Below are 57,671 nucleotides of genomic sequence, written 5' to 3' on the forward strand. Positions count from 1 at the left end.
ACCCCATGGCTCCTATGGAGCCGAATTCGCGCCTGGCTCTTGGCCCTGTGCTCTTGGCTCTTGGCTCTTGGTTTTTCGCTCTAGCTTTTGACTTCCCTCCCCTATGGCGCGGCGGGCGGGTGGAGGAATAGCCCGAAGGGTGGCTCGCAGGGATGCGAGCCAGTTTGTCGTCAGGGCAGGACGCCCTGTCGACAAACCCCGGAACCCGCCCGCGAACCTGGAGGGCGTTAGCCCGGAAGGCGCGCCATCGGGTGGCCTCTCTTTTGGTTACTTTTCTCTGGCCACAGCAGAGAAAAGTGACCCGCTGCCCGGCAGGGCTGCGGAAGCCCGCCGCAGGCGAGCACGCTGGCGGTTGCACCACATCAAAAGCCGAGAGCAAAGTCACTGGATCCCAGCTTTCGCTGGGATGACGAGCTAGGAAAGGGTGCGCGAAAAGTGTAAGTCACAGCCCGCGCCGCCCCTTTCGGGGGCGCGATGAAATGCCGGCCAGCGCGACGCAACAGCGCCCACAAAACCCCATCCCTCCAACACCAAACTATTGCGCCGGCGCCACACCCTCCGCATCACTGCCATCCGGCGCCTCCACCTGATAACCCTGCGCCTTCAACCGCGCGATCAGGCCATGCGGCGAGAGCACCTCTTCCATCGGCAGCATGGCGAAAGTTTGCGTGTTGTTGGCGAGCGCCTGCTGCGCGGCCTCCATCCACGTCGCTTGCGCCTTCTGCTGCACGTCGTTAAAACCCAGCTGCTTGGCGAAGCCCGCCTCGGTGACCGCGGAAATGCAGGCCTCGCGCTGGTCGTTCATCGGCAGTCCGCGCAGTGTTTCGATGTCGCCGGTGGCCCAGGCGTTGGCGCGTTCGGTGATGCGCCCCATGTCGCGCTCGACCGTATCCAGCGTGCGGCCGAAGCATTCGCGATCATCCATCGACGAGGTCTTGAAAGTCTTTACCGCGGTGCGCGGTTCCTCCACCAGCATGGTGTAACGCGCCGTGGTGAACTTCACGTTGTGCTTCTTGGCCAGGTCGCGTACGGCGTCCTTCACACCGCCGGAGGACGTGAGGCCGTGGCGCTTGATCGCCTTGTCGTACAGCTCCACCGCGGCAAAGATCGGCCGCCAGTCTTCGATGCTGCGATCGTTGCCGAGGTACTGCTGCTTGAGCACCAGCCAGCGCGCGTAATCCGGGGCCGGCACCATCTGCTGCAGCGTCTGACCATCGGGATTCTTGCGGGCGCCGATCAGCGAGGGCAGCAGGAACAGCTTGCCGAAGAAATTGGTCTTGGGCTTCAGCGCGACCGACGGCGGACCCAGCACCTCCTGCGACTCGGCGATGGTCTGCTCTACCTCGTCGGTCTTCCACTGCATGTGATCGGGCAGCGGCGACAAGGTGCCGAGCACCCACATCACATGATCGCCCTTGCTCACCTTCCACAGGCCCGGACCAGGTTGCACGCCGGTGACGGTCACCCCTTCCAGGTTGGTGGCCGCGGTGGTGGAGGGCGGCGCCGGCGCGGTAGTCGATTGCGCCCATGCAGGCACGCTTGCGGAAAAGGCGAGCAGACAGACGAACAGCGTGGAACGCATGCATTGCTCCGTGGCTAGTGAACGTGTCGGACCGGGATTATCCGCCAGCCCTGGCCATATCGACCGCGGCAAGGTGTCCTGCGTTCATGCGCCCCTTAGGGCCTGTTAACGGTATACGCGTGGCTCGCCCCGCATGACAGCTGTCAATCACGATGGCTGATAGGTCGCGCTGCCCGCGGGCAGGCCCACGGGGCACGCTGTCGCCACCTTCACCTGCCAAGGATTGCGCCATGATCCGTTCGTCCCTGTTGCGACCGCTTCAACCGTTGCTTCCCGTCGCCCTGGTCGCCGCCGCGGCCATCACCGGCTGCCTCGTCGCGGGACTGGCCATGGCGCAGGCGCCGGATGGCGGCGCACGCCAGCCGGCCGCCGTGCAGGCCGACCAGCAATTCCTCGACACCTTCCACCGTGGCGACTATGCGCACCTGCAGGAGGCGCTGGAATCGGAGACCGTCGCCTACCTGCGCAATCCGAACGATGCCCAGACGGCGGCGCATGTGGGCTGGCTGCACATGTGGCGTGCCTCGGAGCGCAGCCGGCTCGAGCACACGCCGGCCACCATCACCGACGACCTGGTGCTGGCGCGCAAGTACTTCGCCAGGGCGGCGGCGCTGGATCCGGAAGATGCCCGCTTCCGTGGCTTCCTGGCCTCCGCCATGCTGGCCGAGGCACAGATCGATCGCGACGATGTCCTGCGCCAGCAGGGCGCAGCCGTGATGCAGCAGGCGGTCAAGGATTGGCCAGCCTTCAACCTGTTCACTGCCGGCTACGTCGCCAGCAACCAGCCGGCGGACAGTGAGGGATTCAGGCAGGCACTGGAACTGCAATGGAAGAATCTCGAGGTCTGTGCGCATACCACCCTCGACCGCCGTGGCGCCGACCTCGACCGTTTCGCCTCGGCCGTGCACGGCGCCACCACGGGCACGCGCGATGCGCGCGCATGCCTCAACTCCGCCACGGCGCCGCACAACGAGGAGGGCTTCATCCTCAACATGGGCGACATGCTGACCAAGGCCGGCGACTGGGAGACCGCGCGCAAGGTCTACGCCCTGGCGCGCCGCTCCCCCGACTACGCGCAGTGGCCTTACCGCGAGGTGCTGGAACAGCGCATCCGCGACGCCCAGGTGAACGTGGCAACTTTCAACAGGCCAGTCGTTCCCGGCCAGAAGCCCGCCACGACGATCATGCTTGGCAGCGCCTTTTCCTGCACCGCCTGCCACCAGCATTGAAGCTGGTGTCAGTTTCCGAGCCAGTGGCGCAAGCCACTGGCCAGCAGGCACCACAGTACCGCAACCCACGCCGGCTGCCGCCCGGCGACCAGCATGACGAAGCCGCTGGCGACCACCAGCACATCGGCCGCGTCGTGCACGGCGCCCGTCCAGACGGGCCGATAGAACGCGGCGGCGAGGATTCCCACCACGGCGGCATTGATCGCCGCCACCATCCGCACGGCGCCCGCGCGCGCAGACAAGCGCCGCCAGTACGGCAGCACACCGCCCAGCAACAGGAAGCCGGGCAGGAAGATCGCCAGCAGTGCAACGGATGCGCCGGCCACGCCGCCCCGGCCACCGTGCATCTGGCTGCCCAGGTAGGCAGCCAGCGAGAACATCGGACCGGGCACGGCCTGGGCCGCCCCGTAGCCCGCCAGGAAGTGGTCTTCGTCGATGAAGCCCGGCGCCACCAGTGCCTCGCGCAGCCATGGCAGCACCACGTGTCCACCGCCGAACACCAGGGCGCCCGCGCGATAGAAAGCCGCCGCTGTCTGCACCAGCCAGGCGCCACGCGTGCCGATGGCCAGCGCCGCCAGCAGCAGGATCGCGTAGGCAGCCAACAGCAGCGGCGCGACGCCGGTGTCACGACGGGGCGCTGCTTGCGCGTCCACGGCTGCATGGACCTGGCTGCACAGCCAGGGCCCCAGCAGGGCCGCGATCACGATCACCAGGCCCTGGGTCCAAGCCTGCGGCTGCCACAACAGCACGAGTGCAGCACCGATCGCCAACGCCCGGCGAGGCGTGTCCGGCGCCAGCGTGCGCCACATGCCGAGCACGCCCTGGGCGACGATCACCACCGCCACCAGCTTCAGCCCGTGCAGCAAGGCCTGTCCCCAGACGCCATGGAGATAGGGCGCCCACCAGGCGAAACCGAGCATCAACAGCGCCGACGGCAAGGTGAAGCCAGCGAACGCGGCCAGGCCACCCAGCCAACCCGCGCGGGACAGGCCGATGGCGAAACCGAGCTGGCTGCTCGCCGGCCCGGGCAGGAACTGGCATAGCGCAAGCAATTCTGTGAACCGCGCATCATCCAGCCAGCGTCGCTGCTCAACGAAGGCGCGACGGAAGTAGCCGAGGTGCGCGATGGGTCCGCCGAAGGAGCGCAGGCCCAACGAGAGGAACGCGAGGAATACCTCGCGTACGCGCGCATTGGCCGTGTTGATGCGATCAGGGATCGATGCGCTCATGCGCGGCAGCGTAGCGTAATGAGGTGACGAAAGCGGGCGATGCTTCTACGGAGAAACAATGGGCACAAAACAGGAAGGCCGCTTGCGCGGCCTTCCCGGGTCACACCGTGGGTCGAACGATCAACCCAGCGACGCCAGCGCGTCATTGAGGGTCTTGCTTGGACGCATCGCCTGGTCGATCAGGCCCAGGTTCGCGTGGTAGTAGCCCTGGATGTCGACCGTCTTGCCCTGCGCGCCGTTGAGTTCACCGACGATGGTCGACTCGTTCTCGGTGAGCGCCTTGGCCAGCGGAGCGAACTTCGCCTTGAGCTTGGCGTCGTCGTTCTGCTCGGCCAGCGCCTGCGCCCAGTACATGGCGAGGTAGAAGTGGCTGCCGCGGTTGTCGAGCTCGCCCACCTTGCGCGCCGGCGACTTGTTGTTGTCGAGGATCTTGCCGTTGGCCTGGTCCAGCGTCTTGGCGAGCACGCGCGCATCGGCGTTGTCGTAGCGGTTGGCCAGATGCTCCAGCGACGCGGCGATGGCGAGGAACTCACCCAGCGAATCCCAGCGCAGGTAGTCCTCTTCCAGGAACTGCTGCACATGCTTGGGCGCCGAACCGCCCGCGCCAGTCTCGAACAGGCCGCCACCGGCCATCAGCGGCACGATGGAGAGCATCTTGGCGCTGGTGCCCAGCTCCATGATCGGGAACAGGTCGGTGAGATAGTCGCGCAGCACGTTGCCGGTCACCGAGATGGTGTCCTGGCCCTTGCGGATGCGCTCCAGCGAGAAGCGGGTGGCTTCGACCGGCGACAGCGTGCGGATGTCCAGGCCGCTGAGGTCGTGGTCCTTGAGGTAGCGCTCGACCTTGGCGATCACCTGGCGGTCATGCGCGCGGTTGCCGTCGAGCCAGAACACGGCCGGCGTGTTGCTGAGGCGCGCACGCGTCACGGCGAGCTTCACCCAGTCCTGGATCGGCGCGTCCTTGGTCTGGCACATGCGCCAGATGTCACCGGCTTCCACCGGCTGTTCCAGCAGCACGTTGCCGGCCTCGTCGATCACCTTCACCACGCCGTCGGCGGCGATCTGGAAGGTCTTGTCGTGCGAGCCGTATTCCTCGGCGGCCTGCGCCATCAGGCCCACGTTGGGCACGCTGCCCATGGTGGCCGGATCGAATGCGCCGTGCGCCTTGCAGTCCTCGATCACCACCTGGTACACGCCGGCGTAGCTGCGGTCGGGGATCACCGCCTTGGTGTCCTGCAGCTTGCCTTCGGTGTTCCACATCTTGCCGGAGTCGCGGATCATCGCCGGCATCGAGGCGTCGACGATCACGTCGCTCGGCACGTGCAGGTTGGTGATGCCCTTGTCGGAATTCACCATCGCCACGGCCGGACGCTTCGCGTACTCGGCCTTGATGCCGGCCAGGATCTCGTCCTGCGTCGCCTGCGGCAGCGAGCCGAGGCGTGCGTACAGGTCGCCGATGCCGTTGTTCGGCTCGAAGCCCACGCTCTTCAGGGCCTCGGCGTGCTTGGCCAGCACGTCCTTGTAGAACTCGTTCACCACCACGCCGAACATGATGGGGTCGGACACCTTCATCATGGTGGCCTTCAGATGCACCGAGAACAGCACGCCCTGCTTCTTGGAGTCTTCGATCTGCGCGTCGATGAAGCTGGCCAGCGCCTTGCGGCTCATCACGGCGGCGTCGATGATCTCGCCGTCCTTCAGCGCGGTCTTCTCCTTGAGCACCTTGCTGCTGCCGTCCTTGCCGAACCACTCGATCTTGACGGTGGTGGCCTTGGCGACGGTGGTGGACTTCTCGCTGCCGTAGAAATCACCACCGTCCATGTGGGCGACGTGCGACTTCGAATCGCTGCTCCACGCGCCCATCTTGTGCGGGTGCTTGCGCGCGTAGTTCTTCACCGAAAGCGGCGCGCGGCGGTCGGAGTTGCCTTCGCGCAGCACCGGGTTCACCGCGCTGCCCTTGACCTTGTCGTAGCGCGCCTTGACGTTCCAGTCGGCGACGTCCTTGGGTTCTTCCGGATAGTCCGGCAGCGCGTAGCCCTGGCCCTGCAGTTCCTTGATCGCGGCCTTCAGCTGCGGCATCGAAGCGCTGATGTTGGGCAGCTTAATGATGTTGGCGTCGGGCGTCTTGGCCAGTTCACCCAGTTCGGCGAGATCGTCGGCGATCCGCTGGTGCTCCGGCAGCGTGTCCGGAAACTGCGCGATGATGCGGCCGGCCAGCGAGATGTCGCGGGTTTCCACGGCGATGCCGGCGGTGCCGGTGAAGGCTTTGATGATCGGCAGCAGCGACTGCGTAGCGAGGTACGGAGCTTCGTCCGTAAGCGTGTAGATGATCTTCGGCGTGTTCGACATTCTCAATGACCTCGCTGGCGACAACTTGACCAAGATGGCGCCGCGCGCCCATCCGGGCGGCGCGACACACGTGGACCGATGAATCGTCCGGAGTCACCTCAGTTGGGGGCGATCAGCGCGGACGAAAGTCCCTCATTGTGGCGTTTTCGTGCCGGGCGCGAAAGCGCTGCACCGCACAATGCGCCGCCGTATGGTGCAGGCGCAGCCCTGTGAGCGAAGCGCCTGCGACGCGACGACGCGGCTATCGATCTGGCGTGAAAATCCGCGACCACGACAGCCATCGGCGCCGCAGTCGCGCACAAGGCGCCCTGCTACACGGGCAAGGCGAGGCTCAGGCAGCCTCGCCAGCAGGTAGCGCCTTGGGCTGGCGATGGCGCGCGCGCCAGGCCGAGAAGCGATCGGACAAGCAGGAGAAGATCACGTACAGCGCCGGCGTGCTCAGCAGGGTGAGGCTCTGCGAAATCAGCAGGCCGCCGATCAGCGCGATGCCCAGCGGACGGCGCAGGTCCGAGCCTTCGCCCAGGCCCACCGCGATCGGCACGGCGGCGAGGATCGCCACCATGGTGGTCATCATGATCGGACGGAAGCGCACCATGCTGGCTTCGTAGGCCGCATCCTGCGGACTGAGCCCTTGCTCGCGGCGCGCCACCAGGGCGAAGTCGATCATCATGATCGCGTTCTTCTTGACGATGCCAATCAACAGCACCAGCGCGATCTGCGCGATCACCGACAGCTCGGTGTCGGTGATCCACAGCGCCAGCAGCGCGCCCACGCCTGCGGCTGGCAGCGTGGAGAGAATCGTGACCGGATGGATCAGGCTTTCGTACAACATGCCCAGCACAATGTAGACCACCACCACCGCCCCCAGCAGCAGCCACAGCATGCCGCTCTGCGACTGCTGGAAGCGGCGGAAGTCGCCGCCGATGTTGATGCGGATGTTGCCTGGCAGGCGCATCTGCGCGCCGGTCTGCTGGATGATCTGCAAAGCCTCGCCCATGCTCACGCCTGGCGCGAGGTTGAAGCTCATGCTCATCAGCGTGTACTGGTTTTCGTGGGTGATCTGGGTCGGCGCCAGGCCCGGCTGCTGCGTCGCGAACGCGGTCAGCGGCACCATCTGGCCCGTGGTGCTGGCCACGTAGATCGCATTGATCGCCGCCGGCGTGGCGGTCTGGTTCGGCAGCGCGTTGACCACCACCTTGTACTGGTTGAGGTCGGAGTAGATGGTGCTGATCTGGCGCTGGCCGAAGGCGTTGTACAGCGCGCCGTCGATGGTGCCGATGCCGACGTTGAGGCGCGCGGCCTTGTCGCGGTCGATCACGATGTTCTGCTGCAGGCCAGCGTCGTCGATGTCGCTGCCGACATCCTTGAGCTTGGGGTTGCTCTTGAGCGCCGCCACCAGCTTGGGCAGCCATTCCTGAAGTTCCTCCGGACTGTCGCCCTGCAGCGAGACCTGGTACTGCGCGCCCTGACCAGTGCCACCGCCACCGAAGCTGGGCAGGTCCTGGATCGGGCGCAGGCGCACGTTGAGGTCGGGATAGCGCGCCGCCTTGGCGCTCAGCCGGGCCAGCACGGCGAAGGTGTCGTCCTTGCGCCCTTCCGCATGCGTCTTCAACTCGATGTCGAAGGTGCCTGACGCGCCCTGGCGACTGGTGCCCAGGCGCGAACCGACGCGGGCCACGTCGTGGTCCTTGAGCAGCATATCGATCAGGCGCTGCTGGCGCGCCACCGAATCCTGGAACGAGACCGTCGCGCCGGAGGTGGCGCGGCCGCGGATCAGGCCCGTGTCCTGCGGCGGGAACATGCCGGTCTTGACCACGCCGAACAGGAAGATGGTCACGCCGATCAACACCAGCGGCGTAAGCGCGAAGGCCAGCGCGTGCTTGATGGAGAACTTCAGCGCGCGCGAATACACCGCCAGCATGCCGGCCTGGAACTTCTCCAGCGCGATGCCCACGCGCGTGGTCGGCTTATCCTCTTCGTGGCTGCTGAGGAACTGGCCGCACAACGAGGTGGTGAGGGTCAGCGAGACCAGCGCCGAGACAATGATCGCCGCCACCAGGGTGACGGTGAATTCCTTGAAGAACAGGCCGGTGATGCCGCTCATGAACAGCAGCGGCAGGAACACCGCCACCAGCGAGGCGGTGATGGAGACGATGGTGAAGCCAATCTCGCGCGCGCCGGCCAGCGCCGCCTGCATGCGCGTCATGCCCTGATCGATGTGGCGCACGATGTTCTCGATCACCACGATCGCATCGTCCACCACGAAGCCGATCGCGATCACCAGCGCGAGCAGGGTGAGGTTGTTGAGGGTGAAGCCGAACAGGTACATCACGATCGCCGCGCCGGCCAGCGACAGCGGCACGGCGGCGGTGGCGATCAGGGTGGGCGCCAGGCGGCGCAGGAAGATCGCCATGGTCAGCATCACCATCGCCAGGCTGATCAGCAGCGTGGCCTGCACTTCGTGCAGCGAGGCGCGGATGGTCGGCGTGCCATCGAAGTAAGGGCTGAGCGTAGTGCCCGGCTGCAGGTAGCTGCGCAGCACCGGCACGGCCGCCTTGACCCGGTCCACGGTGCCGATGATGTTCGCGTTGGACTGCCGGTAGACATACATCAGGATCGCCGGCTTGCCCTGGTACCAGGCCCGCTGGTAGGCGTCCTGGGTGCCGTCGTAGACCTTGGCCACGTCGGAAAGGCGCACCGGCACGCCCTTGTGCGAGGCGATCACCAGGTTGGCGAAGTCCTCGGCGTTGTGCAGCGAGTCGTTCGCGCTCACCGACATGGTGGTCTGCCCGTTGGACAGGAAGCCCACCGGCGAGGTGACGTTGGCGGCGGTCAGTGCATTGCGCAGCTGGTCCGGCGACAGCCCCAGCGAGTTGAGCAGGCGCAGATTCACGTCGACGCGGATGGCCGGGGTGGCGGCGCCGAGGATGTCCACCTCCGACACGCCTTCGAGCTGCCGCAGGTGCTGCGCGAGCAGCGAGTCGGCCACGTCGTAGAGATCGCGCGCCGACTGCGTATCCGAGGTCAGCGCAAAGGCGATGATCGGGTCGTCGTTCGGGTTGGCCTTCTGGTAGCTCGGCGGCGCGTTGAGGCCGCTGGGCAGGTCCGACTGGGCCGCGTTGATGGCCGCCTGCACGTCGCGTGCGGCCGAGTCGAGGTTGCGGCCCGCCTCGAACATCATGAATACCTGAGTGCTGCCCAGCGAGCTGTTGGAGCGCAGCGTGTCGATGCCCGGCACCTGGCCCAAGTGGCGCTCCAGCGGCGCGGCCACGGTCGATGCCATGGTGGCGGCGCTGGCGCCGGCCTGCTGGGCCTGCACGAAGATCACCGGGAACTGCATGTTCGGCAGCGCCGCCACGCCCAACAGGAGGTAGCAGATCAGGCCCACCGCGAACACGCCCATGGCCAGCAGGGAGGTGCCGATCGGGCGGCGGATGAAGGGGCCGGAGATATTCATGCGATCAGAAAGCCAGGAGCTGCACGCCGGGCACGGCGATGTTCACAGAAGCCGTGGGCCGAACCGGCGCACGCACGAAGAAACGTATATACCGCACATGGACTGCTCAACGCATGACAGCCGATTTGGTTGATGCCGCATCCCTCACTGTAGGAGCGCACCCTTTGCGCGGCCTTAGCTGGGGGAAATGCACCAGGCTCGCGAATACGACCCTCGCGCGCCGAACCGAAGCACCGTGGCCACGCAAAGGGCGCCCTCCTACAGAGAGTGCGGGGGGTTGGAAACGCCGAAAGGGGCGCGCCGTGACGGCCGCGCCCCTTTGAGAGTTTTTCCTGCGGCCCGGTACATGCCGGGCCACACTAGGTCGCCTCACATCGCGCCCCGCGTCTGCGCCCGGGCGAGCTCGCGCTGTTCGCGGCGCTCGCGCAGCCAGTCGGAGAAACGTTCCATGTAGAGGTAGATTACGGGCGTCGTGTACAGGGTCACCAGCTGCGACAGCAGCAGGCCGCCCACGATGGACACGCCCAGCGGACGGCGCAGCTCCGCGCCGATGCCGTTGCCCAGCGCCAGCGGCAACGCGCCCAGCATGGCCGCCGCGGTGGTCATCATGATCGGACGGAAGCGCAGCAGACAGGCTCGACGGATCGCCTCATGCGGCTTCATGCCCTCGCGCTGCGCCTCGATGGCGAAGTCGATCATCATGATCGCGTTCTTCTTGACGATACCGATCAAGAGCACGATGCCCACGATGCCATCGACCGACAGGCTCATGCCGCACAGGATCAGCGCAAGCAGCGCGCCCACGCCGGCCGGCGGCAGCGTCGAGATGATGGTCAGCGGGTGGATGTAGCTCTCGTACAGCACGCCCAGCACGATGTAGATCACCACGATGGAGGCGATCAGCAGCAGTACTTCGTTAGTCAGCGAGGTGGAGAACTCCGCCGCCTTGCCGATGAACTGGCCACGCACCTGCGGCGGGAAGTTGAGGTTCTGCTCCACGTCGTGGATCGCCTTGACCGCCTCGGACAGCGAATAGCCCGGCGCCAGGTTGAACGAGATGGTCACTGCCGGCAGCTGCTGCTGGTGGCTCACCACCAGCGGCGCGTTGGTCACCTCGGCCTTCGCCAACGAAGCCAGCGGAATCGTGCCGCCCGCGCCGATCACCACGCCGGTGTTGGCCACGCCCAGACCCGTCGACGTCGACGAGTTGCTCGACGCCACCTGGCCGAAGCTGGTGGCATTGCTGCCGGTCAGCGCGCCACTGCCGTTGCTCTTGACCGTCAGCTGATTGAGCAGCGCGGTGCTGGAGCGGAACTGCGGGGCCACCTCGAGCACCACGCGGTACTGGTTGAGCTGGGTGAAGATGGTGGAGATCTGGCGCTGGCCGAACGAGTCGTACAGCGTGTCATCGATGGTCTGCACCGGCACGCCCAGTCGGCTGGCCTTCTCGCGGTCGATGGTGAGCTTGAGCGAAGTGCCCTGGTCGGCGAGGTTGTTGTCCACGTCGGCCAGTTCCGGTCGCTCGCGCAGCGCCTGGGTCATCTGCGTGGCATAGCCGGACAGCTCGGCCGAGTTCACGTCGGACATCGAGTACTGGTACTCGGTCGCTGACACGCGGGTATCCAGCGTCACGTCCTGCACCGGCTTCAGGTACAGCGCCACGCCCGGAATATCGGCGGCTTCCTTCTGCAGGCGCGCCACAACTTGCTCCAGTCCATCGCGATCGCCGCGATCCTTCAGCACGATGCTGAGCTGGCCCTGGTTGAGCGTCGGGTTGATCGAGCCGGCGCCGATGAAAGCCGCCACGCCGGTCACTGCCTTGTCGCGACGCAGGGCATCGGCCACCGCCTTGGTGCGCTGCTCCATCTGCGGGAACGCCACGTTCTGGTCGGCGGCAACCACGCCGGTGATCAGGCCCGTGTCCTGCTCAGGCAGCAGGCCCTTGGGGATCACGATGTAGAGGAACACGGTGAACACCACGGTGATGCCCGCCACCATGATGGTCAGGCGCTGGTGCGCCAGCACCCAGTCCAGCGAACCCTCGTACAGGTTCACCAGGCGCGACCACCAGGTCTTCTTGCCGGCGGCGGCGTGGCGTTCGTGCGCATCGTCGCCTTCCGGCAGCGCGTCGGGCTTGAGCAGGTAGGCGCACATCATCGGCGTCAGCGTCAACGACACCAGCATCGAGATGGCCACCGCGATGGTCAGCACCCACGCGAACTCGTGGAACAGGCGACCGGTGACCCCGGGCATCAGCAGCAGCGGCAGGAACACCGCGATCAGCGACACGGTCAGCGACAGCACGGTGAAGCCGATTTCCTTCGCGCCGATCTCGGCCGCTTCCTTGCCTTCCTTGCCCTGCTCGATGTAGCGAACGATGTTCTCGATCATCACGATCGCATCGTCCACCACGAAGCCGGTGGCCACGGTCAGCGCCATCAGCGAGAGGTTGTCCAGCGACATGCCGGTGAAGGCCATCACGCCGAACGTGCCCATCAGCGACAGCGGCACCGCCACCGACGGAATGATCGTCGCCCACAGGCGGCGCAGGAACACGAAGATCACCGCCACCACAAGGAAGATGGTGAGGATCAGGGTGAACTGCACGTCCTCCACCGAGGCGCGGATGGTGATGGTGCGGTCGGCGAACACGTCCAGATGGACGTCGGCCGGCAGCACCGCGCGCAGCTGCGGCAGGATGTTGCGGATCTGTTCGACCGTCTGGACGATGTTCGCGCCGGGCTGGCGGCGGATGTCCAGCAGCACGGCGGCCTTGCCGTTGGCCCAGGCGGCCAGCTGGTCGTTCTCCACGCCATCGACCACGTTGGCCACGTCGGACAGACGCACCGGCGCGTTGTTCTTGTACGCGATGATCGTGTCTTTGTACTCGGCGGCAGTGGCCAGCTGGTCGTTCGTGCCGATGCTGTAGGACTGCGTGGCGCCGTTGAGCGTGCCCTTGGGCGCGTTCACGTTGGCCTCGGTGAGCGCGCTGCGCACGTCCTCCATGGTGAGGCCGAGGTTGGCCAGCTGCGACGGGTTCACCTGCACGCGCACCGCGGGGCGCACGTTGCCGGCGATCGACACCAGGCCCACGCCCTGCACCTGCGAGAGCTTCTGCGCGAGGATCGAGTCGGCGTAGTTGTTCACGTCGCGCAGCGGCAGGCTGTCGGAGGTGAGCTTGAGCGTGATGATCGGCGCGTCGGCCGGGTTCACACGGTTGTACACCGGCGGATAAGGCAGCGTGGCGGGCAGCGTGCCGCGCGCCTGGTTGATGGCCGCCTGCACGTCCTGCGCCGCAATGTCGATGTCACGGTCCATCGCGAACTGCAGCACGATGGTGGACAGGCCCGCCGACGAGTCGGAGGTCATCATGGTCAGGCCGGAGATCTGGCCGAAGTTGCGCTCCAGCGGCGTAGTGACCAGCGCCGCCATGGTCGAGGCGCTGGCGCCCGGATACTGCGTGGTGATCACCAGGCTGGGCGCGTCGATCTCGGGCAGCGCCGATACCGGCAGCTGGCGGTAGCCGAGGATGCCGAGCAGCAACACCGCCACCATCAGCAGCGAGGTCGCGATCGGTCGGCGGATGAAGAGTGTTGAGAATCCCATCGGGGTGGCCGTCAATTAGGGCTGAGTATTGGAGGCGCGCATCCGGCGCGCCACGCAGGTTCGCAGGGACGAACCACCCGGCGGGGCGGTGGGGCCGCCCTGGAACATCCGCCGGGTTGTCGCTTCGTCACTGCTCATGGGACCGAACCTTCGCCCCGTCATCGCTCCGGCGATCAGCCGCCGCGGCGACCGCCACCGTTCTGCTGGGCGCGCTTCTTGGCCTTCTCCACCTCGGAAGCGGTCGGCGCAGCCGGCACTTCGCCCGGCTTGAGCGCCTTGACCTTGCTGCCCGGCTTCAGGCGGAACTGGCCTTCGGTGACCACCTGCTCGTTGAGCGCAAGGCCCGAGCCGATCATCACGTGGCTGTCGCCCACTTCACCGGCCACCTTGACCGGCTGCATCTTGACCGTCTGGTCCTGCTGCACGAGGTAGACGTAGTCGCCATCCGGACCACGCTGCACCGCCTGCGCCGGAATCACCAGACCGCCGTTCACCGTGCGCACCTTCAGGCGCACGTTGACGAACTGGCCCGGCCACAGGTCACCCTTGCCGTTCTGGAACACCGAACGCAGCTTGAAGGTGCCGGTGGTGGTGTCAATCTGGTTGTCCACCACGTTGAGCTGGCCATCGGTGGCGATCGGATGCGCGTCGGCGCGGTCCAGCGCCAGCACTTCCAGCGGGTCGTCGCCGCCGGACGCCTGGCGCACCATCTCCAGGTTCTGCTCGGGCAGGTTGAACATCACGTAGATCGGATGGATCTGGGTCAGCGTCACCACGGCGGTGGTGGTGGTCACCACGTTGCCCGGGTCGACGTTGCGGATGCCCGCCACGCCGTCGATCGGCGAAATGATGCGGGTGTAGTCCAGGTTGACCTTGGCCGAACGGATGGCCGCCTTGTCCGCCGCGACGCTGGCGGCCAGGTTGGCCACGTTGTTGCGGTAGGTGTCCATGTCCAGCTGGGCCACGTAGCCCTTGGCGACCAGCGCGTCGTTGCGCTTGAGCGTGCTCTGCGCGGTGGCCAGCTGCGCCTCGTCCTGCTGCTGCTTGGCTTCGGCCTGGTCATAGGCGGCCTGGAACGGACGCGGGTCGATCTGCGCCAGCAGCTCGCCCTTCTTCACTTCCTGGCCTTCCTTGAAATTGATGCTCAGCATCTGCCCGCTGATCTGCGGGTTGATGGTGACGGTGTTGAGCGCCTGCACGGTGCCGAGCGCGGTGAGGTACACCGGCACGTCCTGCTTGACCACCGGCTCAACGGTGACCGGCACCGGCGTGTCCTTGTCCTGGCCACCCTTGCCACCGCGCTGCCCGCCCTGCTGTGCCTGCGCGCCATCCTCGGCGCCCGGCTTATGGAGCAAACGGAAGCCCACTGCCCCCACCACGATCACAGCCAAAACGATCAGCGCGATCTTCCAAAAACGCGACATGAAAAACTCCCAGAATGAAAGGCAGGCCCACCCGACCCCACCGGCGCAGTCCGCGCCTGACTCGTATGTCGGGTGAAAGCATAGGGTCTGTTCAACGGTATTGGACAATGCCAGTTGACATGGGTGCCCTATGACCGATGGCAGGGTTTTGCCAGACAATCGCTTCAAAATGACGAAACCGGCATGAAACGGCCGATTTCGTCAGCACTGAGGCGGGTTGTCCCAGCCGACTGAAAACTGCCCCGGGCTTCGTCTATACTTCGCTTCTTACTGTCTGAACCTATGCCCAACCCGGCCGCAAGGCCGTCCATTAGATATGGAGTGATTGCGTGAGCGGTTCCCTGACCAAGTCCGACCAGAGCTTCATGCGCAGCTTTTCGTTGCTGATCGCCGGCCTGGGTGTGCTGACCCTGTTGCTGATCGTTGGCGCCTGGTGGATTTACGACCACGAGCCGAAGGAAACCAATCCGCAAACTGCCCAGCAGGTCGCCGAGCGCATCGCTCCGGCGGGCGCGGTGTACGCGGGCGACACCGGACGCGCCGCCATGCAGGCCGCCCAGGAAGCCGCCGCCAAGGCCGCCGCCTCGCAGGTCGCCTACGGCGGCACCACCGACGGCAAGACCATCTACGACAACCTGTGCCACAGCTGCCATACCGCAGGCGTGGCGGGCGCGCCGAAGCTGGGCGACAAGGCCAACTGGGGCCCGCGCATCGCCCAGGGCATCGACACCCTGGTCAAGCACGCCACCGAAGGCTTCAAGGGCCCGGATGGCAACATGATGCCGGCTCGCGGCGGCAATCCTGCGCTGACCGACGCCCAGGTGAAGGCTGCGGTGCAGTGGATCGTGGATCAGGCCAAGTAAGTGGCCTGATCAATCAAGCTTTCGATAAAACGCCGCCCTCTGGGCGGCGTTTTTCGTTGGCCCCTTCTCCCCTCCGGGGAGAAGGTTGGGATGAGGGGCGGGTGCTCGCGATCCCCTTGCTACGAAGCTCTCACTGATTCAAACCTGCCGCAAGATTGGCCCCTCACCACCGTAAAGGTGGCAATGCCCCAACCCTCTCCCCAGAGGGGAGAGGGAGCAAGGTCGCGCCTTGGCCCGACCTCCGAAGCTACTGCGCCTCGATCCACTCCCGCGCAAACACCTGCAGCTGCGGGAAAAATGCCTCGAAATGCGCCCGTAACGGCGTATCCAGCCCGGTCAGCACCGGCAGCGCGGCGGCGACCGGATTGGCCCGGCGCAGGCGATAGGAAATGCCGTCAAACGCAGCGGCCATCTCCTCCGGGCGGGCGTAGCCGGCCGGCAGGGCGTGGGCGTCCATGTAGTGTCGGAAGCGAAGCAGGCCCGGCGGCAGCAGGGCCTCGTGACGATGCAGCAGGGCGCGAACCGAACGCGAATAGTCCTCCAGGCGGTGTTCGCTCCAGCGCGCAAAGTCCTGCGCCAGCAGGTGGTCGAACCACATGTCGAGCAGGATGCCGCCGTAGCGCCGGTACTCCCCAGGCAGGCGGGCGCGTGCCGCGGCCACCTCAGGGTGGCTGTCGGTAAAGACATCGATGGCGCGGTGCAGGCGGATGCCGGCAACCACATTCGCCGGAAGGGCCGAATCGGGCCGGCCGTGGACGAAATCGCCCATCAGGCCGCCCAGTTGCAGCAGCTCGTCGTCACCCGCCAGCAGCGTGTGGGCCAGGTGATTCATGGGCGCCACCTTGTCCGGCCTGAACGATGGACATACGTGGCGGTTATCATCATGGTTATGAATCCCGTCATGCTCCCCACCCAACCCGATCAATTCCCCGAGCTGGCTGCCAGCTTCGCGCTGCAGGGCCCCGCCGGCAAGCTCGAGGCGATCAGCGATGTGGCCGTACCCGAAGAGGCCCGTCGCGGAACCGCCGTGATCTGCCACCCCCACCCGCTGCAGGGCGGCACCATGCACAACAAGGTGGTGACCATGGTGGAGCGCTCGCTGCGCGAATCGGGGCTGGATACGGTGCGCTTCAATTTCCGCGGCACCGGCGATTCCGAAGGTGTCTACGACCACGGCAACGGCGAGGGCGACGACCTGGCCGCGGTGGTGGCCTGGGTGCGTCGCGTGCGGCCGCGCGACGCCGTGTGGCTGGCCGGCTTCTCATTCGGCAGCTATGTCTCCATCCGCAATGCCGTGCGCCTGCACGCCGACGCGCTGATCAGCATCGCGCCGCCGGCCGGGCGCTGGCCGTTCGAGGGCTTCGAACTGCCGACCTGCCCGTGGCTGGTGGTCCAGGGCGAGGAGGACGAGGTGGTCGACCCGCAGGCGGTGTTCGACTGGATCGACGGCATGGCGCGCAAGCCGGAACTGGTGCGCATGCCCGAGACGAGCCATTTCTTCCACCGCCGCCTGATGGACCTGCGCGGCGCGATCAAGCACGAAGTGCAGCCCTGGTTGCCGCCGTTGCGGCAGGACTGATGCCCCACCCGCCATTTTCGCCTGTCCCGGCGCCGACGCATGCGCGCGACGCCACGAGAAGCCTGCCGTACCCATGAGTGATACCCCCCTGCTCGCGCCCAGCGCGCGTTACCAAGAAGGCGTCGCCGCGCACCGCTGGGAGACCGACCCGGCGCAGCAGGCGCTGCTGCCTGAATTCGACCGCATGCACGGCGCGCTGATCGCCGCAGCGACCAGCGGCAACGGCGGGCTGTTCGGACGCCTGAAGTCGCTGCTCGGCAACGACGCTCGCGATGGCGTGCCAGGCCTGTACCTGTGGGGAAGCGTCGGCCGCGGCAAGACCTTCCTGATGGACCTGTTCGTGGCCAGCCTGCCCCACGGCATGGCGCTGCGCCGGCACTATCACCGCTTCATGGGCGAGGTTCACGAGCAGTTGCGTGCGCTGGGCGAGCGGCAGGACCCCCTGCTCGAAGTAGCCGCCAACCTCGCGTCGCGCTGCCGCGTGCTGTGCCTGGACGAGTTCCTGGTCAACGACATCGGCGATGCGATGATCCTGGGCACGCTGCTGCAGGCGTTGTTCGATCGTGGCGTGAGCCTGGTGACCACCTCCAACACGGCGCCGTCCAACCTCTACAAGGACGGCCTGCAGCGGGCACGCTTCCTGCCCGCCATCGCGCTGATCGAAAAGCACTGCCACGTGGTGCAGATGATTTCGTCGCACGACTGGCGCCTGCGCGCGCTGACCCAGGCGCCGGTGTACCACACGCCGCCCGGGCCCGAGGCCGAGCGCGCACTCGCGCGCATCTTCGCCAGCCAGGCCGAGGGTGAGGTGCAGGACGGCGGCGAGATCATCCTCAACGAGCGACCGGTCGCGGTGCGCAAGCGCGCGGACAACATTCTTTGGTTCGACTTCGCCGCCCTGTGCGAAGGCCCGCGGGCAGTGTCGGACTATATCGAGCTGGCCAAGGCGGGCCCCGAGGTGATCATCTCCAACGTGCCGCAGTTCACCATCTACACCGACGATGCGGCGCGCCGCTTCGTGCTGCTGGTGGACGAGTTCTACGACCGGCATGTGAAGCTGATCCTGTCCGCCGCCGCACCGATCACCGAGCTGTATGACGGCGAGCGCCTGCGCGCGGAGTTTGGTCGCACCGAGTCGCGACTGATCGAAATGCAGAGCGAGGAATACCTCGCCAGCGCGCACCTCCCGTAAGCGACTCCTCGATGCAGGAGGGCGCCCGGCGCGCGATCGCAAGCTTGTTGGTTGCGCCTGCAACCGACCACCAGGTCGCGCAGGGTGCGCTCCTGCAAGCGGATGCAATAAGGTGTCGGCTCCACGCACGCCCGGAGCCGCCATGCCCGTCATGCTCGCCCTCGCCCTGCAGTTGAGCCCCGCCCTCAGCGACGATTTCCAGGCACGAGTGTCCCAGGCCAAGCTGGCGGAGAGCGCCGCCACCGGCCCGGGCTACCAGAAGGCGTTGTGGGATCGCATCGGCAACCCGACCACCGACGCCTACAAGTCCTGCCTGGCGAGCAACACGCCCGCTGACCCGTCGCCGTTCACGATGGTGGCGAACGTGACCGCCGACGGCCGACTCGAGCACATCGATGTGCAGCCGCAGACCGCGGTAGCCAAATGCATGGCCGGACAGTTCAGCAGCTGGACGTTGCCGCCACCACCGGCGGCGCCACGGCCGTACCCGATCGAGATCGACTTCAGCATCAAGAAATAGCGCCGATGGCCGATGCTTTCGGCATAGCCGCACCCGCGCGACGCAACGGATTGGCCTTCCGTCTGTCGCATTGCGGCGCGCAACACCCCTACAGTAGCCTCGGCTGACCGGAGAGGGGTCGCCGGTTCTGACAGGGGTGAAGGTGCGATGCAAACGACCGCGGGGATAGACCCGGGCTGCACACGGCCGGACGAGAATCCGTCGCGCAGGGCGTTGCGCGGGTATCGACGCTCGATGCCTCGCCCGACAGCTTCGCTGTTCCCGGCTTCGATGCGGTGGTACGCCTGATTTCGCGCTCGCTCGATGTGCCGCTGGTCTCGCTGGTGCTCAGCGGCGGCTCGGCCTATTGGTTTGCCAACGGCGCCGAACTGCCGACCCACGACACGCGCGGCCTGCACCCGCTCTATCTCGAAGCCGCTCGCAGCCTGCACCCGCACATCGTGCCCGATACCCTGCTTGACGAACGCTTCCGTGGCGCGGCGCTCAACCTCGCGGCGGCGCCGGGACCCATCCGCTTCTTCGCGAGCGAGCCGGTATGCACGCTCACCGGCCAGCAGATCGGGGCGCTGTGCGTGATGGACGTGAAGCCGCGCGAAGCCCTGACCGAAGGCGAGCGGATGTCGCTGCGTGACGCCGCGTCACTGATCGGCGCCGGCGTGGTGCTGCGCAGCTACCTGGGACGCACCGATCCGGTCACCCAGCTGCCGCACCGCTTCGCCTTCTTCGACGACCTGCGCCGACAGTTGCACGATGGCGCGCCGCATGCCTGGGTGATCGCCATCGACGTGGCGCCGGTGCAGCGTTTCAACGCCTTCATACGCGCCATGGGCCACGCCTACGCGGACGAGTTGCTGCGCGCGGTGGCCAACCGCGCGCTCGCCTGGATCCCGCCCGGCACGCACCTGTATCAAGTCGGCGCCACTCGATTCGCCGCGGTGCTTCCGGCGCAGCATCTGATCGACGAGACGGACCGGCTCGACGACCTGGTCGCACAGTTGCGTCGACCGTTCGATTGCCTCGGCATCCCGCTGACCATCCAGCCTGGCGTGGGCCTGCTGCAGATCGACGAACGGCAGCTGCGCGGAGGCGATCCGCTGCGACTGGTGATGAACGCCTCGCACGCCGCACAGCGCAGCATTCGCGGCTGGGCGGTGTACGACCACCGCCAGGACGATCAGCAACGGCAGGATTTTTTCCTGGTCACCGAGCTGGCCGCCGCGCTGACCGAGCGCGCCGAGCTGGACCTTCACTACCAGCCCCGGGTGGATCTCAACAGCGGGCGCTGCGTCAGTGTGGAGGCATTGGCGCGCTGGCATCACCCGACGCTGGGGACGATCCCGCCCAGCCTGTTCGTCGGCCTTGCCGAACGCGCCGGCCTGATGCACTCGCTGACCCAGTGGGTGCTGGAACATGGCATCGCCCAGCTCGCCGACTGGCGCCGGCAGGGACACGACTTCCGGCTTTCGCTCAATGTCTCCAGCACCGACCTGGATGCTGACCTGGTCGGGCGTGTGTGTCAGGTCGCCGAACAGCACAAGATCGGGCTGGATGCGCTGGAGCTGGAGTTCACCGAAAGCACCCTGATGGAACACAGCGCGACCAACCGCCGCCATCTCACTACCTTGCGCCAGTTGGGCGCCGGCATCGCGATCGATGATTTCGGCACTGGCTACAGCAACCTCGCCGCGCTGCGGCAGATGCCCGCCACCAGCCTGAAGATCGACCAGTCGTTCGTGCGCGACATGGGCGCCAGCCGCCATGACGAGGCGATCGTCCGCTCGGTCGCCGAGCTGGGGCGAAGCCTGGGTTTTCGCGTGGTGGTGGAAGGCGTGGAAACCTCCCACCTGTACGACAGCGTGCTGGGCATGGCCTGTGACGAGGCGCAGGGCTTCCATATCGCCCGGCCGATGCCGGCAGAAGAACTGCCGGACTGGCTGGCCCGGCAATCCGGCCTGCCCTCGCGTCAGGCCAGCCGCGCGTAGAAGGGCCCCTCCTACCGTGGGTTGGCCAACGACTCCGCCATCGCATCACGCATCAGGTATTTCTGCACCTTGCCGGTGATGGTCATCGGAAACGAGTCGACGAATCGCACGTAGTGCGGCACCTTGAAGTAGGCCAGGTGGTGGCGGCAGTAATCCTGGATCTCCGCCTCAGTGGCCTGGCAGCCTTCGCGCAGGCGGACCCAGGCGCACACCTGCTCGCCGAACCTCGCATCCGGCACGCCGAACACCTGCACGTCCTGCACCTTGGGGTGCGTGTACAGGAATTCCTCGATCTCACGCGGATACACGTTCTCGCCGCCGCGGATGATCATGTCCTTCAGGCGCCCGACGATGGTGCAGTAACCATCGTCGTCGATCACCGCCAGATCGCCGGTATGCATCCAGCCGGCTTCGTCGACAGCCTCGCGCGTGCGCGCCTCGTCTTCCCAATAGCCAAGCATCACCGAGTAGCCGCGCGTGCACAGTTCACCGGGCGTCCCGCGCGGAATGAGTCGGCCGCCCTCGTCCACCAGCTTCACCTCAAGGTGCGGATGGATGCGTCCCACGCTGTCCACGCGCCGCTCCAGTGGATCATCGAGCGTGGTCTGGAAGCTCACCGGGCTGGTCTCCGTCATGCCATAGGCGATGGTGACCTCGCTCATGTGCATCTCGCCCACCACGCGTCGCATCACTTCGATCGGGCACGGCGAGCCGGCCATGATGCCGGTGCGCAGCGAGCTGAGATCGAATTCCTTGAAGCGCGGATGCTCCAGCTCGGCGATGAACATGGTGGGTACGCCGTGCAGGCCGGTGCAACGTTCCTCCTGCACCGCCTCCAGCGTCGACACCGCGTCGAAGCCCTCGCCCGGGATCACCATGCAGGCCCCGTGCGTGACGCAGGCCAGGTTGCCGAGCACCATGCCGAAGCAGTGGTAGAACGGCACGGGAATGCACAGCCGATCCTGCTCGGTAAGGCGCATCGCCTCGCCGATGAAGTAGCCGTTGTTGACGATGTTGTGATGCGTGAGCGTGGCGCCCTTGGGCGAGCCGGTCGTGCCGGAAGTGAACTGGATATTCACCGGGTCGTCGAAACCCAACGCTTGCTCCAGCGCGTGCAGTCGCGCGACCGCCTCGGCATTGCCGCATTCGGCCAGTTCACGCCACGCTCGCGTACCCGGCGCAGCGTCTTCATCGAGCAGGATCACTTCGCGCAATGCCGGAAGCCGGCTGCTGGCCAGGGCTCCCGGCGCGCAGACGTTCAGCTCCGGCGCCAGCTCCATCAGCAGGTCCAGGTAGTGCGATGCCTTGAAGCGACGGGGCAACACCAGCGCGCGACAGGAGACCTTGTTGAGCGCGTACTCCAGTTCGTGCAGGCGATAGGCGGGATTGATGTTGACCAGAATCAGCCCGGCTTTCGGCGCCGCGAACTGCAGCACCACCCACTCGGCGCGGTTGGGCGACCAGATGCCCACGCGGTCGCCTCGTTGCAGACCCAACGCCAGCAGACCGGCGGCCACCTGCTCGACCTGCGCATGGAACTCGCTGTAACTCAGGCGCACACCCTGCGAGCGAACCACCAGCGCCGGACGTTCCGGATGCGCGGCGGCGATGCGATCGAGCAGCGATCCGACAGTGTCGCCCAGCAGCGGTTGCAAACTCACCCCGTTGACATAGCTTGCCGCGCGCATGGAACCATTCTCGAGGGTCGGCGCTCGAGCATAGCATCGGCCCCGTGAGCCCCCGATTTCGACCTTTGTCGGGGAGCGACGTGTGAGCTTGGGTCCTTGGGGGACGGGAGTATGGCCCCGGTGCGGCGGCCACATTTCGCGCACAGGACGCCCTCCTGTAAATGGTGGCGGGTAGCGCGCTAGGATCAGGCTTCGTTCCGCGGAGAGACCTCATGCGCCTGCACACCCTCGCCTTTGCCATGACCACCGCCCTGGCCGGCGCCGCCCACGCCGCCGACACCACCCAGCTCGTGCAGGGCGAGCTTCCGCAGGTCACCGCGTGGCGCCGCGACATCCACCAGCATCCGGAACTCAGCAACCGCGAGACGCGCACCGCGGCGCTGGTCGCCGCGCAACTGAAAAAGCTGGGCCTGGAAGTGCATACCGGCATCGCGCACACCGGCGTCGTCGGCATTCTCAAGGGTGGCAAGCCCGGGCCGAAACTGGCCATCCGCGCCGACATGGACGCGCTGCCGGTCACCGAGCAAGTGGACCTCCCGTTTGCCTCCAAGGCGATGGGCGAGTACCGCGGCAAGCCCACCGGCGTGATGCACGCCTGCGGTCACGACGCGCATACCGCCATGCTGCTCGGCCTGGCCACCGTGCTGGCCGGCATGAAGAAGGATCTGCCGGGTGAAGTGATGTTCGTGTTCCAGCCCGCGGAAGAAGGCGCTCCCGCCGGCGAGCAGGGCGGCGCCTCGCTAATGCTCAAGGAGGGCGTGTTCCGTGACTTCAAGCCGGATGCGATGTTCGGCATGCACGTGGTCAGCTCGCTCAACACCGGCACGGTGGCGGTGCGCCCGGGTCCGACCATGGCCGGCTCGGACTGGTTCAAGCTGGTGGTGCATGGACGCCAGACCCACGGCGCGATGCCGTGGAACGGCGTCGATCCGATCGTCACCGCGGCCGAGATCATCAATGACGCGCAGACCATCGTCAGCCGCAAGCTCAACATCGGCGAGCTGCCGGCGGTGCTGAGCTTCGGCATCATCGAAGGCGGCAGCCGCTACAACATCGTGCCCGACCAGGTGGAACTGCAGGGCACGCTGCGCACCTTCGACACGGCGATGCGCCAGCAGGCGTTCGACAGCCTGAGAGGCATCGCCGAACACGTCGCCGCCGCCAACGGCGCCACCGTCGACGCGCAGATCCCGGTGGGCGACAGCAACCCCGTGCTGGTCAACGACCCGGCGCTTGCCGCGCGCGTACGCACCAGCATCGGCAAGGCCATTGGCAACGAGCACGTGATCGAAGCCAAGCCCTGGATGGCCTCCGAAGACTTCGCCTACTTCGCCCGTGAAGTACCCAGCGTGTACTTCTTCGTCGGCTCCACCCCGGTCGGCCAGGACGCCTCCAAGGCGCCCGCCAACCACTCGCCGAAATTCTTCATGGACGAAGGCGCCCTGAAGATCGGCATGGAGTCGATGCTGCAGGCGACGCTGGACTACCTCAACACGCCGGCTACCTGAGCGGCGCTGAGCCAGGCCGTTGGCCAGCACGTCATCACGCGAGCGATCCCGCTCCCAGAGAGATCGCTTCGTCGTTTGAGGATGCGTTTCGCGTACGACTGAGACTGGCTCGAATCCCGCAGCGAAAGCCTGTGTCCGCCACGGACCCTCTTCGGCGTGCCGACAGCAAGAGCCGATGTAGCGGAGCCACATCCCGTTCCGTCAGGCACATACCCCCACGTATTGCGCTGGCCTCCCAGAAACGCGATCTTTGCTCCTCTGACGGCACCGCCGTCCTGGCCGTTCCCAAGAGATGACTCGATGATTCGATGGCGCCGTGACCGCATCCGCTCCGCGACTGACGGAGAAGCTGTGGAAGGAGTGGTTGATGGCCTGGTCGATGGCAACCTGCGTGGCTGGGCCTGGTTTCCGGGCAGTCCGGATGCCGTGGCGCGTGTCGCCATCCAGGACGGCAACGAAGTATTGGCGGAAGTAGAGGCGAGCGAATTCCGAAGCGACCTGGCCGCAGCGGGCAAGCGTGGTGGCCACTGTGCGTTCTTGATCCCGTTGCCACCCATGCCAGACGGCGGCGCCTCTCTTACCGTTGTGGTCGGCACGCGTGGTGGCAAGCACGAGTTGCCTGGTAGCCCGGTGACCGTGGTGCCCCGTCAAGGTTCCATTCAAACCAACGACATGCCCGACGTGTTGCCCGTGCCGCTGGGCACGGATCGGCTGCGCGGATCGCTCGACGCCTGCGGTCCCTCCCGCATTCGCGGATGGGCGCATTGGCTTGACGCAACGACGCATCCGGTGACGTTGCGGCTGCTGGAGGGCGAGCGCGAATGGATGCGCTTCGAGGCCAGTCAGTGGCGGGTGGATCTTGCCGGATTGCGCGATGGCGATGGCAGCTGCGGATTCGACCTGCCGTTGCCGGAAGCGCTGGGTGACGGCCAACTGCATATGCTGGAGCTTCGCGTGCTCGACGACGACAGCTCGCCGCTGCCGGGGCCCATCCGCGTCAGGGTAGCGACAGCGAATATGCCAGCCAGCGCCAAGGCCCGTCGCAACCCCAATCCACTCAAGCGTGGCGCAGGCGGCGGGGCGATCACGCTTTCGGTGATCGTCAACTTCTACAACATGCCACGCGAGGCTGCACGCACGCTCACCTCGCTTAGCCGACGCTATCAGACCGATATCGACGACCTCGACTACGAGGTGCTGTGCATCGACAACGGCTCGCAGCCACCACTGGACCCGGAGTGGATTTCCAGCTTCGGTCCAGAATTTCGCCTGATACGCCCTTCCCGCCTGCATCCCTCACCGTGCGGCGCCATCAACGAGGCGGCGCTGCAGGCCAGGGGGCGCTATCTCGCCGTGATGATCGACGGAGCGCATTTGCTGACGCCGGGCGTCTTCCGCGAAGCGCGGCAGGCCTGGCGCGAGCATGTCGGCGCCGTGGTCGCCGTGCGTCATTGGTTCATCGGCGGCGATCAGCGTTGGCTGGCCATGTCCGGCTACAGCCGCGAGCAGGAAGACCGTCTGTTCGACCGCATCCGCTGGCCTAGCAACGGCTACGAACTGTTCCGCATCGGTGCGCCGATCGGCGAAAACCCGGAACCATGGTTCGACAACCTAGCCGAGAGCAACTGCCTGATGTTGCCCACGGCACTGTACGACAACCTTGGAGGCATTGACGAAGCGTTCGACGAGGGCGGCGGGGGCTTCGCCAACCTGGACTTGTGCCGCCGTGCCAGCGAGATGGCCGAGGGCCCGCTGGTGTCGCTGATCGGCGAAGCGAGCTTCCACCAGTACCACGGCGGCACCACCACCAATGTGGACGACGACGCAAAGGATGTGCGCGTGCGCAGCTACGCCCGCGCTTACCGAACGCTGCGCGGCGAGGAATTCAACTGCATCCATCGCTCGCAACTCCAGTTCCGGGGCCATGTACCTTCGGAGTGTGCCATTGGGGTGCGTCAGCGCGTGCTGCTGCCGATGCGGCTGGAGGTCACTGAAAAGGTTCGGCGCGCCCAGTTGGCGGTGCATTTCGACGATGGCGCCCAAGCCTACCTGCAATCGGTTTACGGCGAGGCAGGTCTGCACCACGAAGTCAGCTGGCTCGGGCAGCCCGTGGGCGTGGCTCCCGCGGATATGAGCAGCCTGCAAGAAATCATTCATGAAGTGCGCCCTGACGCCGTGATCGCGGTGGGGGCGAAGAGCGGATTGGTGCGGTTCGTTGCGAACGTGCTTCAGGCTGCTGGCGCCGAAGGCACACGCGTCCTGTGCATCCAGTCATCCCACCCCTCAACGCCGTCCGTGGGCGTCACCTCCTTGCAAGGCGCACCCAATGATCCAGGCGTGCTCGCGACGGTGCGCAACTGGACAGGGTTGGCCGAGTCGGTGCTCGTCCTGTTCGCGGCCGAGCCCGCCGGCCATTTCACCAGGGAGGCGTTGCAAGCCTATGGCGCACTCGTCTCTCACCGTTCCTACCTGGTCTGCCTTGGCACGTTGTTCGGTCAGCCCTGGCTGGGTTATTCGCGGCGCCAGCATCTGCGCACCGTGCAGGACTTCGTCGACGGCGAGCGTGCTTTCGTGATCGATTCCAGCCGCGAGCGCCAATGGCTCAGCACCTGTCCTTCCGGCTATCTGCGCAAGGTTGGCGCCGCGATCACTGCGTCCAGCTGCGACCCGGCGCTCGACGACATTAATCTCGGGGCATTCGCTTCTTGGGAGATCTCCGCATGAACCGCTTCTGGCACCGCTACCTCAAGCCCCTGATCGACACCGCGCAGCCGCACCAACTCATCGAGATCGGCGCCGACCGCGGCTGGAACACGCGCAACATCCTCACGTATTGCCGCCAGACCGGTGCGCGTGCCGACATCATTGATCCCGCACCCCAGGCCAGCCTGCACCAGGTGCTTGCCGACTTCGGACCCGCCGAATATCGCTATCACCCGCTCAAGAGCGTGGCGGCGATTCCCCAGCTGGATACTCCAGACCTGGCGCTCATCGATGGCGACCACAACTGGGCCACGGTTTACAGCGAACTCACCCTGCTGCAGGCGCGCGCCGAACAGCAGAATCTGCCCCCGCCGATTGTGCTCGGTCACGACGTGGCATGGCCGTACGCGCGACGCGACATGTACTACAACCCCGACGACCTGGATGCCTCCCAGAAGCACGCCCACGCGTATATGGGCATGCTGCCCGGTGTGAACGAACTGGTCGAGCAGGGTATGAACGGCGTGCTTGCCAACGCGCTCCACGAAGGCGGCCCACGCAACGGCGTACTCACCGCCTACGAGGACTACATCGAAAGCTCGGGCATCGACTACACGTTTCGCAAACTGCCGTTCTTCAACGGCTTGGGCATCCTGGTTCCGGCGGCGCGTATGACGCCGAGGCTGCAGGCGCTGATCGACAGCTTCTTCACGGCTGAAAGCCTGCAAGAAGCGTGCATGGCGATCGAGGCCGACAGCATGCACCTGCGCGCCATTCTCACCCAGACCGAATCTTGCCTCACCCGCCGCACGGCAGCGTTGGAGCGCGCGCGCGAAGCCATTGATCTACAGCGCCAGCGCATTCTGGAACTGGAGCGACTGCTGGCCGCACGCGCGAGCACACCAGCCTGATGCCTCACAGGCGCAGCGGCACCTGCTGCGCCGGATACGCTGACGGCGCGAAGAACCACGATTCGATGGCATAGCGGTCCTTGCTGATGCCAACGGGCACGCCAGTGCGATGCAGGAACAAATGGTCAAACAGCATGGCATCTCCGGGAGCAAAGCGTGGACTCACGGTGGCCAGGCCTTCGGCGGCCTCCTGCACCATGCCCGGGCCGACGGACCAACTGAAGTTCGCACCATGCGTGCCGGTCGGCAGCACGCGCGACAGGCGCCTGGGCAGCAGTTCCAAGCCCGAGGCGTCTTTGCCACAGTGCGAGAGGCTCAGCCATAGATTGACGCTCCGAATGTGCTCGCCCATAAAGGCGCCGTCCTGGTGCCAGTCAGCCTCGCACTGCGTGGAAGGCACGCAGCGCAAAGTCGACTTGCCCACCGACAACATGGGGCGTTCGCCAAAGTAACCGGCGATCACGTCAATTAGGCCGCGCTCCTCGAACAGGCGAGTAACCTCATGTAACAGGCGCGGCGAATCGGCGGTCCAGACGCCCCCGGCGCCCTCGATCCAGTCGCGAGCCATGGCAAGATCGCAGCCGTCGTGCAAGGGTAGACGCGCATACCACGGCGAGGGAAATTCGCCTTGACCCTGCATGCGCCATGCGGCGCAAGCGTCAATTGCATGGCGAATGCCTTCGGCCAATGCCTCAGCGTGCGAAACAGCGAGCAATCCACGCACCAGAAGCGCACCGTGGTGCTGGATCCCCGCGGCTAGCGTACGCGCATCTAATTCGTCGGCTGCGATTTCCGGAACTCCGACACAGTCGGCAAACGGATCGGGCCATGCATCAAACTTTGCTTCGGCTGCACTTGGTTGCGGCGGATGCTGGACATAGGCCAAGTAACGACACTCAGCCAGGAGTCGCTCCAGCTGCACGTCGCTACCCTGCTTCAGTTGAGCCACGAGCAAGTCGATGGCATCGTCATGACGATGCTGCTGCATAAGCCATCGAGCGTGGGCGAAAGCAGGTTTCACTACTTCATCAACTCCCATGGATTACTCCGATCCCGCTGCGTCAAGACGCTGTTCGTCGCACATCGTATCGACGACGGCCTGCCCTCGCCGCAGGAAATCGTCCTGGGCCCGCGCAGGCGACGTGACAGTCGCCACCTCAAGCATATGTTTGTGAAAGAGACACATGACCCGCTGCACGCCCTGCTCGTTGACCGACCGTCGGTCGGACGCAAAAAATGCGGCACCGCCGACCTGCACGATCTCGAACGCCGGAAAATAGTAGACGCCTTGCAACCGGGTCAGCTGCTGCGCCGCCACTCGCAAGATGGCCTTCGCATGTGTTGTGGCCGTGAGCACATGCTCCTCGCGCGCGGTCGCGGCCAGCGGTATCGGTGAAACAGTAAGCATAAGCTTGAGACGCGGATTGACGCGCCTGACTTCTTCGACAAACGTCATGACATCCGCCACGACATCGGCCACCTCGAGTTCCAGTAGCTGATGCCTCGCCGCATCGAATCGTCCAGCCGCCACGCCAGGGCACAGGGGATAGACGGCGCCGTCCTCGCGGGCTGCCCAGCACTCCGTCAGCCCCAGAGTAAAGACCAGCACGTCCGCTTCGCCGAAGGCCCGCCGCACCGCCGCGAAATGCTGGCGCCGATCTTCCTCGAATTCGCGCAGCGAACTGAACCCACCAGGTTGGATTGTCGGGCGAAACGGATCGTACCAACCATCCTCGCCTTGCCAGACGTCGTCGGCGGGCATGAACACTCCGCAGGCGCGTCGCCAAAGCTGCAACAACTGGCGCGAGGTATAGATGTTCCCGTACCGCGCCGAATACACGCCATAGTTGAAGGCCGTCGCTAGCGCGCCATCCAACAAGGGGTGCGCCGGCTCGGTCTCGAAGCAGCCAAAACCAAATTTCTGCAGGTAACGGCTGAGATGTTGCGCGAAGCAGCTGCCGGCGGTGACCACTCTGGTCTGCGGTCCGATGCGGAACGCGGGCGGCGAGACAGGATCGATCTCCATGACCGACCTTTCCGCCATGGCGCGGCTCCAGCGGCGCGCGTCTGGGATGTCGCGATATGGATGGTTCACGCAAGCTGTCTCATCTGTGCCAGCACTAGTGCGCCATACGCCACATTCGCATGAGCGCCGTCGCCGTAATACAGGTCGCGCAGGAAGCCACGGGGATTCGCGCTCTGAGTAGGACACGGCAGGAATGCAGCGCCGGCCTTCCTGCACCAATCCCGCAACACGTTTGAGTGCAGCCGCCACAGCTTGTACCGTAAAGGTGCCGGCGATATATCGTGAAGCATGCCTGGATACAGAGGCCAGGGGATGTCCGGGCGCATGCGTTCCGCGTCCTCGTACGGCGGAGGCGGTTCAACATGAACCAGCGACCCCGGACACACCTCGCGCACATGGCCCATCAACGACAGGAAATCCGCCATCAACGACTCCAATACACGGCGGACGGCCGTCGCCGGGAGCACTTCCGCCTCTGCATCGAGCGCCAAATGTGGTGCATCAGGGAGCACGAAATCGAACCTGCGCGGATGCACCAACATCCCAAGTACCCCGTGGGCGGCGCCGCCGATCATTGAAAACACGGGGCCTCGATGCTGGCCAAGTCGTCGCGCCAAGTCATCGGAAAGGCGTAATCCCGCACCCTGCCGGACCGTCGCCCCTGGCATCTCCCAAAAATTGAGCGCTACAAGCCCTATGCCTGCCTCAACGCTGGCGCGAGACACACTGGCCACATGGCTATGGCCGATGCAAAGCAGGCCGTTCAAGCTGTGGCCGGAAGCCATCGCGGCGTCTCCGATGTCTCGGCCTGCACCACTGGCAGCGGCCGTGGCGGAAAGGACAATGCAAAGGGTTCGGCTGTCAACGTGAGGTTGCGGTTGTATGCAGGATCGTAATCAAGCTGCCGCCCCCAGCGGCGCCTCAACAGCTCAACCTCGCGCGCGAAGCGCTCGCGCTTCTCCGGCGTGTCTTCAGGACCCCGCGTGGCAGACTCGTGATGAATGAGCTCTGAGAACGGCGTCCAAATGTTGTAGTAGCCGCGCTCGCGCACACGCAGGCAAAAGTCGACATCGTTGAACGCAACGGCAAACGACTCGTCTAACCCCCCCACCTCGAGGTAAACGTCGCGCCGCACGACAAGGCAGGCAGCAGTGACCGCGCTCATCTCCTGGGTCAGGCAGGCGCGGCCCATCTGGCCAATATAGCCCTTGGGCATACCGCAATAGGGATGCGCCGCCGCCCCCCCCACGCCGGTGATCACGCCAGCATGTTGAATGGTCCCATTGGGGTAATAGAGCATCGCCCCCACGGCGCCCACGTGAGGTCGCAGCGCGTGGCTCACCATCTCTTCCAGCCAGTCCGGGGTGATCACCTCGATATCGTTGTTCATCAGGCACACGAGATCGCCAGAGCAGCTGGCGACCGCTACATTGTTGATCCTCGAATAGTTGAACCGCTCGGCATGCTGAAGCACGCGAACCCGCGGATTCGTGGCGACTTCGTCCAAATAGTCGAGCGTCGCGGCCTCGCTGGACTGGTTGTCCACGATGACGATTTCATAGTTGGCGTAGCTCGTCAGCGCGAGGATGGAATCCACGCATTGGCGCAGCAGTTCCACGCGGTCGCGGGTAGGAATGACGATGCTGACCAGCGGCACCACATTCGGCAACGGATGTCGCACGCGGAACATGCCGAGCTTGCCGTCGATCTCGGTGACCGCTGTACCGGTTCGCGCCATACGCTCGAGATGCTCGCGCACGGCGCGCAACCCGGCGGAATGGGCGTAGCTCTTCTGGCCGACGCCTTGTGCCGTGGAACCCTGCACTGCACGCCAGTGATAGAGAACCTCGGGCACGTGTCCAATCTGCTCACGATGCAGGCGCTCTATGCAGCGCAGCGCCAGATCCCAATCCTGGCTGCCTTCCAAACCCTCGCGGAACCCACCCACTGCATTCACCAATGCACGTTCGTAGACGCTCAAGTGGTTGATGCAATTCTGCCCGCAGAAGAGATCCGGGTTCCAGTCCGGCTTGAAGTATGGATCGTACCGCTGCCCTTTGGCATCGATCTTGTCCTCGTCGGAATAGGCCATGCGCCAATGCTGATTGAGCTGAAAAGCCTCGGCCATGACGGCCAGCGCCTCTGGATGCAGCTCATCGTCATGGTCGAGCAAGGCGATGTACTCACCACGAGCCATCGCCAACGCGCTGTTCGATGCGGCGGAGATATGCCCATTCGATGCACGCCAGGTGATGCGTATGCGCGCATCGTGGTCGACATATTGCTGCAGTATCCGGCGCACGTGCGGCTCAGTGGAGGCATCATCGGCGATGCATAGCTCCCAGTGCGGATATGTCTGGGCCAGCACGCTGTCAAGGCATTGCCGCAGCCATACGTCCGGCGTGTTGTAGGTGGGCACCAGTATCGAAATCAGTCGTGGGTGCAACGTGTCCGTTTCAACCTTGGTTGCAGGACCATAGAGATCCAACCATCGCTCGTACGCAGGCGTTGGCGCTCCCAGTCGCATGTAACAGCCATGCAACCACGAAGCGAAAGCGCTTACCCCCCCCTGACGCAAGTGGGACCACGCCTCTCTCCACACGCCATTGGGATTATGGGATACCTCCATGCCGTATCGATGGAGCGCGAAGAGCATTCGCAGCGCTGCACTGGGCCGCGCCAGCGGGGCCAGTGAAAGCTTGCGCAGGCGGAAAGTGCAGATGCCTTCGTCTGGATCGAACCTCAATCCGCACACATCGTGTGAAAACACCACGACGCCGCTATGACGACGCCGTCCAGGACGTACAAAATGTAGAGGTATCGACCAGGCCTCGTGCATGCCCAGACCATGATCCACGTAGAGCCGCGGCATCGGTCGAGCAGGCCCAGTTACTTCCATCTCCACCGAGATTCGGTGCCAGCCCGCGCGCAGCGGCAATAAGGGGCTATGACATGCAAAGTAAGGATCATTTCCGGTAGACCGCCAAGTGTCGTTTGCGACCTGTTCCAAGTCGTGCAACGGATACAGATCGACACGCCCCCCCAGCACCCGCCTGACAAGTCCGCGTAGGTGGCCGAACCATCGGCTTGATCTCAGTAGCCCGCGTATGGCCATCAGCCAGCACCTCGTCGAAACCACGCCCAGATGTTGCGATTCGCCAGTCGCCTGACGCTTGCTTCAAGTCGCTGCACTTGATCACGCAGATCACCCAGCTGCTGCGCTTGCAAGACGCTTGTTTCAAGTCGCCGCACCTGATCACCCAGATCACCCAATTGCTGCGCTTGCAATCGGCTCATCTCACTCAACTCAATTTGAAGGTGCGCTTGCCCCTGCGTGATTTCACGCGCATCCGTGCGTTGACGCGACAGGGCAGCCATGTCCGACAAGGATGTCGCGCGACAATCAAGAAACGAGCGGATGGCCGGATCGCTCAAAACCACTTCGTAGTCAATCCTCACCGCCACCTCGACAGCACCCTCGCCGTCAAGACAGACGATGGCGCTCCCTGTTTCAAATTCGAGGTACGGGTCGCCGTCGAAGGCAACCATGCGTAATTCGTCTACTTGGGGACTGGGCAGAAGCTCTCCGTGCACAATCCCCACGCGACTCGCCAAGCCTTCCAAAGCGAGCGGGGCGCCCGTCTGACGCTTCACGCTTGCGCGGCGCAATCGGTAGACACCCGGAAAGTCCGAAAAATCGAGCCTCAGGTAATCTGGCCTCACGTCGGACGGAAGGTGGAAGTGAACGTCGATATCGCCATCCGCTCCGTCCAGTCTGACTGGAATCGAGCGGCTATCGTCGTAGGCTTCACCGTGGCTGCGATAATAGAGGCGACAGACGACCGGCTGGCGCTCCACATGCACGCCAACTACCGGTCTCTCCTCTCCATCCACGAGCGAGCCCGCCAAGGCTTCAAAGAAACTGCGGACGATTGAAGGCTCGGCGTGCGCGCGTCGCATAAAAGCCATGAACGCTTCGGGCGCCCTATCACCGACGACAACCACACCCAGTCCACTGCTGTGCAGGAAGTCGAAAGACCGAAACTGGGCCGACAGCTCGTCAAAGAACGGCCCTACGCCAAAAGCCCTGTCGCGGACCTGCGTGTCATGTAGCAAGACCACGGCACGGCGGCTCAGCTTGCTCCGCCATGTCTCGAAATCGTGGCGCACGGCTTCGTAAGTGTGCAGCCCATCGATATGCAGAAGGTCGATGCTCCCATCCTCAAACTCATCAACGGCATCGTCGAATTGCCTGCGCAATAGGCGTGAAAAATGGCCATACAGGGGATCATGCCTGGCGCGCAATGAGTCAAGCACTTCCTCGCCGTAATGCGAAGCGTGGTCGTCTCCCTTCCAGCTGTCCACTGCAGTGCACCGGGAGCTGAGCCCAAGCTCCTGCACCGCCTGGCAGAATGCCAGATAGGAATTACCCGAATGCGTGCCCAGCTCAACCACGCTCGAAGGCCTCAGTAGATCCACGGCCAGATAGGCGAACGGGATATGTCCCACCCAGCTGTAGGGCGCAGCCACGCGTGGCTTCATCAGGATGATCGGATGGGCGTCCAGATAAAATTCACTGGTCATGCAACGTGAGCTCCAGCCGTACATCAAGCATGGGAATGCCTACCAACCCGGAAGCAATTGCGCCACCTACCGCTGAGAATCGCAGCGCTTCATGCAGCCATTGTTGAATGACGTGTTGTTCCTGGCTGCCCTCGGCCACGCCGATCGCAATGAAATATTCTCCTGGACACAACCTGGGCATATCAAAGCGGAATCTCGCCCTGAACCTCTGGTCAGCGCGGACGGAAAAGCCCTCTTCCGTAGTCAGCGCAGTGTTGTCCCCGAACAGCAGCTGGCCAAACTTGTCCTTGACATAGAAGCCCACGATGACACTGTGCATGTAGGCCTGCGCACACATCTCGATCTCGAGGTCGACGCACTCGCCCGCGACAGCGATGGAAACCGGCTGGCCATCCGGCTTGCACAGCTGGACGTGTGTCACACGAGCCCGATATTCGCCGAATCCCTCTTCGGATGGGTTGAAGGGGAAAACGTGGATATCGTTGCGCAAGATCGACCTGTCAATGAGTTCCTGCCGTGCATCCACTCGTCGAGCGCTATTCGACGTTGGCGAGGGCGCCTTGGGCGCTCTTCCGCCGACAATACCTTGCCGTTCGATCAGCGCGGCCTGCAGATACGACTCCATGACCGTGCGAGCATCGCCGGCACGCTGCACTTTGCCGTGTTCAAGCCATACCGCCCGGTCGCACAGACTGGTCACCGCGCCACCGTCGTGGCTCACGAAAAGCATGGTGCCGCGCTTGCAGAACTCGCGCAGATAGCGCATGCATTTCTGCATGAAGAACGCATCGCCCACCGCCAGCGCTTCATCGATGATCAGCACGTCAGCGTCGACGTGGACGATCACCGCAAAGGCCAGGCGCATGACCATGCCGGTGGAATAGTTGCGCACGGGCTGGTCTACGAACTCGCCAATATCTGCATAGGCGAGGATGTCACCGATGCGCGCGTCGATCTCCGCACGACTCAGGCCGAGGATCGAGGCATTGAGATAGACGTTCTGGCGCCCGGTGAATTCCGGATTGAAGCCGCTGCCCAATTCGAGCAGCGCCGCGACCCGCCCTCTCACCGCCACTGTGCCCTCGGTGGGCTTGAGCGTGCCGGCAATCATCTGCAGCAGGGTGGACTTGCCCGCACCGTTTCGCCCGACGATCCCCACGGTCTCGCCGCGGCGCACCTGGAATCCCACCTCTCGCAACGCCCAGAACTCACGGTAGAAGCGATGCCGATGTCCGACCAGGCTTTGCAGCATGCGATGCACCGGCTTCTCGTAGAGCTGGTAGCTCTTGCCGAGACCATGCACCTCAATTGCCACCTCGTCGGCTGCCGGACTCACGGGCGCCATGGCTTCGGCCAGCTCAGAGGACATCGGCAAACCCGTCCCGCGTACGCTGGAACCAGCCGTAGCCGATCAGTACGACCACAATCGACGCCAGGCCATACAGGCCCAGCGCCTGCCAGTCAGGCGCCTGACCGAACAGCACGACGTCGCGCGTCTGTTCGATGATCAGGGTGAGTGGGTTCCAATGCAGCCAGCTGCGATATGGCTCATGCAGGCTCGAGGCGGGATAGAACACCGGGCTCAGAAACATCAGGATGGCCGAGATCACGCCGGCCACCTGGGCAATATCGCGGATGAACACGCCCAGAGAAGCCATCAGCCAGCAGACGCCACACAACAGCAGCACATAGGGGGCGAACACGATCGGCAAATAGAGCAGGCTCGCATGTAGCGCATGCTGGGTCATCAACACGAACACCAGCAGCACCATGAGGCTCAGCAAGGTATTGAACAGCGAGGAGGCCACCGTCACGCACGGCAGGATGGCCAGGGGAAACACCACACGCTTGACCAGATTGCTCTGGGAAACGATCACCATGGGACCGCGCACCAGGCATTCGGCCATCAGCGTATGAACGATCATTCCGGAAAAGATCATCAGCGAGAAATCCGCGCCGCTGGCCAGGTTGGGCCAGCGCATGCCGAGAAACTCCCGGAACGCCAGCGTGTACACAGCCAGCATCAGCAGAGGATTGAAGAACGACCACAATAGGCCGAGAAAGGATCCGCTGTAGCGACTGGCGATGTCGCGCTTGAGCAATTCCCAGAACACATCGCGCCGTGCCCAGGCCCGTCCCAGGGGGGACGTTCGAGCCATGTCCATGCTCAGGAGGCCTCCGGGGGCATGAAGGTGCGCGCGCCTTCGCCAGCAACCTGGGCTCGGGCAATCCGGGGCACGCCCGGAGAAGGGCATCGCACCCCCGCGCAGCATCCCGCCCTCTCGCGAAGGAGGCTCCGGGCGCTAGCACAAATCGATAGGGCCATCGGCAAGGTATTCGTGATGCTGAAAGTGGGGTTCAGTATCCAGAAACCATACGGGGAAGTACATACAAATTGGTCGGGATTACCTCACATCCGCGCCACGCGCCTGCCGCGAAGCACCTCGACCAGTTCACCAGCCAGGCTCACCCGCAAAACCATCAGGTCCGCCCCGAATCCCGCAAGGATCCAACGACCATGGGGTGGCTGGTAAACGAAGCGGATGTCGTGAAAACGAGGGGCCAGGTCTACCGACTGGAATAAATCGCGGGCCCGCTGCAACGCAACAGGCTGTCTGTCCACCAGTGCGGTTCATTCGGGATAGAACGCCTCGCGTCGCAGCAACCGGGCCGACGTGGCGCATTGCACCGGCACCTGCTCGCGCGTCAGCACAGTGGCTGGCCGCGACCTGACAAGCCGCGACCAACGCCCGCCGCGTCTCAACCTGCGGCAATTGCCAGCGAGTCGCCAGCCGCCGCACCAAACGACGGCGGTCGATCGGCCAGCGCCTCGCCAAACGCCTTGTTCGGCGTGGCGGACATGTGGAATTCCAGCACGCCGCCGGCGGCGAGTTCGGCGTGGCCGATCCAGCTCCGCGTCCGCGGCTTGCCGTTCCATGTCACTGACTGGATATACGGCTTGTCCGGGGCGTTGCCGATGGCGCGGATAATCAGCTTGCGGCCGCCGGCGAGTTCGAGTTCGGCCCCATCGAGCGCCGGGCTGCCGAACACGTAGTGCGCGCTCACCGGGTCGACCGCGTACAGGCCCAGCGCGCTGAGCACGTACCACGCGCTCATCTGACCGCAGTCCTCGTCGCCGGCCAGGCCGTCAGGCTCCGGCGCGTACATGGTGTCCATCAGCATGCGCACGCGCTGCTGGGTCTTGTAGTGCGCGCCGGTGTACGCGTACAGGTAAGCCATGTGGTGGCTGGGTTCGTTGCCGTGCGCGTACTGGCCCACCATGCCGGCGATATCCGGTGGCGCGTCCGCCGGCAGGTCGGAGCTCGTGGTGAACAGGCCGTCCAGCTTGGCCTCGAACGCCTGCTGGCCGCCGAACAGGCCCATGTAGGCGTACAGGTCGTGCTGGTTGAGGAAGGTGGCTTCCCAGGAGTTGGATTCGGTGAAGTCGCGCCAGCGCGAGGAATGGCCCATGCCGCGCGGGTCGAACGGTTCCAGCCAGTGCCCGTCCGCGGCGCGCGGGCGGACGAAGCTCATCGACTCGTCGAACAGGTGGCGGTAGTTGCGTGAGCGTTCGCGTAGTGCGCGCGCATCGTCATGGGCGCCGGCGGCATCGGCCAGATGCGCCACCGCCCAGTCGTCATACGCGTATTCCAGGGTTTGGCTGACGCCCTCGTGTTCCTTGTCGCTGGGCAGGTAACCGAGCTTGCGGTAGTAGGCCAGGCCACGATAGTCATCCTCGAAGGCGCGCTTGCGGAACACCGGCCAGGCACGTTGGTGATCGATGCCCGTGAAACCCTTGGCGAGGGCTTCGGCGATCACCACGGCCGAGTGGTGGCCGATCATGCATTCGGTTTCCACACCTTGCAGCGGCCAGATTGGCGGCCCCTTGGGACTCTCCACCGCCATGCGCACGAGGCAGTTGACCATGTCCGGCACGCGCTCGGGCTGGTACAGCGTGAACAGCGGATGCAGCGCGCGGTAGGTGTCCCACAGCGAATAAGTGCTGAAGTTGTGCTGCCCCTCGGGCAACTGGTGCACAGCCAGGTCCATGCCGCGATAGCGGCCGTCGACGTCGCTGAACAGCGTCGGCGCCAGCATGGTGTGATAGAGCGAGCTGTAGAAATTGCGCAGCGTCGACGGCGACTGGGAGCTGACCCGGATGCGGCCAAGCTCACGCTCCCACGCCGCCGCGGCGGCCTGCTGGATGTGCTCGAAATCCCAGCCGGGCATCTCCGCGTCGAGATTGCGCAAGGCGCCTTCGATGTCGACGGCCGAGATGCCGACCTTGACCAGCAGTGGCGCGCCGGAAACCTGGCTGAAGTGCAGCGTCGCCTTCAAGTGGGCGCCCTTGGCTTTGCGCGTGTCAGACGGCAGGGCCTGGTCTTCGGAATACAGCGTCGCCCGCATGATCGGCTGCGAGACCTTCATCGCGAAGTAGATGTGGCGGCCATTGGCCCACTGGTGCACGCGTCGCCCGCCCACCAACGTGTCGTTGCCGACCAGCCGCAGTTCTGCGTCGGTCACGACGGCGGGTACGTCGGCGTGATCGTGGAACCCATGCGTCATGTCGACCAGCAAATGCCCGTCGCCCGCCTGCCCGAAGGTGTAGCGATGCATGCCGGCGCGCTCCGTGGCGGTCAGCTCCGCGTGAATGGCGTGGTCGGTCAGCCGCACCTCGTAATAGCCGGGGCGCGCGTGCTCCGAGCTGCGGTCGTAGCGGGAACGATAGCCCTTCCCCGGTTTCGGCTTCTCGTCGGGTGGCAGCATGGCAGTGGGACTCACCATGCCGTCGTAGCGCGAGTGGTGGTTCCGGTCCGGCAGGCCGCGATCGCCAGGTTGCAGCAGCACGGGACCTTGCGCAGGCATCACCAGCACATCCATCAGGTCGCCGTCGCCGGTGCCGCTCAGGTGCGTATGCGAGAAACCCATGATCGAGCCGTCGAGCTGGTGATAGCCCGCGCAGGCATCCCAGCCGGCGTCGTTGGTGTCCGGACTGAGCTGCACCATGCCGAAAGGCATCGAGGCGCCCGGGAAGGTATGGCCGTGCCCCGCGGTGCCGACGAAAACGTCGACGTACTGCGACAGGCCGGTGGCACCCGCACGCATCGAGCCAGTGGCCCCGTTGCCGGCGGATGCCTGAGCCACTCCACGCGCCAGGGCAGTGAGCGGTGTGCCCAGCACCGTGAGCGCCCCGAGACCCTGCAGGAACTGCCGACGTGACACCATCTTGCACTCTCCCTCAAGCTGTCTATGTGCGCCACATGCAGCGAAGCTTGCGTGCATGCGGCGGATGGCGCCGCGATCTGATCGCAGCGCGCACGATCATTCGGAAATCGGAGCCGCCAGGCTGGACCAGCGCGACTCGGTCAGGCCGCGCAATACAGGCTGGTCCGGCGTCTGCAGATCGAAGGCGACCACGGTGTTCTCACCCGCGTGGATCCACGGCCCCGGCAGATACAGCGACTGCTGCGGACCGATGTCCCAGACGCGACCGAGGTTGCGGCCGTTGACCCACAGCACGCCTTTGCCCAGTGCGCTGACGTCGACGAAGGTGTCGGCCGGCTTGCTGACGCTGAAGTGGCCGCGATGGAAGGCCGGGCCGACCACCGGCTGTGTGGTCCAGCCGTGGATCGACTCGGGCGCGGACATCGGCAACGGATAGACCTGCCAGCCGTGCAGCTCCTTGCCGCTCAGCAGCACCGGGTCGACCAGGCCTGCTCGCCCATCGGCCAGACGCGGCCCGTAGTTGATGCGTCCGGTGTTCTCCACCAGCACATCAATCGTGTGCCTACCGGTATCGAGCGTGATCGGCAGGTCGACCTGCTTCAAGCGGCGGTCCACCGTGCCCACCAGCTTGCGGTCCACATAAACGGTCGCGTAGTCGCGCACTTCGCCGAGATAGAGCTTCCCGGCGGCGGGACCCGCGATCTCCGTGCGATAGAGGATGTAGCCATAGCTCTGGCCGAAGCTCTCCATCGACTGCGGCAGATCCACCGCAACCGGCGCCGGCAGGTTGTCCCACAGCGAGGCGTGCTCGGCGAGGGAGAACGGCGGCAGCGCCATGAACGCGGTCGGCGCGGGCAGCGACGGCGGCGTGGCCCCGGTGGCCTTGGCGATGGCGTCGCGGAACAGCGCGAACTTCGGCTTGGGCCGGCCCGCCTCGTCCAGCACGGCGTCGTAGTCGTAGCTGGTGGTTTCCGGCGTGTAGTGGTCGTTCCAGTCGTCGTGGTAGTTGGCGCCATTCATGAACCCGAAGGTGGTGCCGCCTTCGAACATGTAGATGTTCACCGAGTAGCCCTGTTCGAGCATCCACGCCAGCTCGCTGGCCTGCACATTGGCGTCGGTGTGCACGTGGGGCACGCCCCACTGGTCGAACCAGCCGTCCCAGTATTCGCCAGCCATCAGCGGCTGGCCCGCCCGGAACGCCTTCAGCTTGCCAAACGACGTCTTCGCATCGCCGGTACCAAAGTTCACCACCGCGAGCACGCCCGGCAACGCATCGTGTGGCAAGCCGTCGGCCCCGTCGGAAGTGAACATCAGGTTGCTGCCAAGTCCTGCATGGATCAACGCCTGGTGGATTTCCTCCATATAGGCGCGGTCGTCGCCGAACGAGCCGTATTCATTCTCCACCTGCACGGCGATGATCGGACCGCCATGCGCCGCCATCAGCGGCGAAAGCTCCTTGCCAAGCCGCTGGAAGTAACGGTCAACGACGCTCAGGAACTTCGGGTCACGCGTGCGCACGCGCAGATGCGGATCGGCATACAGCCAGCCCGGAAACCCACCCGCCTCCCATTCGGCGCAGACGTAGGGACCGGGACGCACGATGACGTCCAGGCCCTCCTTCTGCGCCAGGCGCACGAACGCCGCCACGTCGTTGTTGCCGCTGAAATCGAAGCTTCCCGGCTGCGCTTCCAGCGCGTTCCAGTACACGTAGGTGGTGATCGTGTTCAGGCCCATCGCGCGCGCCTTGCGTAGGCGGTCCTGCCAGTACGCGCGCGGGATGCGCTGGAAATCCATCGAGCCGGAAATGATCTGGTGCGGCTTGCCGGCCTGGACGAAGTGATCGCCCTCGATGGTGACGGTGGCCGAGGGCGCGGCGTGCGCTCCGGCCACCGACGCCGCCAAAGCTCCGGCCAGGCACAGGCCCGCCGCACCCTTCAGGCCCAAAGCCCACCGCTTGGCTGACGATGGCATGCATCCACGCGAAATCGACTTGCGAAAGACAGTCATCACGTCGGCATGACCTCGACTCGAATGGCGGACCCTGGACGATTCACCATGACCAGCCTCCTCAACCCGCGGTATGCGGCGCGTCGATGCGCACCAGCCACACGTCGTGGGACGCCAGGCCCACCACCTGATGGTCGTCGAGCGTCACCGCGTTGCCGGTCCACAGGTCCGTGCCCTGCTGCTTGCCGTGCAAGCCAAGCCGCTTGAGGTCGAGCCGGAACGGATGGGTGCCGGCGTAGCGCGTATCGCCCACGTTAAACACCGCGACGGCCAGACCACCATGGCTCAGCGGCTTGGTCCATACCTCGACCTCGCCGTCGGTATAAGCGCGCGTGCCCTGCTTGCCCAGCGGATCCTGGTCGATCGCGATCACCTCGCGACGGGTGAGCACGGCCTTCACCTCAGGCTTCATGTGGGCCAGGTCGTTGCCGGCCAGCAGCGGCGCGGCAAGCATTGCCCACCAGCTGAAGTGCGTGCGGTTCTCGGCCTCGGTGAGGTCGCCGTTGCCCACTTCGAGCATGTCCGGATCGTTCCAGTGGCCCGGGCCGGCGTAGTTGGCGAGGCCTGCCTGCATGGTGGCGATCGCGTAGACGAACTCGCCGTGCGGCGCGATATCACCCGTGGTGCGCCACAGGTTGGCGCCCACCTTCGGGTCGGCCGCCCACTCCCAAACCGCGTCCACGCCGTACTGGCACAACGAGTAGACGATCGGGCGCCCGGCCTCGTTGAGCGCGGTGCGCATGGTGGCGTAGGCCTCATGCATCATGCGCATTTGCTGCTCGGGATTGCTCGGCGCGGTGCTCTTCATCAGCTCGCCGAAGCTGCACAGGTCGTACTTGAGGTAGTCGACGCCCCATTCGGCATAGGTCTTGGCGTCCTGCTTCTCGTGCCCCAGCGAGCCGGCGTAGCCGGCGCAGGTCTTCGGGCCCGGCGAGCTGTAGATGCCCAGCTTGAGCCCGCGCGCGTGCACGTAGTCAGCCAGCGCCTTCATGTCGGGAAAACGCGCGTTGGAGTGGATCACGCCGTTCGCGTCGCGCTGTCCCTGCCAGCCGTCATCGATGTTCACGTAGACGTAGCCGGCGTCGCGCATGCCGCTGGCCACCATGGCGTCCGCAGCGGCGCGTACATCCGCATCGGTGACCTTTTCGGCGAAGTAGTTCCAGCTGTTCCAGCCCATCGGCGGCGTCGCCGCGACCGGCGTCGCCTGGGCGATGCCCTGGGCCAGACAAAGGACGGCGGCCAACCAGGCCGTACACGAACGACGCATAGCGATACCTCCCCGTTTGTCGACCGGCGATCAGGTTCGCCGGCCATGTCCATGCCGCAACTACCTGGCGTACCGCATCAGCTCCCGCCAACGCTGCCGCCTTGAAACTTCGGCGGTGGCCTCGATCGCATCGATGCCACCGTCATCAAGTTCACTTCGCGATGCGCACGCGCAGAATGGTGGAGTGGTCCTGGGGCAGCGAGACGTGACGCTCGTCGCCGTTGAGGCGGCGGCCACGCACCCACTGGTCACCCTGGAACGTCCCCTCCTCGATCGACAGGGTTTCCGCATCACGCAGCGGTCCCTGCATCTCGCGGAACACCACGTCGAACCCGGTACCGACAACCACGAAGTCATCCGGCGCCAGCTCGATGATCATGCCGGCCGCGCGGCCCTTGACCGGGTCGAACGGCGAGGTGAAGTCGACATTGGCCGACAGGCGCTCGGTGAGGCGCACCGACTGCTTCCAGTCCTCGCCATTGCCCAGCCCCTGCAGCACCGGATGCAGCTTGCCGGTGTACTGACTGCGCGCGATCAGCGGCAACAGCGGACGCAGCACGTTATAGGTGTCCTGGAAGCGCATGCCGATCGCCGCGCCGACATCGCCCTTGGTCACCACGTCGTCGATGCCAAACGGGTTGAAACCGATGCCATTGAAGGCGCCGAAGGTGGTATAGGCGAACGCGGCAAAGTACGGATTGAAGTTCGCCTCCGGCACGTAAAGCGGATTGTCCGGACGGTTGTACTGCGCCGCCGCGTCGTAGAACTTCGGGTAGTAGATGTCCGGCGAGACCATGTCGATGGCCGGCGCGTCGGCCTTCCAGATATCCAGCACGTTGACCGTGCCGCCGCCGCTGGGCCAGCGACCGGGACGTTCGACGCCCTCGATCAGCCACACGTTCACGTACATCGGCAGCGCGTACTCCTTCTTGCCGGCAGCAGCCACCGTGTTGACGTAGTTGGAGATCGCCCAGGCATTGAAAGCCTCCGGCGCCATTTCGCCAAACACCTGGCTCCAGGTCCCTGCCTTCGGCGCGTGGCTCAGCGCCTGCGCCATCGGTGCAGTCAGCTGCTGACGGTGGCTGTCCAGGTAGCCAAGCAGCGCGGTGGGCACGGCCTCGCCGAAATGCTTGTTGGCCGCGTCGGAGTAGTCGCGATCGGTGTTGATGTTGCCCGGCTCGTTCTCCACCTGCATCATCAGCACCGTGCGATCGTTCTGATCGACGCTCTTGATGTGCTGCATCAGCGCGGCAAAGGTCTTGGTGTCGGCATCCATCGTCGCCTGACTGAACGGCGAGATGATCGAGGTCACTTCACCACTCGGGCCCTTCACGCGGGCATAGGTCTTCGGATCCTGCTTCACCCATTCCGGCACGTACTGGCTGTCGCCGTTCTTCCAGGTGCCGAACCACAGGAACACCAGGCGCATGCCGTGCTTGCGCGCAGCCTGGATGGCCATGTCGACCGAGCTGAAATCGTACTGCCCCTTGCTTGGCTCAATCGCTTCCCAGTAGATCGGCACTTCCACCGTATTGGCCTGCCAGCTGGCCAGCACGTCCATGGCCTTGTTGAGATCGGCCGGATTGGACGTGTCGGAGTTGTGCACCTGACCGCCGAGGATCAGGTACGGCGCGCCGTCGACCATGAGGTGCGCCTGGCCGTCCTTCTTCTCGATGCTCGGGATGGGCGCAGCGGTGGACTTGGCCACGCAGGCGGTGGTCAGCACGAACAGCGCCAGCAGTGCGGACGCGACGGCGGTCACTTTCGGCAGTCGCGAGGGGGCGCTCGGCGAGCGCGGATCGTTGGTCATGGGAAGCCTGTCCTTAGCGAAGGCTGTATGTCGTTGTGAAGAAGGAAGCCGCCGAAGCGGCTCCCCGTCAGGCGAGGCGGGTTGCGTCAGAAGCCCGCGCGGAACTCGATGCCGAACGTGCGCGGCGGCGTGACCGTCGCATACGGGGTGCCAAACACCGTAGTCGTTTCGTTGCCGACGCCAAGCACGTAGCGCTTGTTGAAGATGTTGTTGCCGTAGAGGCCAACGCCGTACTTCTGGTCAGGCGTATGCCAATCCAGTCGCGCATCGGTGCGATTGGTGGAAGTACCGATGGTGAAGGCCTTCGTCGAGTAGCACGCGCCCTGGATGCCCGAGTCGGCATTGCAGCGGGTCGCGCCGCGATAGGCGTACTGCATGCTTGCCTCCAGGTCACCGCGCATGACGCCATGCCACGTGTAGTCGAAGCCCGCCGTCGCGGACCAGAGCGGCTCGCCGGTGGCCTGCCCGGCCAGGTTGACGCCCGTGGTCGAGGTGTCCCTCAGGTACGTGGCATCGATGTAGGCGGCGGTCAGGTTAAGTCGCAGCGCATCGACGGGGAACCACTGCGTTTCGAACTCCACGCCCTTCGCGTGCTGGTCGCTGGTGCTGACCTCGTAGAACGGCACGCCCGAACCCGAGTAGTTCGGATTGAGCACGTTGGACTGCAGGTTCGAGTACTTGTAGTAGTACGCCGAGGTGTTGAACAGCAGGTTGTATTCGGGGAACACGGTCTTCAGGCCGAACTCGTAGTTCCAGACCTTTTCAGGCGCGTACACCGAGCCGATTTCCAGACTGTTGTAGCCACCCGCCTTGTAGCCCTTGGTCACCGAGCCGTAGCCCATGATGTCCGGAGTGAACTTGTAGCTCAGCACCGCGCGCGGGCTGAAGTCATGCCAGCTGTTGGAGGCCTCCACCCTATCGCCGACGTCGTTCGGGAACACCACGTTGGTGCTGAACTGCGTCAGGGCCTGCTGGGCGATGGTCGGCAGGATGGCGTAGATGCCGCTGGCCATCAGCGCCGCCAGCGTCTGGTCATAGGCCGGCGCCTGGCGCGGCACGTTGTACCAGGTGAAATCCTTGTCGTCCTTGGTGTAGCGAAGGCCGGTGGTGAGATCCAGCTTGTCGTTGAGGTGCCAGATCACGTCGCCGAACGCGGCATAGGCCTTGAAATTGCCGTTGTTGTTGATCTGCTCACGCCAGGAATCGCCGAGGAAGTTGTACGGCAGGCCGAACGCCTGCAAACCCTGCGTGATCGTGGCGAGTGGCGGAAAGGGGGCGCCAGCGACGTTCAGCGCCAGCGTGTCGAGACTATCGGTGTTGGTATTGACCTGGTTGGCCTGGCGCGCCTGCTCCGAATAGAAGCTCACGCCGGACACCCAGTCCATCAGGTCGTTGTTGCCGGTGAGCTTGAATTCCTGGTACCAGCTGTTGTTGTGCTCGATGTTGGCCGTGTCGAGATGGGTCACGACGTGGTTGGTGCCGTCGTTGCTCATGTCGTTGTACGTATCGAACCCGCGCCAGGCCGTCGTTGCGGTCAGGCTGCCCCAGGAGAAGGAGTGGTCGATGACGAAGTTGGCGCCGTTGAACGTGCGCGTCTCGGCCAGATCGACGCCGACATTGTAGAGCGGCGCATGCAGCGGATTGAGAAAGGTGGTCGGATCGGCCGGAAACGGCGGGCGCTCGTAGACGTCGCTGGACATCGGGACGATGCCGATCTGCGGGCGCGGCGTCTGATCGAGTCGTTCATGGTCCCACGACACCAGCACGCGCGTATCCGGCGTGATGTTCCAGCGGTAGGCGATACGGGTGCCCCAGTCGTCGTTTCCGCCGAAGCGCTTGCCATCCGCCTGATTGGTGATCCAGCCGTCGCTCTGGTTGTCGACCACGCTGACGCGCAGCGCCATGTCCTTGTTGATCGGCAGGTTGAGCAGTCCGCTAACGTACTTCTCGCCCTCGTTGCCGAAGCGCACGGTGGCATGGCCCTCGAGCTTGTCGGACGGCTCGTTGGTAACGATCGAAATCGCGCCGCCCGCCGCGTTGCGGCCGAACAGCGTGCCCTGCGGTCCTTTCAGCACTTCGATGCGCTGGATGTCGTTGAACGCCAGCAGGGCGCCGCCGGATCGCGCGGCGTAGACGCCGTCGACGTACACGCCGACCGCAGGCTCCGTGCCGATGCCGAAATTGGACGTGCTGATGCCACGCAACTCATAGGAGGGCTGCGTCGGCTGGCTGCCGTCCACGCCCAGACCCGGCACGAAAATCGACATCTTGCTCAGGTCGGTCGCTGCGAGCTGCTGGATCTGCGCCGCGGTGACGATCTGCAGCGCGATCGGCACTTCCTGCATTTCCTGCGTACGGGTCTGCGCCGTGACGACGATCTTGCCAAGCTGCCTGGCGTTGTTCTGGTCGGCCGTCGCTGAGGTGTCCTGCGGCGCGGCGGAGGCGCTGCCCGTGCCCGCCTGCGCGGCATCCTGCGCCAGTGTGGCAAGCGGCGCGCAAAGCGCCATCGCCACGCCGCTGTAGAGGGCATGGCGCAGATAGCTGGGTAACAAACGTTGGCGCATGATCAAGAATCTCCCCGTAATCTTGTCAATTCGTTTTTTGTTGGGACGACGACTGCCTGTTGTCGCGGGATGACGTCTTCGACGCCTTGCGGCCGGTCCGGCGCCACCCCAAACGACGAACGATCCCCTAACCCCCGAAGCCGTACCCCCCCCATCAAGCAGGGTTACAGCCTGGCTTTGCCGTAGACGCCATCACCTCGCCCGCACGCCGCGCCACGTCCCCCGGTGGGGCGAGGACGGACACGCGCTTGTCGTGGTCAAACCCAGGTCATCTGCTGCAAATGCGTTTTCCCCGAACCCCCCGGGCAGACGTCCCGACCATCCCCATGGCCCGACTCAACCCCGCCCACGACGGCGCCCGTCCCTCGCCAACGCTGCGTCGAAGCCTCACGACGCATCCCTGACACGTACCCGTCTTTCATCCATGCAAGCACATTGTATGATTATCGTGCAAGCGGCTTTTGACGCAGCGGCAATGGCTTGTGCGTCGCACCACCATCCCGCGACAGACACACACGCGCATGTAATCGGCACGGCGCAGCCAAGTTTCAGTGGTCTCCGGTTGGCACGAACGACTTCGCCACCGACGCGACTTTTCGCAGCGCGACATTGATCATTCCGTCTTCGATCGCGCGCATGCCGAAGATCATTGACAAAAACATCGATCACGCCTTGGCAGGACGCCTGCAAAGTGCTTATAGTCAATTTGTATGACAAATGCCCCGAGGGCGGCGCGGCGCGCTGCGGGGGCACTCGTCGCGATGGGGGAGCACGAGCAGTTCATGAGGAAATCCAACGCCGTACGCAGTCTCTACGGGCACGTGATGCACGAACTCGGGCAGCGCATCGTCAGCGGCAAGGTCAAGCCGGGCGAGGTGCTGCCTCGCGAAGAGACGCTGGCGGAAAGCCTTGATGTCAGCCGCACGGCGCTGCGCGAGGCGCTCAAGGTGCTGTCGGCCAAGGGCCTGATCGAGTCGCGCACCGGCGTGGGCGCCCGCGTGCTGGACGAACGCCACTGGAACCAGCTGGACGCCGACGTGCTGGCCTGGCGCTGCGCCTCCATGCCGCCGGATGACTTTGTCGACAAGCTGGTGGAGATGCGCGAAATCATCGAGCCGGCCGCGGCTGCGGCAGCAGCGCGGCGGCGCACCGCCGCCCAGCTCGCCGAGATCGAAACGGCGTATCGCGCCATGGAAGCGGCGCAGACGCTGGAAGCATGGACCGAGGCCGACCTGCAGTTTCACGACGCGGTGCTGCACGCGACCTGCAATGAACTGCTGCAGTCGCTGTTCTCCGTGGTGGAATCTTCGCTTGGCACCTTCTTCACGCTGTCGGCGCGCAACGTGAGCGACTTCCGATACTCGCTGCCGCACCACCACAAGGTGCTGGAGTCCATCCGCCGCAAGCAGCCAGAGGCCGCGCGCAAGGCGATGCTGGCCATGATCGCGGACTCGCACGCCAGCCTGCAGCGAAACCGCAAGCGCAGCCGCAGGAAGGCCTGACCATGACCACCGCGCTGATCGCCATCGACTGGGGCAGCACGCATCTGCGCTCCTATCGGCTTGGCCAGCGCGGCGAGGTGCAGGAAGTGCGCGCCCTGCCCTGGGGCGTGCGCCAGCTGCCTGACCACGGCTTTGACGGCGCCTTCTCGGAGGCGGTCGAAGGGTGGCCCGATGCGCCGGTCATTGCCTGCGGCATGGTCGGCAGTCGCAACGGCTGGCTCGAAGTTCCCTACGTCGATACACCGGCAAGCGTCGCGCAATTGGCCAGCGCCCTGGCGGCGCTGGACACGCGCCACGGACGCCGCCTCTATCTTGTTCCTGGTGTACGCGACCCCTCGCGTCCGGACGTGATGCGTGGAGAGGAAACCCAGGTTGCCGGCCTGCTGGCCACGTACGCCGATGCGCCGGGGAGCACCGACATCCTTCTGCCCGGCACGCACAGCAAATGGGTGAGCGTGCGCCATGGCCGGATGACGCGCGTGGCCACCGTGATGACCGGCGAGCTGTACGGGATGCTGTGCCGCCACTCGGTGCTTGGCGCAGCACTACCGCCATCGGTGGCCGACGACGAGGCGTTTGACCAAGGCTTGCTCGCGGCGCGCGACAGTGGCGCTGCCGGCGCGCTGTCGCGTGTGTTCCTGGCGCGCAGCCTGATGCTCGACGGCAAGCTCGCGCCCGCCTCGGTACCCAGTTACCTCTCCGGCCTGCTGATTGGCGAAGAGTTGCGCGCCGCACTTGCCGCCGGCTGGATCGCGCCGCGCGCCTCTCTGCACATCGTCGGCGAGGATGCGCTGGTCGAACGCTATGTCCGCGCGGCGACCGTGTTCGGTCTGCAACTGCTCGCAGCGCCATCCGATACGACGGCTCGCGGGCTGTGGCGACTGGCCGCCCTCGCCTCCCTTGTTCCTCCCGGCGTCGAGGCATGACCCGATGAAGTCCTGGCTTGCTCCGTTCCCGCTGGTCGCGATCCTGCGCGGAATCCGCCCCGACGAGGCCGTCGGCATCGGCAGCGTGCTGGTCGAAGCAGGCTTTCGCGTGCTCGAGGTGCCGCTCAACTCGCCCGATCCGCTGGAAAGCATTCGCCGCCTGGTTGACGCCTTTGGCGATCGCGCTCTGATCGGCGCGGGCACCGTGCTCGCGCCGTCGCAGGTGCGCGAGGTCGCCGCGGCGGGCGGACGCCTCATTGTCATGCCTCATTGCGATGTCGAAGTCATCGCCGAGGCCAAACGCGCGGGCCTTCACTGCGTACCCGGCGTGGCGACGCCCACCGAAGCGTTTTCCGCGCTGGCCGCCGGCGCCGATGCGCTCAAGCTGTTTCCCGCCGAGCAGGTCGGCCCCGCCGGACTGAAGGCGTGGCGTGCCGTGCTGCCCATCAGCACCGACGTGCTGCCCGTCGGCGGCATCACGCCCGACGCCATGGCGACGTGGCTTGCGGCCGGCGCGACCGGTTTCGGCATCGGCGGCTCGCTCTATGCACCCGGCCGCACCACCGTCGACGTCGCCGAGCGCGCCCATGCCTTCGCCGCCGCCTGGCGCTCCCATCTCGTTTCCAAGGGCCTAGCCACATGAAGATCACCGGGCTGACCACTTTCGTGACGCCGCCGCGCTGGCTGTTCCTGCGCATCGACACCGACGCCGGCATCTGCGGCTGGGGCGAGCCCATTGTCGAGGGCCGCGCCCACACGGTTGCCGCGGCAGTGGACGAGTTGTCCGACTACCTGATCGGCAAGGATCCGCGTCATATCGAGGACCTGTGGCAAGTGATGTATCGGGCCGGTTTCTATCGCGGCGGCCCGGTGCTGATGAGCGCCATCGCCGGCATCGACCAGGCGCTGTGGGACATCAAGGGCAAGGATCTTGGCCAGCCCGTGCACGCCTTGCTCGGTGGCCCGGTGCGCGAGCGCATCCGCGTGTACTCCTGGATCGGCGGCGATCGCCCGGCCGACACGGCGCGCGCCGCGCGCGAGGCGGTGGCGCGCGGCTTCACCGCGGTGAAGATGAATGCGACGGAGGAACTGTCGTACGTCGACAGCCACGCCAAGGTCGAGCAGGTGCTGGAGAACGTGCAGGCCGTGCGCGACGCGGTGGGACCGAACGTCGGCATCGGGCTCGATTTCCACGGCCGCGTGCACAAGCCGATGGCCAAGGTGCTGATGCGCGAGCTGGCCCCGTTCAGGCTGATGTTCATCGAGGAGCCGGTGCTGTCCGAGCACCTTGAAGCGCTGCCCGAGCTGGCGGCGATTTCTCCTGCCCCCATCGCGCTGGGCGAACGGTTGTACAGCCGTTTCGACTTCAAGCGCGTGCTGGCCATCGGCGGCGTCGACATCCTGCAGCCCGATCCCTCGCACGCCGGCGGCATCACCGAAACACGCAAGATCGCGGCGATGGCGGAGGCCTATGACGTGGCCATCGCCTTCCATTGCCCGCTGGGCCCGATTGCGCTGGCCGCCAACCTGCAACTCGACGCTGTTTGCCATAACGCCTTCATCCAGGAACAGAGCCTGGGCATCCATTACAACGCCGGCAACGACCTGCTCGACTATGTGAACGACCGCAGCGTGTTCGCGTATGAGGACGGCTGCGTGACCATTCCCGGCGGCCCGGGGCTCGGCATCTCGGTCAACGAGGACTATGTGGCCGAGCGTGCCGCCATCGGCCATCGCTGGCGCAATCCGGTCTGGCGCCACGCCGACGGCAGCGTGGCGGAGTGGTGAGCATGAGCGACTTCGCCTCCTATCCCAGCCTGGTCGATCGCCACGTATTCATCACCGGCGGCGCCACCGGCATCGGCGCTTCGCTGGTGGAACATTTCGCCCATCAGGGCAGCCGGGTCAGCTTTGTCGACATCGATGACGCCAGCGGCAATGCACTCAGCGCAGCGCTCGCAGGCGCGCGCCACCGCCCGCAATTCCTGCCGTGCGACGTCACCGACCTCGATGCGCTGCGCGCCGCGATCGCCACCTGCGGCCCCATCGGGGTGCTGGTCAACAATGCCGCGAACGATGTGCGCCACCGCTTTTCGACCACCTCCGCCGAGGAGTTCGACCGCAACATCGCGGTCAACCTGCGGCACCAGTACTTCGCCACCCAAGCCGTACGCGAGGGCATGCGCGCCTGCGGCGGCGGCTCGGTGATCTGTCTCGGCTCCACCGGCTGGATGAAGAAGAACGCCGGCTATCCCATCTACGCCACCGCCAAGGCCGCCGTGCTCGGCCTGGTCAACGGGCTTGCGCGCGAACTGGGCAAGGAGCGCATCCGCATCAACGCGCTGGTGCCCGGCTGGGTGATCACCCCCAAGCAACGCGAGCTCTGGCTGGATGCGGAGGGCGAGGCGGAGATCGCCAGCAAGCAGTGCCTCCCCGGCCACCTGATGGCCGAGGACATCGCACGCGCCGCGCTGTTCCTCGCCGCCGACGACAGTCGGATGTGCACCGGCCAGCAGTTCATCGTGGATGGCGGCTGGGTATGACACACGCCGCCGAGGTCGCCGTGCTCCTCAACAACGAGCTGGGCGAAGGCGTCCTCTGGTGCGACCGCGAGCAGGCGCTGTACTGGACCGACATCTGCGCATCGACGCTGTGGCGGTATCGGGTGGAACACGGCGCGCTCGACCATTGGCGACTGCCTGAGCGACTGGCCAGCTTCGCGCTGTGCGAAGCCGATGGCTGGCTGCTGCTGGGACTAGCGTCGCACCTCGCCTTCTTCCAGCCCGCCAGCCAGACCCTGGTGACCATCACCGAGGTGGAGGCCGGCCTGCCGACGCGCGTCAACGATGGCGCCTGCGACCGTGACGGACGTTTCGTGTTCGGCACCCTCCACGAGCCGACCGATGACGCGCCTCGGGAGCCGATTGGCGGCTACTACCGCCTGAACCGCGACCTTTCGCTCGAGCGCCTGCCCCTGCCGGACGTAGCCATAAGCAACAGCATCGCCTTCAGTCCCGACGGCGAACGCATGTACTTCTGCGACTCCGTCTCGCCGGTGATCCAGTGCTGCGACTACGGCGAGCGCTGCGGGGCGCCGACCGTATTCGCCACGATCGATCTCTCCGGAGGAGAACCGGACGGCTCAGTGGTCGACCGCGACGGTGGTTTGTGGAACGCCCAGTGGGGACTGGGTCGCGTGGTCCGCTACCACCCTGATGGCCGGCTCGATCGCGTCATCGATGTACCGGCCTCGCAGCCTACGCGCGCGGTTTTTGGCGGGGCGCAGCTCGACACGCTTTACATTACGAGTGCGCGCCTCGGGCTGAGCGCCAATGCAATCACGGCCCAGCCGTTCGCGGGCGCGTTGTTCGCCGTGCGCGTCGACGTTTGCGGTCTGCCCGAACCACGTTTTGCCGGGCCGCCGGCCCATGTCATTGCTGCCGGATCGTCACACCAACACTGAATTCGCGACCGCCCGCCAGGGCCATCTTCAATGCAAATGGGGGGAGACCATTTCGTGAACGCCGAAGTCATCGAGTCATCTACGTTCCAAGCCAGGGCCACCGTCGTCTTTACCTGCCTGCTGGCCGCGCTGGCCGGCCTGATGTTCGGGCTGGATATCGGCGTGATATCGGGCGCCACCCAATTCATCCAGGCCGAGTTTCGCGTCGACGACCGCACCATCGAATGGATCGTCAGCGCCATGATGCTTGGCGCCGCGGCTGGCGCGCTCGGCGCTGGCTGGTTGTCGGCCACGCTCGGACGCAAGCGCTCGCTCATTCTGGGCGGCGTGCTGTTCGTGCTGGGCTCGGTGCTGTCCGGCTACGCGTGGTCGCCGGAGACGCTGATCGCGGCGCGTGTCGTGCTCGGCCTGGCCATCGGCGTGGCGACATTCGCCGCCCCGTTGTACCTGGCGGAAGTCGCGCCCGAACGCATTCGCGGCGCGATGATCTCCACCTACCAGCTGATGATCACCGTCGGCATCCTGGTGGCCTTCCTGTCGGACACGATGCTCAGCTACTCCGGCGCCTGGCGCTGGATGCTCGGCATCATCGCCATCCCGGGCACGCTGTTCCTGCTTGGCGTGCTGCTGTTGCCTGATAGCCCCCGCTGGCTGTTCATGCGCGGCCGTCGCGAGGAAGCCATGCGCATCCTCCATCGTCTGCGCGGCGACGTTAATGTTGCCGAACGTGAGGCGGCGGAGATCGAGGAGCAGCTCAAGACCCCTCAGCGCGGCTGGCATCTGTTCCTGGAAAACCGCAACTTCCGCCGCTCGGTGGGCCTGGGCGTGCTGCTACAGCTCATGCAGCAGTTCACCGGCATGAACGTGGTGATGTACTACGCCCCGCGCATCTTCCAGGAGATGGGCTACGACACCCACGGACAGATGTGGTTCACCGCGCTGGTCGGCCTGACCAACGTGCTGGCCACCTTCATCGCCATTGCACTGATCGACAAGTGGGGCCGCAAGCCGATCCTCTATACCGGCTTCGCCGTGATGGCGACGGGCCTTGGCGTGGTGGGAACCATGATGCACGGCAACCTGGCTGGCCATGGCGAACAGATCTTCACCGTGGTCATGTTGCTGGTCTTCATTGTGGGCTTCGCCATGTCCGCCGGCCCGCTGGTGTGGACGCTGTGCTCGGAGATCCAGCCGCTCAAGGGACGCGACTTCGGCATCGGCTGCTCCACCTTCACCAACTGGGTCGCCAACATGATCGTGGGCGCGACCTTCCTCAGCCTGCTCAATGGCATCGGCAACTCGGCCACGTTCTGGCTCTACGCCAGCCTCAATCTCATTTTCATCGCGCTGACTTTCTGGCTCGTGCCGGAAACCAAGGGCGTGAGCCTCGAGCACATCGAGCGCAACCTCATGCACGGCAAGCGCCTGCGCGATATCGGTGAGTGAGCCACCGCCGCTCCCCGCGCAACGCGGGGAGCGGGGCGCCCAACGGACGCCTGGCGTCGCCTGGCGCGCGTGACTGCCGTCGGGCGACGAGTCCGCCACGGCAAACGAGTCCCGAAAGCCATGCACGCCGGGCGTTCAGCCCTTGGCGATCTCTTCACCGTGCGATGACCGACGATGCGTAGCATCCGCCCGAGCTGTCAGGGGCAGGTGGCTACCCAACGATTCACGGACGCGGAAGCGCAGGCGCTTCCAGGGAGTTCGTCGTGGACGCTCGTCTTGCAGGCATCGGCATGCTGTTGTCGCTCGCCGCTTCCACCATGGCCGTATCGGCCGAGGCGCCGCCCGTCGCGCGCACCGTGGACGTGGTCGATCATCCGTTCGGCATGAACCTGCCCGATCCCTACCGCTGGATGGAGGGCAAGGACAACGCCGAATTCCAGGCCTGGCTGAAGGCGCAAGGCGAGTACACGCGCCGCCAGCTCGACGGACTCCCCGGGAGCGCATCATGGCGGGACCGCCTGCAGGTGATCAGCCAGAAGCTTGCGCTGCAGGTCAGTCCAGCCACCGCCGCAGGCCGACTGTTCTACCTGCAGATCGAGGGCGCCACCAGCGGCAAGCTGATGCTGCGCGAACCCGATGGAACGCAGCGGTTGCTGCTGGATCCAGCAACCACGCAAGGCGGCAAGGGCCCATCGGGCATCGCCAGCTACGCGCCCTCGCCGGATGGAAAGCGCGTCGCGGTCAACCTGGACCAGGGTGGCAGCGAGATCACGCGCATCCGCGTGCTGGATGTCGAACACGGTGGGTGGCTGCCGGACGAGGTGGGGCCCGTCTGGAGCGAGATGCGCGCCAGCTGGCTGCCTGACAGCAGTGGTTTCACCTATACACAGATGGCCCAGCCCTCGGACCAGGCGCAGGATGATCCGATGCAGGACATGCGCGTGCGACTGCACCGGCTGGGCGACAAACAGGATGTCGACGTCGTGCTGGTCTCCCGCGCGACGGGCGGCATTCCGCTGGATGCCCGCGAAATGCCGTTGGCCGATGTGCAGCAGGACGGACCATGGGCCTTGATGGAAATCGGTGGCGCCCGGGCCGAGTCACGCTGGTGCTACGCGCGTCGGGATGACTTGCTGCGCGGCAGCGCGGCGTGGCGGTGCCCAGTCGACTACGCGGACAACGTGCATGAGGTGGCCCTCCACGGCGACACGCTGTACCTCATGTCGATGAAGGACCACCCGAACGGGCGGATGCTGGCGCTCGATCTGAGGTCGGGTCCGTCCAAGCTAGCGCAGGCTCGCGAAGTGCTGGCCGAGTCAGGCGACGCGGTGCTGAGCCATATGCGCGCGTCGCGTGACGCCTTGTACGCCAAGCGCATGACGGGAGGCATCGATGGCTTCCAACGCATCGATTACACAACCGGGCACGCGACGCCCATCGCACTGCCCTTCGCTGGCAGTGCCGACAGCTTCGCCACGGATGCGCGCGACGACGGATTCGTCACGACCCTGGACGGGTGGATCAAGCCATGGACCCTGCTGCGCTACCGACCAAACGCCTCCAGCATGCAGGATGTAACGCCGCATGCCAGCGGCGCGATCGACTTCAGCGATCTGACTGTCACAGAAGTCGAGGCGACAAGCCGGGACGGCGCCCGCGTGCCGCTGACCATCATTCATCGCAAGGACGCCGTGCCCGACCACCAGAACCGCAGCATCGTCGAGGCCTATGGCGGTTACGGCATCAGCATGCAACCGTTCTACAGCCCGCGCCGACTGCAGTGGGTGAAAGGTGGCGGCGTCTATGCCATCGCCCATGTACGCGGCGGTGGCGACAAGGGTGACGCGTGGCATCGCGCCGGCCAGGGCGCCAACAAGGGGAACAGCGTCAACGACCTCATTGCCAGCGCCGAGGCGCTGAACCAGTTGGGCTACAGCTCGCCCGAGCGCACGGCCATTTTCGGGCAGAGCTTTGGCGGCCTGCTGATGGGCAATGCCATTGCGCAATCACCGCAATCGTTCGGCGCAGCCGTCATCGGCGTGGGCATGCTCAACCCGGTCCGCCTGCTGGAACAACGCAACGGCGCCAATCAGATCGCCGAGACCGGCGATCCGCGCACCGCCGACGGCCTGCGCACCTTGCTGGCCATGGATGCCTACCAGCGCATTCGCCCTGGCGTGGCGTATCCCGCGGTGTTGCTCATGGTTGGCCTCAACGATAGCCGCGTGGAACCCTGGGAGACCGGCAAGTTCGCCGCCCGTCTGCGCGCCGCGTCGAGCGAGACCCGACCGGTATGGATCCGCACCGACGCCAACGCGGGCCACATGACCAGCACCGTCGCTTCCAGCGTGGCGGAAAGCGTCGACATGTATGCGTTCCTCGATGCGCAATTGCCTGGGCGAGCGGAGGTGGCCTCGGAGCCTTGACGGCGTTGTCCGCTCCGGCGGCTCGGAGAGCCGGCATCGCCATCAGTCGCCTCGCGTGCCGGCCGCAGCGGATCGGTAGCGCAACAGATGGTCGGTGCCCGACGCGGCCATCCACACCTCGCCCCGGCGACCCATCATCTGGCGCACGTTGGCTTGCTGTTGCGGCAGCGTCACCACGTCGAAGCGCTCGGTGCGTGGATCGAACCGCACCAGCGCGTTCGCGCCCCAATCACTGAGCCAGACGATGTCCTTGTCGTCCACGAAGATCGCATAGGCATGTGGATCCTTGCCGGGCAGCCGCCATTCTTTCCATTGACGCGTCGCCGGGTCATACCTGCCCACCTTGCCAGCGGTCCACTCGCTGACCCAGACGTGCCCTTTGGAGTCAGCCCACACGCGACGGGCGCCCTGGTTGGGAGTCGGCGGTTCGATGACCTGCGCCGCGCCACTGGCCTGATCGATATGACCCAGATAGCTACCGGCCAACGATGCGAAGTACAGGTTGCCATCCGGCGTGACACAGATGCCGTAAGGTCCGCGACCGCGTGGCGCATCGAACACGCGCATGCGGCCACTGGCCGGTTCGAGCTCACCGTAAATGC

General features: G+C 65.4%; 38 protein-coding genes (1 of these 38 cut by a window edge). 17 read left to right on the top strand and 21 right to left on the bottom strand.

Translation table 11 applies throughout. The annotated features are described in order from the left end of the window. Positions 1-535 precede the first annotated feature (535 nt). Positions 536-1,582, bottom strand: a complete 1,047-nt coding sequence (locus DVT68_RS09330; protein ID WP_114824800.1) for a TraB/GumN family protein — start codon at positions 1,580-1,582, stop codon at positions 536-538. A 230-nt stretch (positions 1,583-1,812) separates the two neighbouring features. Here DVT68_RS09330 and DVT68_RS09335 point away from each other — a divergent pair, with 230 nt between their 5' ends. Then, positions 1,813-2,811 (top strand): hypothetical protein, encoded by a 999-nt coding sequence (locus DVT68_RS09335; protein ID WP_114824801.1) that lies wholly within the window; start codon positions 1,813-1,815, stop codon positions 2,809-2,811. An 8-nt stretch (positions 2,812-2,819) separates the two neighbouring features. On the opposite strand, the gene chrA is transcribed toward DVT68_RS09335, so the two are convergent. The 5 genes from chrA to DVT68_RS09360 all read right to left on the bottom strand — a co-directional run bounded on the left by chrA (position 2,820) and on the right by DVT68_RS09360 (position 14,876). After that, entirely contained in the window at positions 2,820-4,040 is a 1,221-nt protein-coding gene (gene chrA / locus DVT68_RS09340) for a chromate efflux transporter (RefSeq protein WP_114824802.1), read from the bottom strand. Between the two features lie 120 nt (positions 4,041-4,160). After that, a complete protein-coding gene (locus DVT68_RS09345; RefSeq protein WP_114824803.1) occupies positions 4,161-6,389 on the bottom strand; it encodes an NADP-dependent isocitrate dehydrogenase in 2,229 nt (742 codons plus the stop codon). A gap of 331 nt (positions 6,390-6,720) precedes the next feature. Further along, positions 6,721-9,846 (bottom strand): efflux RND transporter permease subunit, encoded by a 3,126-nt coding sequence (locus tag DVT68_RS09350; RefSeq protein ID WP_114824804.1) that lies wholly within the window; start codon positions 9,844-9,846, stop codon positions 6,721-6,723. 369 nt (positions 9,847-10,215) lie between these two features. Further along, positions 10,216-13,452 (bottom strand): efflux RND transporter permease subunit, encoded by a 3,237-nt coding sequence (locus DVT68_RS09355; RefSeq protein ID WP_114824805.1) that lies wholly within the window; start codon positions 13,450-13,452, stop codon positions 10,216-10,218. Between the two features lie 173 nt (positions 13,453-13,625). Further along, positions 13,626-14,876 (bottom strand): efflux RND transporter periplasmic adaptor subunit, encoded by a 1,251-nt coding sequence (locus DVT68_RS09360; RefSeq protein ID WP_114824806.1) that lies wholly within the window; start codon positions 14,874-14,876, stop codon positions 13,626-13,628. 341 nt (positions 14,877-15,217) lie between these two features. Here DVT68_RS09360 and DVT68_RS09365 point away from each other — a divergent pair, with 341 nt between their 5' ends. Further along, entirely contained in the window at positions 15,218-15,739 is a 522-nt protein-coding gene (locus DVT68_RS09365) for a c-type cytochrome (protein WP_425477489.1), read from the top strand. A gap of 247 nt (positions 15,740-15,986) precedes the next feature. On the opposite strand, the gene DVT68_RS09370 is transcribed toward DVT68_RS09365, so the two are convergent. Beyond that, entirely contained in the window at positions 15,987-16,571 is a 585-nt protein-coding gene (locus tag DVT68_RS09370) for an acyl carrier protein phosphodiesterase (RefSeq protein ID WP_114824808.1), read from the bottom strand. A 57-nt stretch (positions 16,572-16,628) separates the two neighbouring features. Between DVT68_RS09370 and DVT68_RS09375 the strand changes: the two genes are divergently transcribed. The 4 genes from DVT68_RS09375 (at position 16,629) to DVT68_RS09390 (ending at position 21,012) form a co-directional block, all read left to right on the top strand. Next, positions 16,629-17,318: an alpha/beta hydrolase gene (locus DVT68_RS09375; protein WP_114824809.1), complete on the top strand. Its 690-nt coding sequence runs from the start codon at positions 16,629-16,631 to the stop codon at positions 17,316-17,318. Between the two features lie 73 nt (positions 17,319-17,391). After that, the gene (gene zapE / locus DVT68_RS09380) at positions 17,392-18,510 is read left to right on the top strand and encodes a cell division protein ZapE (protein WP_114824810.1); all 1,119 of its coding nucleotides are present in this window, start codon (positions 17,392-17,394) and stop codon (positions 18,508-18,510) included. Positions 18,511-18,652: 142 nt separating this feature from the next. Continuing rightward, on the top strand, positions 18,653-19,030 hold the full coding sequence (locus tag DVT68_RS09385) for a peptidase C13 (protein ID WP_114824811.1): 378 nt from the start codon (positions 18,653-18,655) through the stop codon (positions 19,028-19,030). Between the two features lie 275 nt (positions 19,031-19,305). Continuing rightward, positions 19,306-21,012 (top strand): putative bifunctional diguanylate cyclase/phosphodiesterase, encoded by a 1,707-nt coding sequence (locus tag DVT68_RS09390; RefSeq protein ID WP_233523412.1) that lies wholly within the window; start codon positions 19,306-19,308, stop codon positions 21,010-21,012. An 11-nt stretch (positions 21,013-21,023) separates the two neighbouring features. Here DVT68_RS09390 and DVT68_RS09395 read toward each other — a convergent pair whose 3' ends face one another. Further along, the gene (locus DVT68_RS09395) at positions 21,024-22,700 is read right to left on the bottom strand and encodes an AMP-binding protein (RefSeq protein ID WP_114824813.1); all 1,677 of its coding nucleotides are present in this window, start codon (positions 22,698-22,700) and stop codon (positions 21,024-21,026) included. Positions 22,701-22,912: 212 nt separating this feature from the next. On the opposite strand from DVT68_RS09395, the gene DVT68_RS09400 reads away from it, so the two are divergent. The 3 genes from DVT68_RS09400 to DVT68_RS09410 all read left to right on the top strand — a co-directional run bounded on the left by DVT68_RS09400 (position 22,913) and on the right by DVT68_RS09410 (position 27,822). Continuing rightward, positions 22,913-24,208: an amidohydrolase gene (locus DVT68_RS09400; protein ID WP_114824814.1), complete on the top strand. Its 1,296-nt coding sequence runs from the start codon at positions 22,913-22,915 to the stop codon at positions 24,206-24,208. Between the two features lie 351 nt (positions 24,209-24,559). Then, a complete protein-coding gene (locus tag DVT68_RS09405; protein WP_158543479.1) occupies positions 24,560-26,932 on the top strand; it encodes a CmcI family methyltransferase in 2,373 nt (790 codons plus the stop codon). Then, entirely contained in the window at positions 26,929-27,822 is an 894-nt protein-coding gene (locus DVT68_RS09410) for a class I SAM-dependent methyltransferase (RefSeq protein ID WP_114824816.1), read from the top strand. Before DVT68_RS09405 ends, DVT68_RS09410 begins: the two co-directional genes overlap by 4 nt. Positions 27,823-27,826: 4 nt before the next feature. Here DVT68_RS09410 and DVT68_RS09415 read toward each other — a convergent pair whose 3' ends face one another. From DVT68_RS09415 to DVT68_RS09475, 12 genes are all read right to left on the bottom strand, one after another. Further along, complete coding sequence (locus tag DVT68_RS09415; protein ID WP_158543480.1) at positions 27,827-28,861, bottom strand: phytanoyl-CoA dioxygenase family protein; 1,035 nt, start codon at positions 28,859-28,861, stop codon at positions 27,827-27,829. A 3-nt stretch (positions 28,862-28,864) separates the two neighbouring features. Then, positions 28,865-29,917, bottom strand: a complete 1,053-nt coding sequence (locus DVT68_RS09420; protein ID WP_147281695.1) for a GSCFA domain-containing protein — start codon at positions 29,915-29,917, stop codon at positions 28,865-28,867. Continuing rightward, entirely contained in the window at positions 29,914-30,633 is a 720-nt protein-coding gene (locus tag DVT68_RS09425) for a hypothetical protein (RefSeq protein ID WP_114824819.1), read from the bottom strand. The genes DVT68_RS09420 and DVT68_RS09425 overlap by 4 nt, the downstream gene beginning before the upstream one ends. Beyond that, on the bottom strand, positions 30,612-32,336 hold the full coding sequence (locus DVT68_RS09430; protein ID WP_233523413.1) for a glycosyltransferase family 2 protein: 1,725 nt from the start codon (positions 32,334-32,336) through the stop codon (positions 30,612-30,614). The genes DVT68_RS09425 and DVT68_RS09430 overlap by 22 nt, the downstream gene beginning before the upstream one ends. A 626-nt stretch (positions 32,337-32,962) precedes the next feature. Further along, entirely contained in the window at positions 32,963-34,432 is a 1,470-nt protein-coding gene (locus DVT68_RS09435) for a class I SAM-dependent methyltransferase (protein ID WP_158543481.1), read from the bottom strand. After that, positions 34,422-35,801 (bottom strand): ABC transporter ATP-binding protein, encoded by a 1,380-nt coding sequence (locus DVT68_RS09440; protein WP_233523414.1) that lies wholly within the window; start codon positions 35,799-35,801, stop codon positions 34,422-34,424. The genes DVT68_RS09435 and DVT68_RS09440 overlap by 11 nt, the downstream gene beginning before the upstream one ends. Beyond that, positions 35,791-36,591: an ABC transporter permease gene (locus DVT68_RS09445; protein WP_233523415.1), complete on the bottom strand. Its 801-nt coding sequence runs from the start codon at positions 36,589-36,591 to the stop codon at positions 35,791-35,793. The genes DVT68_RS09440 and DVT68_RS09445 overlap by 11 nt, the downstream gene beginning before the upstream one ends. 601 nt (positions 36,592-37,192) lie before the next feature. After that, entirely contained in the window at positions 37,193-39,658 is a 2,466-nt protein-coding gene (locus DVT68_RS09455; protein WP_114824823.1) for a GH92 family glycosyl hydrolase, read from the bottom strand. A gap of 96 nt (positions 39,659-39,754) precedes the next feature. Beyond that, on the bottom strand, positions 39,755-41,629 hold the full coding sequence (locus tag DVT68_RS09460; RefSeq protein ID WP_114824824.1) for a glycoside hydrolase family 35 protein: 1,875 nt from the start codon (positions 41,627-41,629) through the stop codon (positions 39,755-39,757). Between the two features lie 97 nt (positions 41,630-41,726). Then, entirely contained in the window at positions 41,727-42,932 is a 1,206-nt protein-coding gene (locus DVT68_RS09465) for a glycoside hydrolase family 27 protein (protein WP_114824825.1), read from the bottom strand. A gap of 151 nt (positions 42,933-43,083) precedes the next feature. Beyond that, entirely contained in the window at positions 43,084-44,742 is a 1,659-nt protein-coding gene (locus tag DVT68_RS09470; protein WP_114824826.1) for a GH35 family beta-galactosidase, read from the bottom strand. Positions 44,743-44,828: 86 nt separating this feature from the next. Then, entirely contained in the window at positions 44,829-47,306 is a 2,478-nt protein-coding gene (locus tag DVT68_RS09475; RefSeq protein ID WP_114824827.1) for a TonB-dependent receptor, read from the bottom strand. Positions 47,307-48,088: 782 nt separating this feature from the next. Here DVT68_RS09475 and DVT68_RS09480 point away from each other — a divergent pair. The 8 genes from DVT68_RS09480 to DVT68_RS09515 all read left to right on the top strand — a co-directional run bounded on the left by DVT68_RS09480 (position 48,089) and on the right by DVT68_RS09515 (position 57,069). After that, entirely contained in the window at positions 48,089-48,808 is a 720-nt protein-coding gene (locus tag DVT68_RS09480; RefSeq protein ID WP_114825322.1) for a FadR/GntR family transcriptional regulator, read from the top strand. Between the two features lie 2 nt (positions 48,809-48,810). Continuing rightward, positions 48,811-49,734, top strand: a complete 924-nt coding sequence (locus DVT68_RS09485) for a 2-dehydro-3-deoxygalactonokinase (protein ID WP_114824828.1) — start codon at positions 48,811-48,813, stop codon at positions 49,732-49,734. A 4-nt stretch (positions 49,735-49,738) separates the two neighbouring features. Beyond that, positions 49,739-50,377: a 2-dehydro-3-deoxy-6-phosphogalactonate aldolase gene (locus tag DVT68_RS09490; RefSeq protein WP_114824829.1), complete on the top strand. Its 639-nt coding sequence runs from the start codon at positions 49,739-49,741 to the stop codon at positions 50,375-50,377. Next, entirely contained in the window at positions 50,374-51,522 is a 1,149-nt protein-coding gene (gene dgoD / locus DVT68_RS09495) for a galactonate dehydratase (RefSeq protein WP_114824830.1), read from the top strand. Before DVT68_RS09490 ends, dgoD begins: the two co-directional genes overlap by 4 nt. Before the next feature lie 2 nt (positions 51,523-51,524). Then, positions 51,525-52,277 (top strand): SDR family NAD(P)-dependent oxidoreductase, encoded by a 753-nt coding sequence (locus DVT68_RS09500; protein WP_114824831.1) that lies wholly within the window; start codon positions 51,525-51,527, stop codon positions 52,275-52,277. Next, positions 52,274-53,197 (top strand): SMP-30/gluconolactonase/LRE family protein, encoded by a 924-nt coding sequence (locus tag DVT68_RS09505; RefSeq protein WP_114824832.1) that lies wholly within the window; start codon positions 52,274-52,276, stop codon positions 53,195-53,197. The genes DVT68_RS09500 and DVT68_RS09505 overlap by 4 nt, the downstream gene beginning before the upstream one ends. Positions 53,198-53,251: 54 nt before the next feature. Then, the gene (locus DVT68_RS09510; protein WP_325050417.1) at positions 53,252-54,643 is read left to right on the top strand and encodes a sugar porter family MFS transporter; all 1,392 of its coding nucleotides are present in this window, start codon (positions 53,252-53,254) and stop codon (positions 54,641-54,643) included. Between the two features lie 263 nt (positions 54,644-54,906). After that, positions 54,907-57,069: a prolyl oligopeptidase family serine peptidase gene (locus tag DVT68_RS09515; protein WP_147281697.1), complete on the top strand. Its 2,163-nt coding sequence runs from the start codon at positions 54,907-54,909 to the stop codon at positions 57,067-57,069. Positions 57,070-57,111: 42 nt separating this feature from the next. Here the strand turns inward: DVT68_RS09515 and DVT68_RS09520 are convergent, their stop codons facing one another. Further along, positions 57,112-57,671, bottom strand: the 3' portion of a protein-coding gene (locus DVT68_RS09520) for a Vgb family protein (protein WP_114824835.1). 484 nt of this gene lie beyond the right edge of the window; only the last 560 of its 1,044 coding nucleotides appear in the window; the start codon falls outside the window, past its right edge — the gene reads right to left on this strand; it ends in the stop codon at positions 57,112-57,114.

The sequence above is a fragment of the Dyella solisilvae genome (assembly GCF_003351225.1).
GTDB lineage: Bacteria > Pseudomonadota > Gammaproteobacteria > Xanthomonadales > Rhodanobacteraceae > Dyella > Dyella solisilvae.

Bases quoted from the DNA above. Each gene is read 5' to 3' on its own strand.
- DVT68_RS09355 (WP_114824805.1), bottom strand. From the start codon at position 13,452: ATGGGATTCTCAACACTCTTCATCCGCCGACCGATCGCGACCTCGCTG.
- chrA (WP_114824802.1), bottom strand. From the start codon at position 4,040: ATGAGCGCATCGATCCCTGATCGCATCAACACGGCCAATGCGCGCGTA.
- DVT68_RS09475 (WP_114824827.1), bottom strand. From the start codon at position 47,306: ATGCGCCAACGTTTGTTACCCAGCTATCTGCGCCATGCCCTCTACAGC.
- DVT68_RS09470 (WP_114824826.1), bottom strand. From the start codon at position 44,742: ATGACCAACGATCCGCGCTCGCCGAGCGCCCCCTCGCGACTGCCGAAA.
- DVT68_RS09330 (WP_114824800.1), bottom strand. From the start codon at position 1,582: ATGCGTTCCACGCTGTTCGTCTGTCTGCTCGCCTTTTCCGCAAGCGTG.
- DVT68_RS09370 (WP_114824808.1), bottom strand. From the start codon at position 16,571: ATGAATCACCTGGCCCACACGCTGCTGGCGGGTGACGACGAGCTGCTG.
- dgoD (WP_114824830.1), top strand. From the start codon at position 50,374: ATGAAGATCACCGGGCTGACCACTTTCGTGACGCCGCCGCGCTGGCTG.
- DVT68_RS09425 (WP_114824819.1), bottom strand. From the start codon at position 30,633: ATGGCTTCCGGCCACAGCTTGAACGGCCTGCTTTGCATCGGCCATAGC.
- DVT68_RS09505 (WP_114824832.1), top strand. From the start codon at position 52,274: ATGACACACGCCGCCGAGGTCGCCGTGCTCCTCAACAACGAGCTGGGC.
- DVT68_RS09480 (WP_114825322.1), top strand. From the start codon at position 48,089: ATGAGGAAATCCAACGCCGTACGCAGTCTCTACGGGCACGTGATGCAC.
- DVT68_RS09345 (WP_114824803.1), bottom strand. From the start codon at position 6,389: ATGTCGAACACGCCGAAGATCATCTACACGCTTACGGACGAAGCTCCG.
- DVT68_RS09375 (WP_114824809.1), top strand. From the start codon at position 16,629: ATGAATCCCGTCATGCTCCCCACCCAACCCGATCAATTCCCCGAGCTG.
- DVT68_RS09360 (WP_114824806.1), bottom strand. From the start codon at position 14,876: ATGTCGCGTTTTTGGAAGATCGCGCTGATCGTTTTGGCTGTGATCGTG.
- zapE (WP_114824810.1), top strand. From the start codon at position 17,392: ATGAGTGATACCCCCCTGCTCGCGCCCAGCGCGCGTTACCAAGAAGGC.
- DVT68_RS09460 (WP_114824824.1), bottom strand. From the start codon at position 41,629: ATGCCATCGTCAGCCAAGCGGTGGGCTTTGGGCCTGAAGGGTGCGGCG.
- DVT68_RS09485 (WP_114824828.1), top strand. From the start codon at position 48,811: ATGACCACCGCGCTGATCGCCATCGACTGGGGCAGCACGCATCTGCGC.
- DVT68_RS09435 (WP_158543481.1), bottom strand. From the start codon at position 34,432: ATGACCAGTGAATTTTATCTGGACGCCCATCCGATCATCCTGATGAAG.
- DVT68_RS09335 (WP_114824801.1), top strand. From the start codon at position 1,813: ATGATCCGTTCGTCCCTGTTGCGACCGCTTCAACCGTTGCTTCCCGTC.
- DVT68_RS09415 (WP_158543480.1), bottom strand. From the start codon at position 28,861: ATGGGAGTTGATGAAGTAGTGAAACCTGCTTTCGCCCACGCTCGATGG.
- DVT68_RS09490 (WP_114824829.1), top strand. From the start codon at position 49,739: ATGAAGTCCTGGCTTGCTCCGTTCCCGCTGGTCGCGATCCTGCGCGGA.
- DVT68_RS09385 (WP_114824811.1), top strand. From the start codon at position 18,653: ATGCCCGTCATGCTCGCCCTCGCCCTGCAGTTGAGCCCCGCCCTCAGC.
- DVT68_RS09350 (WP_114824804.1), bottom strand. From the start codon at position 9,846: ATGAATATCTCCGGCCCCTTCATCCGCCGCCCGATCGGCACCTCCCTG.
- DVT68_RS09465 (WP_114824825.1), bottom strand. From the start codon at position 42,932: ATGCGTCGTTCGTGTACGGCCTGGTTGGCCGCCGTCCTTTGTCTGGCC.
- DVT68_RS09400 (WP_114824814.1), top strand. From the start codon at position 22,913: ATGCGCCTGCACACCCTCGCCTTTGCCATGACCACCGCCCTGGCCGGC.
- DVT68_RS09395 (WP_114824813.1), bottom strand. From the start codon at position 22,700: ATGCGCGCGGCAAGCTATGTCAACGGGGTGAGTTTGCAACCGCTGCTG.
- DVT68_RS09445 (WP_233523415.1), bottom strand. From the start codon at position 36,591: ATGGCTCGAACGTCCCCCCTGGGACGGGCCTGGGCACGGCGCGATGTG.
- DVT68_RS09500 (WP_114824831.1), top strand. From the start codon at position 51,525: ATGAGCGACTTCGCCTCCTATCCCAGCCTGGTCGATCGCCACGTATTC.
- DVT68_RS09455 (WP_114824823.1), bottom strand. From the start codon at position 39,658: ATGGTGTCACGTCGGCAGTTCCTGCAGGGTCTCGGGGCGCTCACGGTG.
- DVT68_RS09410 (WP_114824816.1), top strand. From the start codon at position 26,929: ATGAACCGCTTCTGGCACCGCTACCTCAAGCCCCTGATCGACACCGCG.
- DVT68_RS09440 (WP_233523414.1), bottom strand. From the start codon at position 35,801: ATGTCCTCTGAGCTGGCCGAAGCCATGGCGCCCGTGAGTCCGGCAGCC.